The organism is Pleurocapsa sp. PCC 7319, from assembly GCF_000332195.1.
Taxonomy (GTDB): Bacteria; Cyanobacteriota; Cyanobacteriia; order Cyanobacteriales; family Xenococcaceae; genus Waterburya.
Genome location: NZ_KB235922.1, coordinates 2567035 through 2624331, shown reverse-complemented (window position 1 = coordinate 2624331; position 57297 = coordinate 2567035). Strand labels below are relative to the sequence as shown.

Below are 57297 nucleotides of genomic sequence, written 5' to 3'. Positions count from 1 at the left end.
CAAAATCTAATTTTTCCCTCAAAAATATCACCAAGCTCTGGGATTCGAGAAGATAAATCGACTGCATTATTACCTCCCATCTCCAATTTGATAGCTACTTTCAAAACTAAGCTGGTCAATTTATCTTTAGTTTCCCAAGAAAAAAATCAACCAAAATTTTCTTTCTCGTCTGACAAAATAGATAGTAGTTTAGAGTCTAAGCTTATATCTGCCTACCCTAACCGTCAGAAAATTGCCTCGACTAAAAACTTTCCAACTGAAGGCATAAATAGTAAATCCCCAAGTTTCTTTTCTGCTTCGGCAACATCAGTTCCCAAGACAACTCCAAGGCTCTACACAGTGAAATCAGGAGACACCGTTTCTAAAATCGCTCAAATACATCGAGTATCTCGTGGGGAGTTGATTAAACTGAATAATATAAAAAACTCCCATATTATTTTTGTTAATCAGCAACTTAAGATTCCAACGCAAATAGCAGATAGTTCACTCACATCCTTTTCCTTAGAGCAACCAGAAAAAGTATTTACCTCTGTTGACTTTACAGACAATACTGATTCTAACTTGTCACCTCTCCCATCTAAGTTTTTAGCCAATCGCTCAAATTCTAATGCTGACTCAAAATCATGGAAGCACTCTAAAGCTGATCAACCCTTACAATCCTCTAATAAATCTAGTAATCATTACGTTACAAAATTGAGAGCAGAAATCGATCAGCTCCGTTCACAATACCGAGATCAAACTAGACGAGGGCAAGCCAACCAGGAAGTAAACTCAAGTTCACTGAGTAGATCTGCTAAGAATGGTGAGGATACTCCTTTTGTGCCAAAAACTTACAATCAAAATACCTCTGCTCCAAAAATCAGCGCTGCTCCCGTGAAGACTTCTAAACAAAGTTTGGAGTCAGATTCATTAGGAGAAGAGATCGCTTCTCTGCAACTACCTCCTTTGGATGCTTCAGAAAATTATTTACCCAGTACTTTTGATGGCTATACTTGGCCTGCGCAAGGAGTCTTAACTTCTGGTTATGGCTACCGTTGGGGTCGGTTACATGGAGGAATCGATATTGCTGCTCCAATTGGTACGCCAGTAATAGCAGCGGCATCAGGGGAAGTTATTACTGCTGAATGGCATAGTGGTGGTTATGGCAATCTAGTCAAAATTAGACATTTAGATGATAGTGTGACTCTGTATGCCCACAATAATAGAATTTTGGTTAATCTTGGTCAAAGAGTAAATAAAGGAGAGCAGATTGCTGAGATCGGCAATACGGGGTATAGTACTGGTCCTCATTTACATTTTGAGATTCATCCCAAGGATTCAGGAGCGGTAAATCCCCTGGCATTATTAAGTAGTCAATAATACCTTGTAAACTAGATCATGGCAGTTCACGAGGCTCTACCTACATGAATATCTCTGACACGCACTGGTACACAAGCATGAGTCATCTGAGCAACTTGCATCGGTTCACCTTTGCCACACATATTTGTGCCGCATTGGACTAATTCAGACTCTCCACCCAGAGCATCTACACTATTCCAAAAGTCGGTGGTCATGCTGTGATAGGTGACGTTTTTGAGCATCCCTGTGATCTTGCCATTTTTGATTTTCCAGAAAGCATCACCCCCAAATTGAAAGTTACGTCGTTGTTGGTCGATAGAATAACTGCCAATACCGTCAATTAAAATTCCATCTTCAGTATCAGCGATCATTTCTGCTAAGGTTGCTGTATGGTCATCTTCTGCTTTACCAGGTTCTAAACCCAAGTTAGGGATACGCACCATCGGTGTACTTGACCAACTGTCGGCATAAGCACTGCCATTACTACTTCCACGCCCTAAGCGATAAGCAGTTTCTCGATCTGTCAAATAGTCGTTGAGCATACCATCCTTAACCACGTACCATTTTTGTGCTGGGACACCCTCGTCATCATAAGCCATCGTACTCCGACCATGGGATTGGGTGCGGTCGGCGACAAAGTTGATCCAAGGAGCAGCATATTGGAGTTGATGGAGTTGATCGGTAGTGGCAAAACTTGTTCCTGCAAAGTTAGCTTCGTAACCGTAGACTCGATCTAATTCTGTGGGATGTCCTACTGATTCATGGATAGTCAGGAAAAGATTGGTCGGTTTGAGAATCAAAGTTTTATTTCCCTCTGTATCTAATTCTGGGGCATGGACTTTCTCGATCGCTTCCTGAGCAACGCGATCGATATTCCCCAACAAATCGGCAGTATTGATATGTTCATAACCAATATTGAGAGGTGGACGTTCATAATTTCTGCTTTTAGCATCGCCATTGGCGATCGCTGTACAACTCATACCAGTATAACTGCGATAAATGGTTTGCTCGATTACAGAGCCGACAGTAGAAGCAAATAGTTTATCTTCTTGGGTGAAACTCAGAAACGAAGAGGCTTTTTTGATACCTTGCTCACCATAAGCGAGAAATTGCTCGTTGATATTTAATAATAATTCGGCTTTTTCTTGAATTGGAACTGTAAAGGGATCGATCTCAATCGGAGTAACATACTTATCTTGGTATGCTTCTACCGGAACTAGTTTGACTGGCTCCTGTTGTGTCAAACGACTACCTTTAGCAGTTTCTATTGCCAGAGTGACAATTCTGGTAATTTCTTCTGGGGTAAGGCGGTGGGAAGCGACAAATCCCCAAGCGCCATCGAGTAATACTCGGACTCCAAAACCAGAACTGACATTATCTGCAAGTCGACTCAAAGAGCGATCGCTGGCAGATAATCTTTGTTGGCGGTAGTGGCAGAGGCGAATATCGCCATATTCACACCCAGCCTGTCTAATTAAGTCTACTGCCAGAGTAGCCAATTCTTGTGTTATTAGTTGCGGAGGAGCTTGTACCATAAGAGCCAGTTTTGATATCGTGATAATTAACTTAGCTTTATTGTAGATAAAAGCTAATGATTCCAGCTTTGAAGATCAGAATATAAGAAGTTTACAGAGATTTATCAGAAAACTTTCATCAGATTTTAAGGATAGCAAGTCATGTTTGAAGTAGTTAAATAACTAATTCAAATTTACTAGATTAACCTAATGAAGCTTGCTAACGTAGCCGAAAAATTAGCTACTGAAAAGCAACAATTTACAATTGTTAGCTCAAAATCCAATCATAATAGAGCAAAGATAGCAGCTAAACTCAATAAAGTGCACAACATATTAGATACTACTTCCATCAAAGTTAGGTTAACTGTCGTTATTGCTGCGGTAGCGGCAATTGGATTAGGTGGTTTGGCTGCTGGAACAAGTATTAGGATGCAACATATTCTCATTTCTACCCACAAAGAGAATATGAAATACATTGCAGATCGTTTTCCCATGGATGTAGAAATTTATAGCGAAATGATTCCTTTAAAGGAAGGCGCACGAAGAGCAATAGATAGTCTTTCTACTGAAAATAAACTAATCTGGATTAAAAATTCGGCGGGAGAAATTACCGCCAAATCTCAAGCTTTAAATAAAGAAGAAATTGGCAGTATTCTTTTGACTGTCAAAGATGTTCCTCTGATTCCCCAAGTTCAAGATTTAAAAGGTAGCTACTGGTTGATGTGTGCTACTCCGCTACGAGTAAGAAATGCTAATTTAGGTCAACTATACCTGGCTCATAACATAACTGAAGACCAGATGATGTTTTTAAATTTGATTCGTAGTTTGAGTATTGCTACGGTAATAGCTATTATCGTTATGACCACTATGATTGCATTATATATTCATCATTCAATGCAACCCCTTAAAAAAATTAGTCAGCTCACCGCAACAATTTCGGCTGATAAATTAGACCAAGCTCATATTCATTTAGACCAAGCTCCTAGTGAAGTTAAAGAATTAGCAGAAACCTTTGACAAAATGTTAATTAGGCTGGCAGAAGCTTGGGAGCATCAAAGAGAACTACTGAGTAATGTTTCCCATGAATTGCGTACTCCTTTGACTATTATTTCTGGTTATATTCAAAGTATTTTGCGACGGGGAACTAATCTATCGGAAATGCAAAAAGAAGCTTTGACTACTGCAGCTTCGGAAGCCGATCGCACTGTGCAGCTACTACAGGATTTATTAGATTTGGCACGGGTTGATAGCGGTAGAATGAAGTTCCAACAGGAAAAAATCATCCTCAATGATTTGATTCAAGAAGTAGTAGGTATGGCAAAACAGTACAGCGATCGCACTATTACTTGGAAATCAGCTTCCAGTTTTATTACAATTAAAGCTGACTCACATCGCCTAAAACAAGTATTATTAAATTTGATCGATAATGCTGTTAAGTATTCTGAGACAAGAACGCCTATTAAGCTAAAATTAGAACAACGAAAAAATTTTGCCATTATTCAAGTTTGCGATCGAGGAGTAGGAATTTCTTTACAGCAACAAGGACGTATTTTTGAACGCTTTTTTCGTGTTGATGAATCTCGTAACCGTGCTGGGGGGACAGGGTTAGGATTATCAATTGTTAAAACTTTAGTTGAAGGAATGGGTGGTAATATTTCAGTAACTTCTCAACTAAATGAAGGTAGTACTTTTACGATTGTTTTTCCTTTAGTTTGAATAGTAATCATATTTAAATTGGAAATTGCTTTCACAAGTAGCAGATAACAAATAGCAAATAGCAAAAAATATCAATCAAATCCTTCAATTTGATCGGCAAAATATTGCGAAAATCTGCTGGGTTTTGTCTCTACTTGCGGCACAATTAAGCAAATTATAATAAAACTGATTAAAATAATCGCACCTTTAGTTCCCCCTTTGATTTCCCAATTAAAATATTGCTTCGCGATCTTGTTGGTAGATGGCAATAAAACTAAACCCATTAAAAAAAACAGGATGGAAATAACAGTATAAGGTGGCGGGTTCATCAAGGCACCAAAAGCAGCCATTAGAAATAAAGTTCCCACAAACCAATTTAAACGAGCAATCATTAGTATCAATTACGAGAATAATCAATCACCTTACTATAGTTCTATACTTCCCCAAGTAACTCGAAATAATATCAAACGTCTTATATGAATTAAACTCGTCATTTCAAGTAAAAATATTTGTAAGGGTAAACTCTTTCTGAAAATGACTGAAGTTTTGTTATATGCTTCTTTGGCGATCGCGCGAAGCGCACTGGCAGAGCCAATCGCTCTATCTTCTGTCACCGCTCAAAATCATTTACGGGCTGTTAAACTTGCTAATCAAATTGAGATGAAAAGAACCCGTTTACTCTCAACACAATCGAGGCATTAATGATGAACTAACTGCCGATACTCATTTTCAACAGGCAGAGTTTCGAGCTTTATTAAACGACTAATCACTCTAACATTATCAAAATCAAATAGTATAGTAAGTAGTTAGCTCTCCAAATGTTTACGCCCATTGTTTCGCAACGGCTCTAACCCCTTATAGAAGTGCTCGAAAAAAGCCTGAACTCGTCCATTCCGTTTAAGATCACGGTGAGTCAGTAACCATATATTAGTGTCAAATCCATCCAGAATTTCACTCAAACGCACTAGTTGATCGTTTAAGTCGGCATATACAACAGGCAATATACAGGCACCGCATCCGGCTTCGACAAGGGTGAATTGAGCGATCGCACTGTCCACTCGAAAACGAATTTGCTCAAGTGGGACGTGTTTTTCCATCCAAGCATCGATCTTCCTAGCATTTAATGCTGGATCCCAGCCAATCCACGGAAGATCTGCCCAGAGAGTGGGTGGCCTTTCTGCAACAGATTGATGGGCATAAATTGCATATTCAATGTGGAGTGCCCGCATCCCCACCAGCGTGTCATCTGGTTGTTTAGAAACTCGAATAGCGACATCTGCTTCCCGGCGGGTCAGACTATGGACACGCGATGTTCCGGAGACCAATTCCAAGGTGATATGTGGATATTGAACTGAGAACGACTGCAAAAGATCTTGATGAAAAAACACCAAGGCATCGAGGAGCGCCACTCTCAACACTCCAGACAGCAAACTCTCTTCACCTTTGATTAAACGCTGTAGATGGTTGGACTCCGCAGCCATGGCTTCCGCAGTTTGCACCGCTTGTTCGCCATAGGTGGTGAAAACCAAGCGACCACCTACATTTTCAACAACTTTTGAACCCAGATCATTTTCCAAGTTCCGGATCCTACGAGACACTGTGCTGATATCCATTCCTAGCTTTTGTGCCGCTTTTTGGAGTGTCCCTTCCCGAGCAAACACCAGCAAAATTTTTAGATCAGACCAGTTCAAATAACCCTCCCTCCAGACCGTATCAAGCTGTCCATTAGTAAAAAGTAAAAAAGCATTGTATTATCGCAAATAATATTTGCATTTCTAGGTAATGACAACGTATTTTTGCAAATCTATAATATTCATTCAAAGGCTGAAGCACGGAAGTCCGGACTCTGTGATGCCTAACAAAGTTAATAGTAGTGACGAAAAGAATGGTTATCTATTCAGCATGGCTGGCAGCCTATCTAATTGTTTTGCAACAAGTGCTTATGCTCACAGTAGGGATGCACCGAACGAAGAAGAAACAAGGTATGGGAGTTCAAGACGATATCACGCTTGAAAGGTTAGTGCGTCGGCACGGCAATCTAGCAGAAAATGCAGGTATTTTTATCGCCTCTGTTGCCTTGTTGGAAATAAACACAGGGTCAACTCGACTCGTTCTGAGTCTTTGTCTCATATTTGCTATTGCTAGAACGCTTCATATGATTGGATTTTCATCTCCCTATGGAGCCTATCGCATTGATGATACTGTGGGTTCAAAAATATTTTTCTTAATTGCCCGAGCAATGGGAGCTACTATCTCGGCATTATCTGGGATTGCTTGTGGTTTTGCGATCGCAATCACCCTTGCCTAGTAGCTAAAATTCAATAACCTTTTATTATTTGACATTTATGTCTAGCACTTTGTTGATTTATCAAGCTGTTGAATCCAGTTTAATAATATAGGGTTAACGATTTCTGGAGCTTCGTCTTGGGGACAATGACCTAGACCCTCTAGGGGAATAAATTCATCAACAGTAGGTATCTCTCCTAGCTCTCTACCCATTGCCGCGGGTTCCCAAGGGTCTTCTGTACCCCATAACAAAACTGTCGGACAGGTCAGACGAGGAAGCAAATCTTCTGGTAAAGGTCCTTGGGAGTAACGGGTAAATGCCAGGAATACATCGGCAGCTCCCTTGTCCATCGCTGGTCCCATCAAAATATCAATTAGTTCGTCGGTGACTGCTTCGGGACGACGGTAAGCCTGCAATAATATGTTGCGAACTACTTTGGGTTTGGCAATTTGCTTAAAAAAGAAACTTCCAATTTGCTTATTACCTAATACCTGCTGCATTACTAGCGAGCCATAATTACGATACCAGGGTAATGTAACTCGCTTGCGATCGTGCAATAGTCTGATGGAGCAGTTGATTGCTGCTACTCCTAAAGCCAACTCAGGATAATCTACAGCGGTTTGCATCACCACAATACAGCCAATAGAATTACCAACTAAAAAAGCAGAACCACCTACTACTTCACGACAAAAATCTGCTAATTGTGCTCCCCAGGTTTCAAAAGTATATTCAATTTCTGAATTTGGCTCTGGTTTAGCCGAACCACCAAAGCCAATGAGATCGATCGCATAACAACGATAAGATTCACCCAATACAGGCAGATTTTTGCGCCAATGTCCCCACGATGCCCCAAAACCATGTACCAATACCACTGCTGCACCAGTTTCTCCAGCTTGTTGATAGGTAATTTTGTGACCTCGCCAGTGCCAAGTTTTAGAAGTTTTATCAATTGCGATCGCCGATGTCATAAGCTTCAGTTTGAAATTTTAAGTTTTGTATCTTTATTAATTAATTCTAATCTGGAACGGCTTGAATTATTTTTGTTATTAGCTCTAAGCTCTTCTTGCGACACGTGCTCGCGGCACGGAAACCACGCCAGTTTCTTTAAGCGGGGAACCCCGCCAACGAACTGGCTCAACAAGACCGCAGTGTCGCGCTAGGCTTTAAGCTATAAGCTCTTATTTGTTCGGCATTAAAATATTAACCAAATGAATAATCAGATACCAGAAATTGAGCAGGTAATTAGAGACTATCTATCAGCCTGGAATACCTCAGACCAAGAACAAAGATCCTCAATCATGAGCAAAGTTCTGGCTTCCAATTGTCTATATGCTGATTCCCACTTGCCTGATTTGATTGAAACGCCAGAGCTACACTCACAATTTATCGCTCAGTTTCGTAGCAAATTTCCCGAATTAAAAATTAGTCTAGTCTCAACTCCAGATATCCATCACAATTTTTTCCGATTTCGTTGGCAATTAACTAAACCAGATGGCAATATCTTTACTCAGGGAATGTTTTTTGGTGAATTTAATCAGCAACAGGAAATAGTTAAATTGGTTGGCTTTGTCGATCAATAGCAAGAATGTGTGAATCAAACTCGTCATTTCAAGTAGGAATTAGCTAGCAAAGTAGATATTTTGACTAAACTTTAGTTACGAAGGGGCTTGGGGAAGCCGTCACTTCCCCAACTGGGGGTCTCCTAAAGGATACCGCTTCGCATATGGGGGAAAGTTCCCCCAGAGATAAATATGGTTTTGAAGGATAAATTAACAACAAGATAGTTCAGAATTAAGCATTATTAATCGGCATCAAGCGTTATTCAAAAACTTTTCCACACAACGGATAAACATTTCCACTCCCATACCCAAAGCAGTTTCGTCAAAGTCAAAACGAGGATGATGATGAGGATAGGCTAAACCTTTATCTGGATTAGCCGAACCCAAGAAAAAATAACAACCTGGTACTTGCTGTAAGAAGAAAGACATATCTTCCCCACCCATGGTTTGACACTCTGGCACGACCCCGATCGGGGTTTCCACTACTTCGGTTGCTACAGAATGAACTAATTCGGCGATCGCACTATCATTAATTGTGGGTGGATAGAGTTGCCAATGGTTAAGTTCATAGTTGGCACCGTGCATCTGGCAAATACCAGCAATAATAGCTTCAAGTCTTTCTCTAATTAAATTTTCTAGGTCAGGATTAAAATAACGAATTGTGCCACTCATTTCAGCGGTATCAGCAATAACATTTAAAGCTGTACCAGCATGAAACTCGCCTACTGTGACGACAGCAGCATCCAAAGGTTTAACATTACGAGAAACAATAGTCTGCAAGGCATTAACGATCTGGCTAGCGACGATAATAGAATCAACAGTCTGATCGGGCATTGCCCCATGACCACCTTTGCCTAAAATCTGACAACGAAAACATTCTACTGCTGCCATCAATGCTCCACTACGAACTCCTACAGTTCCCAATGGCAAATTATTCCAAAGATGTAGCCCGATAATGGCATCCACATCAGGATTATGTAATACCCCCGCTTCAATCATAGGTTTCGCTCCCCCAGGACCTTCCTCAGCGGGTTGGAAAATAATTTTTACAGTGCCTTGCCAATCATCTTTATGTTGAGCAAGATAATAAGCTGTACCAAGAGCGATCGCTGTATGACCATCGTGTCCGCAAGCGTGCATTTTACCGTCGTGCTGCGATCGATAGGGTACTTCGTTAGCTTCCTGAATTGGCAAAGCATCCATGTCGGCTCGAATTGCTAGTACCTTTCCTGGAGAGTTGCTGATAATGGTAGCGACAATACCTGTTTTAGCAATTCCAGTTTGGTGGTCAATATGCCACTCCTGTAGTTTTTGCCGAATAAATTCCGCTGTGATTTTCTCTTGAAAGCCTAATTCTGGTTTTTGATGCAGCTTACGTCGCCACTCAACTAAGTTCGATTGTAAGTTACGTATTTCAGGGCGAATTTGGCTTAAATCAACTGACTGAGCCTGAGAAACAGTGAAAACCATTTTTTATATCAACTTTTTAAATCAAGAAATAAATTAAATTAGCCTTTAAGCGAACTGCGAGAACGACTGGTGTATTGACCATGAATATTAACGCTATAAGGAACTAGGTAGGTAATCAATCCCGATAACCATCGAGTTCGAGTCATTTCTGCTTTTGCCAATGCCGATCCGTGATTAATAGTAAAAAGAATTGATCCCACGATCAGAGAAACTCTGAAAGCTGTGGGAGCAAATCTAGAGTCGAATAACGCTTGTACAAATCCGTTCATTATGAAAAAAAGATTTTTAAAAAAACTTAATATTTTATCTGTAGCATAATTTACAATTTAACAAAAGTGACTAGAGCATCAACATTGATTTGAAGGATCAAGCGGCAAAGCCGCAGCTATCAGCTATTAGCTATAAGTCCTTCTAGTTCGGCACTTCCTCGCTTTAAGCGGGGAACCCCGCGCCAGTTCCTTCAACGGAGGGAACCTCCGCAACGGACTGGCTTGCCAACGAAGTGTCTTTCTATTTACATGAGTAAACTCCAGAGCTTAGAGCTTAAGGCTTAGAGCTTATAGCTTTTTTGATAAATGTTTTGTTGATTTTTATGAAATACAGCGATGAAAAACTAGAATCCCTCAAAACACAACCATAGACTAAAAAATAATGCCAAGATACTAAATAGTTTCATTTTATCTTGGAGGACGTTGTCATAAAGCATGATTCCGTTGCAACTGACTTTAAAAAACTTTTTGAGTTACCGAGATGCTACCTTAAACTTCAGAGGGTTACATACTGCCTGTATATGTGGAGCAAATGGTGCTGGGAAATCTTCGCTCTTAGAGGCAATTACCTGGGTAATTTGGGGGAAAAGTCGGGCTGCAACAGAGGACGATGTGATTCATGGCAATGCCCAAAATGTTCGGGTTGATTTTGAGTTTCGTTGTAATAATCAAACCTATCGCATTATTCGCTCTCGCCCTAGAGGTAGGAGTAGCTCGTTAGAATTTCAAGTGGAAACAAAAGCGGGGAATTTTCGTTCCTTGACAGCCAAAGGGTTGAGAGCTACTCAAGAAGAAATTATCGCTTGTTTAAAACTAGACTATGATACCTTCACCAACTCGGCATATTTACGCCAGGGTAGGGCTGATGAGTTTATGTTACGTCGTCCCAGCGAACGCAAGCAAATATTGGCAGACTTGTTAAAGTTAGACCGTTATGAAGAGTTGGCGGCTAAAGCTAAAGATGCTGCCAAAGAATACAAAGGCAAAATAGAGCAGTTAAAATTAAATTTAGAACCATTAGTCGTCGAAATAGAGCAAAGAAAAGGAATTGTTGCCGAATTTGCTAATTTACAACAGGAATTAACTAAATTACAGAAAATACAGGATAGTGCTCGCTCTCGTTTACAACAACTACAAGCAATTGAATATCAGCGTCAAACTTGGGAACAGCAGTTTAACATTCAGCAAACCCAACATCAGAATTTGACTCAGGATTGCGATCGCGCTCAGAAAGATATTAATGCTTTAACAGCAGAATTGGGATCACTAGATAAATTAGTAAATTTAGAAGCAGAAATTGTAGCTAAATACGATCAGTTATTAGATTGGCAAACTCAGGAAAAAGAACTCTCTACCAAGTTCGTTACTCATCAGGAAGCACACCAGCAAAAACAGCAGCTAGAAAAAGAGTTGGAACAGCAAAAGAATGAGTTGAATTTACAGATCAATCAGCTACAAACTCAGATTGAAGGTATCAATCAACAAGAACAGGAAATAACTAAAATTTTGTCTAAAACTGATGATGTTGAGATAGCACTAGTCAAGCTAGAAACCAGTCGTAAGGAGCTAAAAGAATTAGATAAAATACAACAGTATATTTCTCCCTTAATCAAACAGAAAAATAATTTACAAACTCAAATTAATCGAGAAGAAGCAAAATTAGCTGCTAAGCTCGAACAAATACATAATTCCGCTAAAAAGTTAGCAGAAGATATTGAGAAAGCACCCGAACAAAGAAAGCAATTATTAACCGTAGATGCTCAAATAGAAGAGTTAGACAAAAAGCGCATTTATCAAAAAAGAGTTGAAGAAAAAGGAACAGAAAGAAAAGAGTTTCGCTATAAATTACAGGAAAACCAACGCATCTATGAGAGACAGTGGCAGGAGTTACAACAAAAGTTGCAAATGCTATCGAACCCAGATGCCTGTTGTCCGCTATGCGATCGCGAATTAGACGATCTCCACCGTCATCAGGTGGTGGGAAAAACCCAACAAAAACAACAGGAAATACAAGAGCAAATTTGGGTAATCAGAGAGCAATTATCTACTTGCGATCGCGAATTACAATTATTGCGTCAGGAGTATCAAGCAATCTCCCAAGAAATTTCTCCTTATGATTTCTTACAGCAGCAATTTGGACAGTTGGAGGCTCAATTAGAAGCTAGCGAGGAGATGTACGAACAGCTACAAGTTGCCCAAGAAGAAAAAAAGCATCTAGAATTGTGTTTGCAAAATGGTAACTTTGCCCAGGAATTACAGGACGAAATTAAGCAGGTTGAAGGAGAACTAGCAACTCTCAATTATGATGAGCAAACTCATGCTTTAGTTCGGGGAGAAGTTAACAGTTTGCGCTGGGCAGAAATTAAACAGGCTAAAATCGAAGATGCTAAAAAGCGGCAAGCAAAATTAGAGCAGCAGAAACCTCCCTTAATCAAAAAAATTAGCGATTTACAAACGACTTTAGAAAAATTACATATTAATTCAACAATACAGCAGAAAATCAATCTGATCGAACAGCAAATTCTAGAATTAAATTATGATCGCACCATTCATCAAAATTTGCTGACATCTTTAAGACAATCTCAGGCTTGTCAATTTAGACATCAAGAATTACAAAAAGCCAAACAAGAATATCCGCAGCTTAAGACTAAATTAGTTGAATTAGAACAACTATTGCAACAAAGACTTCAGGATAAACAAAGTAGCCAAGATAAATTACAATATCATCTTGCTCAACGAGAAAATATTGCTGATAATCGCCAAGAAATTAAAGCCTTAGAGCAGCAAATTTATCAACGTCGTCAACAGCTAGATGAACTAATATCCCGTAGTGGTAGAGTGCAGCAGTCTCTAACTCAAATAGATAGTTTAAAAAATCAGCATCAGGATACTGAAAATCAACTTAAGGAATACGAAAAGCAATATCGTATCTATCAAGAATTAACTCAAGCTTTTGGAAAAAATGGCATTCAGGCTTTGACGATTGAAAACATCCTACCTCAGCTAGAAGCTAAGGCTAACCAAATTTTAGCCAGACTAACTGGGAATCAGTTCCACGTCCAGTTTCTGACTCAAAGAGCATCAAAAGGAACATCCAAGAAAAAAACCAAACTAATTGATACCCTAGATATTTTAATTGCTGATGCTGGAGGAACTCGTCCTTATGAAACTTACTCAGGGGGAGAAGCATTTCGGATCAATTTTTCAGTGCGATTAGCTTTAGCTAAACTCCTTGCCCAACGCTCAGGAACAGCTTTACAGATGTTAATTGTAGATGAAGGTTTTGGCACCCAAGATTCCGAAGGATGTAATAGATTAGTTGGGGCTATCAATGCGATCGCTTCGGACTTTGCCTGTATTTTAACCGTGACTCATATGCCTCAATTCAAAGAAGCTTTCCAAACCAGAATCGAGGTATACAAGGGAGATAAGGGTTCTAGTTTACAAGTATCAAATTAATTTGCTGAAAATTTCACAAAAATCCTCAGTTAAAACGTTAAAACTTATTTATTCTCTAATAATTTGGTTAGTACTATAATGATGAATCTAAGAAGTGTAGTGTAAGTTAGCAGCTCATTGTAGCGAATCAGAAAAATGCAGATAGTTTGGTTTCGCCGAGATCTCCGTTTGAGTGATTGCGAAATCATTCACGAGGCAGCTAAAAATCAACAAGATATTTTACCTTGTTTTATAATTGACCCTTGGTTTTTCCGGCAAAAAGAAATAGGAGCAGCTAGGGTCAAATTTTTATTGGAATCTTTAGATAACCTCAACACTAATTTAGTCAAACGGGGTAGTCGATTATATTTGTTTAATGGCGAATCCGTCCCTATCATTGAGGCTCTTACCCGCTCTTTAATCCAACTAGGAAAAAAGCCCAAGCTTTATTTTAATCGGGATGTTCAGGTAAGTTATGGAATCGAGCGAGACAGAGAAATTTTAGAATTGTATAGTCAGCTCAATTTAGAAACTCACATCGGACTAAATCATTTTCTTCAGACTGAACAAGAATGCTATGAAAGTTTGTGGCAAGACTATCATTACTATCAAAATCAACCATTACATCCTACCCCAGAGCTGATTAATACTCCTAATCTTAGCCTCAACCTTCCTCAGCTAACTTTTCAAGAATTGAAGCAAAAGTATTGGCATTATTGGCAAGTTAAATCTTCTTACTTTGTTGGTGGGGAGGATCGTGCTTTAGCTACCCTAAATTCTTTTTTAAGTCATCGATTTTGGGGCTACCATTGGAAGATGTCCCGTCCTTGGGAAGCACAGCAAGGAGCATCATCGCATTTATCACCTCATCTTTGTTTTGGTACTATTTCTACCCGAATAGTTTTTCAAAGAACTAGAAAGCTGATTGAGGAAATTCAAGAACCAAAAACGAGAAAGGGCTTTGCTCTCAAAGCTTTTTTAGATCGTCTTCGTTGGCACGACAAGTTTACTCAACGACTTTATTATCATCCTGAATTAGCAACTCAAAATCCCGACCCAGAGTTTGATCGGTATCATTCTGGAAATGATTTGACAGGGGAAAAGCAAGAATTATTTTGGGCTTGGTGTAATGGAATAACTGGGTTTCCGATGGTCGATGCTAGTATGCGTCAACTCAATCAAATGGGTTGGATGAACTTTCGGATGCGGGCAATGTGCGCGACTTTTTTAACTATTAATTGTGGTGTGTCTTGGCAACATGGAGCCTGTTACTTTATGACTCGTTTAGTCGATGGTGATATTGCGATTAATCATCGGCAATGGCAGATGCAGTCAGGAGTTACTAACCCTATGTCTAAAACCTTCAGGATTTACAATCCCTCTAAAAATTTGCAGGAAAAAGATCCTAATTTGCAATTTGTACTTTATTGGATACCAGAACTGAGAGGTCATAGCATGAAGCAAATACTATCAGGTGAATACTTGCCAAATATCTCTTATCCGAAACCAGTTGTAGATTGGAAAAAAACTCGATCGGTTAATGGTAAGGTAATATCCAATTTAAGGTCTAAGGTACGCGATCGCTTGGAGAGAGAACGGGGAGAAGAATACTATCAAGCCATTCAAGCCAAAGAAACTGTAGAAAAATACTTCGCGGTCAAAGATAAACAATATCAGGATCTTAATAACGATTTGTCTTAATAATAATTTAGGTAATTACCTGTAGTTACGAGCAATATTAGACAAAAACGGACAATAACAGAGAAGCTAAAAGAATCAATCGCTAGTAAATTTGACATAGTGAAGCAAATCCAGACAATTCATCGCACCGTCATTATTTACGGGACAAACTAATGCGTGTACTTATATGTGGTGCTACGGGGAATATTGGTCGTTTAACCGTAGCCAAAGCCCTAAAATCAGGACATGAAGTAACAGCTTTTACTCGTTCTCCCCAGAAGCTCGATAACCAAAACCATTTACATAAAGCTCAGGGAGATGTGATGGATGTTACCAGTATTCAAGCAGCGATGGCGGAACAAGAAGCAGTCGTAATTACTTTTGGCGCACCTCTGAATTGGTCTACACTAACTAGCGTTCCCGATCTTTGTACTGTAGGAACTCGCAATATTATCAAGGCGATGGAGCAACATGAAGTAAAGCGTCTAGTTTGTATGACTGGTATTGGAGCGGGGGACAGCAAAGGACATGGCAGATTTATCTTTGATAACTTAATCTTGCCCATAATGCTCGGACGCATCTATGTAGACAAAAATCGTCAGGAACAAGAAGTAATGCAAAGTGACTTAGATTGGACTATTGTTCGTCCTACAGAACTAACTGACGAACCAGAATCGGGTGATTATCGTGTATTGGTGAATTTGGAAGGCAAAAAAGCTAAAACTATTTCTCGTGCAGATGTAGCAGATTTTTTAGTTCAGCAAATAGATAGCGATCGCTATTTACACCAAACTCCCTTAATTACAACTTAGATTATATTTCTTCGCAACTTGCCTGTATAAATTATGAATTCATCAACGACCTTATTTTCATCCATTAAATTGGGCGATCAAACTTTAACTAATCGCATAGTGATGTCGCCGATGACTCGCTTACGAGCTGATGGCACGATTCCTACAGAGCTTATGGCTACTTATTATGCCCAAAGAGCTTCTGCGGGATTAATAATTACTGAATGTACTATGGTCTCTCCCTTAAGCAATGGCTATATGAACGTTCCTGGGATTTATAACCAAGAACAAGTAGAAGGGTGGAAATTAGTTACCCAAGCCGTACAAGATCGGGGAGGGAAGATTTTTCTGCAATTATGGCATAGTGGTAGAGTCGCCCATCCTTCTTTAATCAATGGTGAATTACCCGTTGCTCCCAGTGCGATCGCAGCGCCAGGAACGCTACATACACCCATAGGTAAAGTGGAAATGGAAACTCCCCGCGCTCTGGAAACTTCAGAAATCCCTGAAATAGTAGAACAGTTTCGTCAGGGAGCAAAAAATGCTCGAGCAGCTGGTTTTGATGGGGTAGAGTTACATGGGGCATTTGGTTATTTAATCGACCAATTTTTACAGGATGTTTCCAATCAACGCACCGATGAGTATGGTGGTTCAATTGCTAATCGTGCCCGCTTTTTATTAGAAGTAGTTAGGGCAGTAACGGAAGTTTGGGAAAGCGATCATCTCGGGATCAAACTATCTCCTAGTAATACTTTTTATGGTATGGGCGATCGCAACCCTCGGGAAACTTTTAGCTATATTATCAAAGCATTAAACGATTTTAACCTTGCTTATATTCATCTAATGGAAGCTAGCGAAATCGATCTGAAAAATGCTGATGTAATCGATCCCGTCTTACCCGTATTTAGTCCGCTTTACCAAGGAACAATTATTACCAACGGTGGCTACAACAAGCAAAAGGGTAATGAAGTTTTAGCTCAAGAACAAGCCCAATTAGTGTCTTATGGCAGACCATATATTGCCAATCCCGATCTTGTCAAACGGTTTGAACTAGATACAAAATTAAACGAACCCAATCCCAAAACCTTTTATGGACGGGGTGATGATGAAAATGCACCCGTTGGTTATACTGATTATCCTTTTTTAGCGACTAGCTAGTATTAATTTGAGGAGAAAAATTAAAAAGACATAGTAAAGCAAGAAAAAATAAGTCCTTTCAAAAAAGTAAATTAGCAGCCAGCACGAGTACACCTTACTATATTTAGCGATCGCCAAAATTGAAACTAAATACGATCACCCGTATACAGGCGGGGGCGGTCATTACTAACTGGGGCTGTATTGCTTCAGAACTAATGGCTGATTGGCAAAGTTCTGAAGGTGAAAAAGTTGGCGCGCTATACCAGAAACACAGTCAATGGGGTGGTAGTTGAAAACGAACTTTAGATAGAAGAATTATTTGTTGTCTTGCTATAAATATAGTCGACCTATAGAAAAAGGAATTATTACTTATATGAAATATGTAGCCCTGGCAGCCCGAATTTGCCTGAGCCTAATTTTTTTCAAGGCAGGCATTAGCCATATCACGGGATTTAGCGGATTTGTCGAACTGATAGGCTCTCAAGGATTACCCTTAGCTGGTTTGCTGGCGGTAGGAACGATTGTATTTCAACTGTTGGGAGCAATATTTTTAGTACTGGGATATCAAACCAATATCGGCGCGATTCTCTTAATTATTTTCCTGATTCCTGCCAGCTTAATGTTTCACAATCCCATTGCCGATCCCAGCCAATGGAATGACTTTCTCAAGAATATCGGTCTGATTGGCGGATTACTGATGGTAGTTTACGCAGGTTCGGGGGCGTTGAGTATCGATGGAAAAAAAAAGACTATCTAAAAACAGACAGATCCAGACCTCAAATCGTTATTGTCGGTGCAGGTTTTGCAGGTTTGCGGGCGGTCAAACGCCTCTCAGATGCTGATGCGGAAGTATTACTAATAGATCGCTACAACTATCATACTTTCATTCCCATGCTATATCAGGTAGCGACGGGCTTTATCGAACCAGAACTGATTGCCTATCCAATTCGTAAAGCGTTACGCAACATTTTTAACGCCGACTTTTTGATGGCTGAAGTAGAACAGATCAATCCAGATAACAAAACCATAACTGCCGATGGACGCACCATGACCTATGATTACTTAGTGCTTTCTTCGGGCAGTCAGGCGAATTTTCTGGGAGTTTCGGGCGCACCCCAATTTACTTTTCCTCTAAGAACTTTGGACAATGCGATCGTGCTTCGCAACCATATCCTAAGCTGTTTTGAACAGGCGGTAAAGAATCTCGAGAATAGTTCATTACAAGAGCAATTACTAACCTTTGTCATTGTCGGTGGTGGTCCTACTGGTGTCGAGATGGCTGGTGCTTTACAGGAGTTGATTTACGATTGTTTGGTTAAAGACTATCCTCAACTAGATTTAGAGCGGGCAAAGGTAATCCTGTTACAGTCGGGGTCTGATTTGCTTGCCAGCTACCCCAAACACTTACAAAAGTATACTGTACGGACGTTGCGCGATCGCGGAGTAAAAGTACATTTCAATAACAGAGTTAAAGAAACCTCATCCACAGAGGTGGTTTTAGAAGATGAAACCAGAATTACTACCGCCACTATTATTTGGACGGCAGGAGTAGAAGCCAGTTTACCCAAACCGCAAGCAGAAGTATCTACAGCTAGCAAAAATAAAGTGGAAGTGCAAGATACTTTGCAGCTACCAAAATATCCTCATGTTTATGCAGTCGGGGATGTGGCATATGTCGAACAAGATGGCAAACCATTAGTGGGTATTGCCCCAGAAGCTTTACAACAGGGGGGCATGGTAGCCGAAAATCTTCAGCGACAACTGAAGGGAAAAAGCCCCAAAGCTTTCAATTATTTCAATAAAGGTCGGGCAGCTATTATCGCTCGCAATGCAGGGGTAATCTTATTGCTCGGTAAAATTCCTCTTGGTGGTTTCCTTGGTTGGCTGATGTGGTTGGGCATCCATCTTTACTATCTACCAGGACTGTCAAACCGTTTCAAAGTCTTGGGAGCGTGGTTAAAAGATTATCTACGGCGCGATCGCTCTGTTAGACAGGTTTACACGATGATATCTGCTGACAGTCGCACACAATTGAAATAGAAAATATATTTTTAGATGGGAAATGATTGTTTGGAGAGGGTGGAAATTATTAACAATCAAACTCAAAAAAACAAGAGATAGAGGTGGCAGGAGTGTTTATTTTTATCGGTGCAACTTCCTGTACTGAACTGTAGCTGTGTTAACTGGGAAGAATATACCGAATGGTCTTGGTTTACAGTTTCAGATTGTCCTTCTGTGATAACCCTGACTCAGCATTAAAGCAATATTTTGTTGTTTTGAGCAAGAAAGTAAAAGACGTACTTTCATTTATTTAGTCTAATAACAAATAGAAATTCAAATTGCACTATGAGTAATCTCAAAGAAAAAATTGCCATTGTTACAGGTGGTTCTGGGGGTATTGGTTCTGCCGTCTGTTTAAAACTTGCTCAACTTGGGGCAAAAGTAGTAGTCCATTATGGCGGTAGTGAAGGCGCTGCTAAAGATATAGTGAGCAAGATTGAAGTAAATGGAGGCAAAGCGATCGCGCTACAAGCAAACCTAAGTAAAAGTGTAGAAGTAACTAAGCTATTTGAACAGACCGAACAGCAGCTAGGTCAACCAGATATTGTTGTTACCTTTGCGGGTACTGGCGATGTGGGTAAATTGATAGATATGGATGAATCTGCGTTTGATAAAGTATTTGGTTTAAATACCAAAGGTACTTTTTTCTGTCTCCAAGAAGCTGCCAAACGAATTAAAGATAACGGAAGAATTGTAACTGTTTCGAGTGGTTTAGTTGTACGTCCTCAACCTGGTTTTGGATTATATATTAGCTCTAAAGCTGCGGTGGAATCGATGAGTAAAGTTCTTTCACTAGAACTAGGCGATCGCAATATTACCGTTAATACAGTAGCTCCTGGACCGACGGAAACTGAAATGTACGTTAATTCTGGAGATGATGCTGATGCTGCTGCTGCCCAATCTCCTTTTAATCGAATCGGACAGCCAGAAGATATTGCCGATGTTGTCGGGTTCGTTGTTAGTGATGAATGTCGCTGGATTACGGGTCATGTTTTCGAGGTAGGTGGCGGTTACGTCTAAGGCGATCTGGTAATTCTCTAATTACTTTATATAACTAGAAGAACATCAAACTATGAAAAAATATCAATGCACTGTTTGCGGTTATATCTATGACCCAGAAAAAGGCGATCCAGATTCAGGCATCAAACCAGGAAACGCTTTTGAAGACATTGCCGATGATTGGTCTTGTCCTAAATGCGGTGCTACCAAATCTCAGTTTGAACCAATGGATTAAAAACATAGTCGCACCAAAATAAAGCATAAGACTTTTAACTGACTGAATAAATCTCAACCAAATTTGACTTACCCCCTATTGTAGGTAAACTACGAGCGATCGCCAAATTCTACACGCCAAACTATTAAAAATATGCCAGAAGACATCTTTGCCAGAATGACAGCAGATACCCGTAATCTGGTAAAACTTATGCAGTCTCAAGCCACATCTTCATCCCCTGATGCCGATTTAGTTCAGTTAGCGCGTCAGGGCTATAGGGATATAATTCCGCTAGCTGGGGCTATTGAAGAGGTAGCAAAAGTTGAAAACTATCAAACTTCTTCTACTCCTGCTATAGATTTGCGATTGTATCGACCACAAGTAAGTGTCGAAACCTTACTTCCTGCGATCGTATATTTCCATGGAGGAGGATTTATCAGCGGAGACTTTGATAAATAACCAGAAATTATACAAACTAGGAGTAAATTTAATGAATACTGATGCAATCGCGCAAAACTTAGCATATTACGATCAGCTAACTCCAGATAATTGTGCCATGCTCTTAATTGACCATCAGGCAGGATTATTTCTGGGAGTCAAAAGTATCGACCAACAAATTCTCAAAAATAATGTAATTGGGCTAGCCAAAACAGCCAAGGTCTTTAACTTACCTACAGTATTATTTACCAGTTCGGCAAAAGGTCCTAATGGTCCGACTATCCCTGAAATCAAAGAACTGTTTCCCGAGCATAAAATTTACGATCGCTCGCCGATTAATCTCTGGAACGACCCCGAATGTCTCCAAGCTGTTAAAGATACCAATCGTAAAAAGCTAATTATGGCAGCAATTACTACCGATGTTTGTTTGGCGTTTCCTGCCCTAGCAGCAATCAAAGCAGGATACGATGTCTATGCGGTAATTGACGCTTCGGGAACTTGGACTGCTCAAGCAGAACTCGCTACTGTCATGCGGTTGACTCAGGCAGGAGTAATTATGACCAATTGGATCGCTGTGGCAGCCGAACTCAAACACGACGAAGACCGCAAAACCTCTGCGGGAATGAATCGGGCGTTTGGCGAACACATGGGTTTATATGATTTTTTAGGGGATATTGCCGCTGCTGGTCATTAAAATCCGCTAATAACTTCAAAGTAGTAATAACTATGGCAAAGATTTTAATTGTTTACACTACTAGCATTGGCAATACCAAAAAAATGGCTGAAGCCGTAGCTGATGGAGCGAGGTCTGTCGAAACAGCGGTTACTCTAAAATCTTCTGAAGAAGCAACTATAGAAGACGTTCGAGACTGCGATGCTCTAATTCTCGGTTCTCCAATCCGCCATCGTACTGCCGATGCCAGGATTAAAAAGTTTATTGAAGATACCCTCGAACAATTGTGGCTAACGGATGAAGTTGTCGGCAAAGTAGGCGGAGTGTTTAGTGTAGGAGGTGGATACGGCAATATGGGGGCGGGTTGCGAACTCGCGCAGTTGGGAATGCTCTCAGCAATGGCAGCCTGTGGCATGATTTTGGTTACTTTACCGAAAACTACTCCAGGTTTTGAAGTGGCGGGAATGCACTGGGGACCTAATGGACGTTCTGGCGATGTCGTTATGAAACCCGTTGGTGTGACTGAAGAAATGCTGGAGGCAGGCTATCATCACGGAGCCAATATTGCTAGAGTTACTCAGCAGCTTGCTGGCAAAGACCTGATGGACAAGGGTAATGTCGCACCACCGCCAGAGATAGTCAAAATGTTTACTCAAGGTTAGCAAAATCATTGACTTTCAAACAAGTCATAGACTGTTGGTCAAGAATAGACTAATTCGGGCAAGAATAGACAAGACTGATCTTCGCGATCGTGAGACGATAGTAGAGATAAACCGAAGTACAAGTGCTGGCATTGATTTTATTTCCATCTAATTAATATTTCACTGACAAAAATTTTCGCTTAATTTCAGGAGCATTTTATGACTAGACCCCAAGAACGCGATTTTTCCGATATGCTGACCCCAGACAATGCAGCATTGGTAATGATCGATCACCAAGCGGGACTGATGTTATTTCCTGGCGATATCGATCCCTCTGCTTTGAGAATGAATGCGATCGCCCTTGCCAAAACAGCCAAACTGTTTAATTTACCAGTAGTTCTCAGTGCTGCTGACCAGGGACCAAAAGGACCGATCGGTCCAATTATTCCCGAAATTAAAGAAGAATTATTTCCCGATGTTGAAGTAATTTATCGCACCAAAATTAATTCCTGGTACGAACCGGCAATTCGCGAGGCGATTGAAGCTACAAGCAGACAAAAATTAATATTTGCCGGAATTACTGCCGATTTTTGTGCGGGTTTACCTGCTAAAAGCGCTGCTGCTGCTGGTTATGATGTGCGGTTGGTGATGGATGCTAGCGGAAATCTGAATCCAATGGTGTTGCAAACTACCATCGCCAGTTTAACTCAAGCGGGTGTAGTCTGCACTAACTGGCTGAGTGTAATAGCAGAACTACTCGGTGACTGGACAAATCCTCAAGCACAAGGGGTATTGGATATCTATAACGAACACCTACCTAACTGGAGTATGTTTAATATTATCGAGCGGACTAAAAAACAAATCCAGGGTGTTAGCTAAGTTCTGAAGCTCGATCAATTTTAATTACAGATTAGATTATGTCAAAAGCTAACATAGGTAAATTTCTACTGTCTATTGTTTTAGTCAGTGGCGCACTTATATCTATCATTGTTGATTGGAATGAAAGTCACGTTTTTAATCCAGAATGGACATCTCACGCTCGTTTTCACGATGTCGTTTTGTTGTGTATGCTGACTGGAATGTCAATTGTTGGTTTGTGGTTAATTTGGCGGCGATCGCTAGAACCAAATATTAGTTTTATGGTTGCTGCTGCTGTCCCAATTTTATTTTGGGGTTCGTTTTTTATTGCCGTATTTGTTCCAGGATCTAGTTTAAGCGTCAGTCCAGAAGAAACACCACCTAGTTTAGCTGGTATACCTTTGTATCCCAATATTATTTTGGCTGGTATTAATGTAATCCTATCGCTAGTTAGCTATAAGTTGTATCGTAGCGATAAGGTTACATCTAAATGAAGTGCAAAAGCGATCATTGTTCTATTTGAAATTGATCAATCTATTGTAGAGAAAAGTTAAAATGTCAAACATCAACGAACAAGCTTACCCTCGTATTTACCATGATGAAGATCGTCTAACTAAAGACAACGCTACTTTGATTCTCATCGACCATCAAACAGGTTTACTCTCAGCTTGCAGAGATATTGCTACCGAAAAACTACGCTCTAATATTCTTGCTTTGGCAAAAATTGGCAAAGTTTTTGATTTGCCAGTAATTTTAACCCAAGGGGGTTATGGTGGCGAAAATGCTGGTGGTCCTTTGATCGGTGAATTAGTAGAAATGTTTCCCAATGTACCAATTATTGATCGCCATCATGTTAATGCTTATGACGATCCCAATTTTCGCGAGCAAATTAAACAGTATGGTCGTAAAAAGTTAATTATGGCTGGTTGTACTACCGATGTCTGTCTTGCTTTTCCCGCTATGAGTGCAGTAGCCGACGGTTATGATGTTTATGCAGTGATTGATGCTTCTGGTAACTGGGATTTATTAACAACTCAGGCTGCTATGATGCGGATGAGTCAAGCAGGAGTTATTGTTACTAACTGGGCAGGAATTTGGGGTGAATTATTGCGAGATCACCATAATCCTGAAGACCAACCATCAATGCAAGTGGTAGGCGAACATATTCCTGCTTTGGGTTTTATTACTAATAATTTAATGTATGCCAAAGGTATGTACCCTAATATTGAAGATCGTTTACAAAGAGCAGACTAATTAATGCTTGAGTAAGCATCAATTAGATAATGCGCTCGGGCTTCAATTCTCAAATAGATAAAAGCAGACAGTTTCAAGAATTTAGATGAAACAATTACCTTTCATTTTTGCAAGTCTTATTTTGAGCTTACTTTTTCCGATTACCGCTTTAGCTTCTACAGAAGATAATTCTCAAAGTCAGATAGTTAACGTTAACCAACTGCGGGATGTTGCGCCTACAGACTGGGCTTATGAAGCTTTGAGTAATTTAAGCGATCGCTACGGTTGTATTGCTGGTTTTCCTGATCGCACCTATAAAGGAGATCGAGCTTTAACTCGTTATGAATTTGCTGCGGGTTTGAATTCTTGTTTAAATCAGATGGAAAAGTTGATTGCCAAAGGTATTAATATCTCTAGTGAAGACTTAGACAGTTTGCAGAGGTTAACTCAAGATTTTGAAGCAGAATTAGCGAGTGTTGCTGGTAGAGTTAATAGTTTAGAAGATCGAGTTGCTATTTTAGAAGATAACCAGTTTTCTACCACTACTAAACTTAAGGGACAGGCAATATTTGCCTTTAATGCTGGTGGATTTACGGGAGATAGAATTATAGATCCTAATGGTAATTTAATCACAGAAAATCAACCTCAAGCTACATTACTCTATCGCACCAATCTCGATTTTGATACTAGCTTTACAGGTACAGATAATCTCAAAATTCGGATTGATACAGGTAGTAATGGCTTTAACGATAACGCTGCTAGTTTTCTCGAACCCAACTTTGGCTCTATCTTAAACTATTCTGATAGTCCGCCTCGCGATGGGAATATTGGTGTTGGACGAGTTTACTATAGCTTTAAACCAGCAGAAACTTTGCAAGTAGCACTCGGTCCAGCGATGGTTGCTACTGACTATATTGATTTTAGTCAGTTTACTAGACCGAGCTTTCGTGGTATTTCCACTGAATCTTTAGCCCAAAATTACTTGCTTTTTCCTATAGAAGGACCTAGTGGCGGTGCCTATACTAGTTGGACAATTAAAGAGAAGTTTACGCTCCGTGCTACCTATAATGCTGCTGAGGCTGCCGATCCTAATGAAAACCTGAGCGGTATTATCAAAGGCTTGTCTACTTTTACTGCTTTGCTCTATCCAGGTGAAGCAGGAAACGGGGGCTTATTTGGTGATTTCTATCAGGGAATTGTCGAGTTAGAATATGCACCCACCGAAACTGTTGCGGTGCGTTTGCAATACAGTGGTGGAGAAGTGTTTGACAGTCGTTTTGATGTATTTGGTATCAACGCCGAATGGCAATTTTTACCCAGATTCGCCGTATTTGGACGCTATAGCTACGGTAATTACGAGGATACTGCTTTTGGGGATATCGAACCTAACTATTGGATGGCAGGAGTTTCAGTACTCGATCTCATTAAAGAGGGGGCAATATTGGGTATTGCTGCGGGACAACCTTTTATTGCCAGTGAGATTGGTAATAATACTCAAACTAATTTTGAAGCTTACTACAACTATCCGATTAGTGACTTTATTGCGATCGCGCCTGTTCTACAGGTAATCAGTAATGCTGGCAATCAAAGTGCAAACGACACTATCTATACAGGAACGATCCGAACCGTATTTAATTTTTAAAAGTTAAGATTGGACTTTTTGGTCAAAAAAACTATGACTCAATGTACTCATACTAATCAAATTAACAAGGAATTCCATAGTTTTCTGGCTGCTTGTTTATCGCGATTGCGCTCCGCGCAGTGGCAAAGCCAATTGATTACATCTAAATCTTTGTTTTCCGTTGTGAATCCGACCATTTTTGACAATTTTCTCAGAATGGCAGTTAGGACAAGTAGGCATTGCTCTCAAGTTATTTAAGATCAACGCTCATTTTAGATCATTACTTCTACAGGACTACCAATTTTAGTTACTTTCTCTTTGTCAATCTTTATTTTATACGTATAAATTACAATCGTATATTTACTGATTTTGAGACTTCTATATTTTTAAAAATTAAATCCAATGCAATGATATTAACACCATTAATATCAAAAAAAACAAATTATTCTCTGATTCTTTTTCAAAAATATTATACAAACAACTTAATTTATAAATCAATAGAATAAAAATTCTAATAATAAATAGTGTCATTTTAGATTGATATTAAACAACCAAGCTTGATATTTAATCGATCATTTATTTGTCAAAGTACTCAAATATCATATACTTTTCATTGCTATGTTAGAAAAGCAAGATGATTTAATGTGCTTAACTACTTGGATTTTTAACACGATAATTAATTTTGTATTTAGTTTATGTAAACTAAATTACTCAGTAATATTACTTGTTTATTGTAAATTATTTGCTATTAAGAATTGAAACAAAAACAACCAACTATTTATAAAGTGATTTTTAATTTGTAGTTATAGTTAATACACTAAAAACTCAATTTAATACTGTGAAAATTTAGAAATCTATAACACTAAACAATTAATACTCAGAGGCTTATTATCGGAGAGTTATTATGGCTATTTCAACCTTAAATTTGTCTGAACTAGATGGTACTCAAGGATTTGTAATTAAAGGAGTCAACAATGGAGAAAATTCTGGTTATTCTGTAAGCAATGCTGGAGATATAAACGGTGATGGTATTGATGATCTAATTATCGGTGCACCTGGAGGTTACTACTATTATTATGGTTATGGTTCAGGTGGTAGAAGTTATGTTGTTTTCGGTGGTTCTGATGTAGGAAATTCTGGAAGTCTAGAACTTTCGGAACTGGATGGAAGTAATGGTTTTGTTATTAGCAGTCTTGATGACTACGGTAATTTGGGGCGTTCTGTTAGCAGTGCAGGAGATGTTAATGGAGACGGCATTGACGATCTAATTATCGGTGCGCCTTTTGCTGATTTTTCTTTTGGTTTCTATTACTATGGTGGCTACAGCGGAGAAAGTTATGTTGTCTTTGGTAGTAGTGATGGTTTTGCTGCCAACTTGAGTTTAGCTGATCTTGATGGCAGTAATGGTTTTGTTATTGGTGGTCTTTATGACTACGGTCATTTGGGGAGTTCCGTTAGCAGTGCAGGAGATGTGAATGGAGACAGCATTGATGACATAATTATTGGTGCGCCTTATGCTGGTGATTATGCTAGTGGAAACTATTACGAAGGTGACTACAGCGGAGAAAGTTATGTCGTCTTTGGTGATGCTAATGTAGGAAATTCTGGTAGTCTAGAACTTTCAGAACTGAATGCTAACAATGGTTTTGTAATTACAGGTATTGATATCAACGATAATTTGGGTCGTTCTGTCAGCAGTGCAGGGGATATTAACGGTGATGGTGTTGGCGATCTAATTATCGGTGCACCTAATGCTGGCTCTAGCGGAAATTACAGTGATCAAGGAGAAGCTTATGTCATCTTTGGCAGTAGTGACGGCTTTGCTGCTAGTTTAGACTTAACTGCTCTTGATGGTAGCAATGGTTTTGTAATTACAGGTATTGATAGCAACGATAATTTGGGTCATTCTGTCAGCAGTGCAGGAGATGTCAATGGCGATGGTATTGATGACCTGATTATCGGCGCACCTAATGCTGGCTCTAGCGGAAATTACAGTGATCAAGGAGAAGCCTATGTTGTCTTTGGCAATGGTGACGATTTTGCAGCTAGCTTGAATTTAGCTGATCTTGATGGTAGCAATGGCTTTGTTATTACAGGTATCGATGACTACGATAATCTGGGTCGTTCGGTAAGTGGTGCAGGGGATATTAACGGTGATGGTGTTGACGATCTAATTATCGGCGCACCTGATGCTGGCTCTAGCGGAAATTACAGCGATGAAGGAGAAGCCTATATCATCTTTGGCAGTAGTGATGGTTTTGCTGCCAACTTAGATTTAGCGAATCTTGAAGATATTGACGGTTTGCTTATCACAGGTATTGATGACTACGATGATTTCGGCAGTTCGGTAAGTGGTGCAGGGGATATTAACGGTGATGGTGTTGACGATCTAATTATTGGTGCACCATACGCAGACGCTGGCAGTAATAGTTATAGTGACGAAGGAGAAAGCTATGTCATCTTCGGTGTCCTGCCTTTAGAATTGATTGGCGATGACAATGATGATGTTTTGACTGGTGGTAATGGAGATGATCTCCTTTCTGGTTTGGGAGGGGATGATATTCTCCAAGGTCTTGGTGGCAGGGACGAAATTCTCGGTGGTAGTGGAGATGATTTTATTACTGGGGGAGAAGACGATGATACCATCAGTGGACAAGACGGTGACGATAATATCTCTGGTAATGAGGGTGATGATAGCCTGATTGGGAATAATGGTAGTGATGATATTTTGGGTGGAGATGGCAATGACACTATCAATGGTGGTAATCAATCAGACCGTCTTTTAGGAGAAGCTGGCGATGATAGCCTAATTGGCTATAGTGGTAGGGATGAAATTTTGGGCGGTAGTGGCAATGACATTATTTATGGTGCTAGTGAATCAGACCGTCTTTTAGGACAATCGGGTGACGATCTTCTGAATGGAGGCGCCGGAGAAGATACTCTTCAGGGAAACAGTAACAATGACACTCTCCAAGGCGGAGCCGGAAGCGATCGAGCTTATGGTGGTGCGGGCGAAGATTTGGTCGAAGGCGATTCGGGTAATGATACTCTAACTGGTGGTTATGGAAATGATAGTCTCACTGGTGGCAGTGGCCAGGATCTGCTAATTGGGATTAATCCTAGTGACTTGAATTCTGGATTTGGCAATGGTGAAATAGACACTTTAACTGGCGGGGCAGGTAGTGATATTTTTGCTCTGGCAGATGAAGAACAGATCTTTTATGATGATGGGGATAATTTAACCGTAGGTGACACTGACTTGGCTCTAATTACTGATTTTGATTCTAGTCAAGATACAATTCAACTTCAAGGTTCAGCAGATTTATATAGCTTAGATTTCTTTACGTCTAGTACAGGAACCATAGATGCCAAACTAATTTACGATCCTGGTATTTCTGCTGTCGGGGAAACCATAGCTATTTTAGAGAATGTCGATTCTAGTTTAATTATTGACGATTCAGCATTCACTTTTGTCTAAAGTTAAAATCACATATTCTTCCTTAGTTTGAGTACCCATGACCCATACTAATACTGCTAATCACTTAGAAATAATGGGTTCTCGTCAGTTCAATAACTGGCTCGGAGAACAGAAAATTAGTCTTGCTTTTACTACTTACCAAGCGGGTAAAATTTTCTTAATTGGTTCACAACCTGATGGACGCTTATCTATTTTTGAGCGGACTTTCAATCGTAGTATGGGTTTATGGGCTACTCCGCAGACTCTATGGATGAGTTCTCTTTATCAACTATGGCGATTTGAAAACGCCTTGACAGACAAGCAAGTTTATCAAGGCTACGATCGCCTTTATGTTCCGCAATTTGGTTACACAACGGGAGACTTAGATATTCACGATCTGGCAATTGATAGTGAAGGAAAAATTATCTTTGTTAATACTCTATTTAGTTGTTTAGCAACGGTAAGCCAACAACATAGTTTTATTCCCTTATGGCAGCCACCTTTTATTAGTAAGCTAGCGGCAGAAGATAGATGCCATCTCAATGGTTTAGCAATGAAAGATGGTCATCCCCGTTACGTAACCGTAGTAGCTCAGACCGATGTGGCTGATGGGTGGCGCGATCGCAGAAGAGATGGAGGATGCATTATCGATGTCCAGAGTAATGAAGTAATTGTCAGCGGTCTTTCAATGCCTCACTCTCCGAGAGTATATAAAAATCTCCTTTGGGTATTAAATTCTGGTACTGGTTATTTAGGTACTGTAAATATACAAGAGAAGAAATTTGAACCGCTAACTTTTTGTCCAGGCTATCTGCGAGGAATGGCTTTTATTAATGATTTTGCTATAGTTGGTCTTTCTAAACCGAGAGAAAATAAAACCTTTTCTGGTTTATCTCTAGATAATAATTTACTGGCAAAAAATGCTGAAGCCCGATGCGGATTGATGGTAATTGATATTAATACCGGAGATATTGTTCATTGGCTACGCATTTCGGGTGTTGTACAAGAATTGTATGATGTGGCTATTTTACCGGGAGTTGAGCGACCGATGGCACTTGGTTTTAAATCCGAGGAAATTCGTCGCACTATTACTATTGGCTATTGAGCCACTCTGTTAATTTGTTCAAGGAATTGAATTTCTAAAAGCGATAAGCTTACAGCATGACTATATTACGCTTTTAGAAATTTAGAAATATTTCATTGGAGAGCAAAAAATCCAGTTTAGTCAATAAAATTTACTCGATCGCCTATGTTAACTGTCCCGCTATTAACTACCCGAGCATATACGCCAAACATCATTTGAGACTCATTGATGATGTAGTCGAATATTTGAGGATCTTCAGGTAGGTTTAGTTGTCTGCTTGAGGTCATAATACATCGCTCGGCTAATTTGGTTATTTTAAGCCTTACCCGATTGCCTATCTGGATTTGCTTGCCAATCCACTGATGTTCTACAGGAGTATTTCCCGCAACGTCCAATAAGAGGTTAGCCCGAAACCGATTGAGATCGATATGAGAATCTGGAAGTGCTGTTTTTAACCACCGTACAGCAGCAGAAGATACCAGATGAATCGGAGAATCATCAAAATGAGAAATTTTATTTTCTTTTGCTAAGGTTACTGTTTGATTAAGAGCTTGTGATAATTCATCATGAATATGAGGTTTATTACCTCCGACTACATTGCCATTAGGAAACTTAATTACTGGCACATCTTCCTGATAAAATGCTCGAAACATTAACAATCCATCAATCTGACGAAATCTGCGAGTATTTTTACCGCTACCAAATTTACCTTGAAAATTCCGAATTGCGAATAGGCGATCGCCTCGTACACCACGACGTTCGACTTCTAGGGAGCTACATTTTTCTCCTTGCATAGATTTGACTGGATAACGCCACAAACTTTTTAATAAGATTTTAGTCATAAATTACACTACCTCAACACTTAACATGTATGTTGCAGGGAAAGTGAAGCTAAAGCCTAAACTCTAAAAACCAGATAAATGATTATGTAATCGCAGATTAACAAGTATGAGTTTGGAAGATCGATTCAGCTTTTTCAACACTCTTGCTACACTACCATCGAGATCTACCTATGCCTAATCAATCGGGTTTTCAAATACTTCATAGTGATGCACCCAGCATTCTTTAACATACTTTTTCATACCAGTAGGGATGACCGCTTCACTCCATTGATGACCTGCAAATGCTTTGACTGAAGCTTCATCTTTCCACGTAGAAACCATAACGTATTCTTCAGATTGAGGTTTAGCTGGACGACCGACAACAATCGATACCAAGCCTGAATATTTTTCCACATAAGGCACAGAAATGGCTAAAAAATCCTTCTCGAACTCCGCATGAAGGTTTGGTGGGACAGAAACTCTGAATATCCTGACAATCATATTCTATTTACCTTTGCTAATTACATATATCATAAAAACCTTTTTTAATATTTATCTTGCTGAAAATTAGTATTTCTCTAGCAACTGAGATTCAGCCTTTAATGTAACAATAGCTTAATTGACCATCTAAATCGAAGAACGGAAGATTACTGTTATGGAATAATCTAAGATCTTGATAAATAAAGACGACTGGCATTATATCCGTTATGAAATGGTCAAATTCGGTTGTAAAATTGAGGAAATATTCAATCACTATCCAATCTCAATTATCTTATCCTGCAAGGGTGGAAAACATAAATGATATCAAGTACGGATAATTAATTGAAATAAACAGGCTTATTGCAGACCTAAAAAACTTATTACTTGTTACTTATTACTCTCCAGAAACTAAAATCAAGTAGAAGATGCCTCAACTACTTCTAAACCAAGGGATTTTGCTCTTTGCTTGAGATTTTTGATGAGTCTTTCTTGATATTTTTGTTCATAGTAATCAGCTCCACGATCGAGATAAGATTCTTTTTTTGTCCAGAGAGTATAGAATAGACGAGCAATTTTGTGTGCTGTAGCAGTAATGGCCTTGGGTGCGCCAGCACGGGAGCGAATGCGTCGATAAAATGCGCCCAAAGCTGAATGAGAACGACTAACAGCTTGAGCTGCCAATCGAAAAGCTGTTGCAGCTCGATTGTTAACTCGACGAGTCTGAGAACTTTTAACTTTGCCCCCTGTAATCCGACAACCAGGACATAATCCGAGCCAAGAGCTGAAATGTTTAGCACTCTTAAATTTAGTCGGGTCTAATCCTACTTCACTGAGGATGGTTTGCACTGTGACTACACTTAAACCATCAATGCTGGTAAAATCTACTCCCGCAATACGATAGAGATGAGAATGTAAGTCGAACCCTGATTTGATTGAGCGACGACACTTTTTCTGGCTATTTAGGGGCGGAGTCTCTTTTGTTTGGGAGGGCAATTTACTGAGACATTGTTCGATTTGTTCCTCTAATAATCCGATTTGTTGTTGATAAAATTGATAACAAGATAATTCTTGATGCAAAATAAAAACCATTTCTGGACGATAATTACCCGTTAGGGCATCTCTAATTTGTTGTGGACTACTTTTAATTCTTCGGTGTGCTAATTTGGCTAAGGTTTGTGGATTTCTTTCCCCAGCAATAATGGCCCTCAGAATATTTAATCCTGTCACCCCTGTAAGATCGCTAATGACTTTATGCAACTGCAAATTCATCTGTGTTAAAGCTTTTTGCATTCTTTGCACATGAGTCGAACTAGCTTGAATCAAATTTTCTCGTTGTCTTAAATAGCTTCTCAGTACAGTTATTTCTCCTTCGGGGATAAAGGAAGGTGCAAGTAAGCCATAACTATGCAGTTGTTGTAACCATTGACAATCTTGGACATCGCTTTTTCTTCCTGGTACTGTTTTTACATTGTGAGCATTGACTAAACAGACTTGGAAGTTATGCTGACTTAAGATGTTAAATAAAGGTATCCATTCTACTCCCGTCGATTCGAGGGCAATACTCGTCACACCGCATTCACTTAACCAATTTGCCAGAGCTAGTAAATCTGGTGTACTACACCCAAAACAACGAACATTAGATTCTGTTGCTGCTATAGGTACACAAACCCAATGCTCTCTTGAGCCAATATCAATTCCCGCCGAGTGCGGATTGATGACTTTTATTTCTGGCTCCTGTCTTTTGCTACTTTTTTTCTGGGATTTTTGGCTTCGACCAATTGGCTTCATTTTTTGCCCTCACTCTTGATAGGGAAATGTTTTCGATGAGGAATGGTTTTCTCTTGTCATTCTCTCCAACGGGATAAGGTTTTTTCTCCTTTCACCAATTTATTTGTCCACTTTCCTCTAACCAAGCTTATTCTCGGGCGTTCGTTGCACCATTGTAACTTCGGCTTTTTTGTGATGAAAACATTTCCACGTATCATGATACTTGGTCTACCAATTTGGTTTCTCATCTTTATTTTGGGGCGCAAAGCGTCCTTCAGGAGCTTATTACTTGACTCATTCTTAATTTAAGTATTCAACCGGACTTGATATCTGACTTTTCACGGCATCTTTTGAAGGGTATATAAGTTGTGTAACAATATTCGCTAACAATTTTATCCATTTCGAGAAATCTGCCCTCTCGATAGAGCAAAATAATTGAGCAGATTTTGAGTGGTGAATGAATCAGACCAAAAATTTAATAACCGAAAAATGTGACTTTGGAGATCAGCGTTTAACCAAAAGGGCTATGTTCATCGAATCGAGATTATCGTTAAAATATGGCAAACCACTCTCCGCGATTTTTGAGAGAGCAAGTGACCTGAAAAGAGCTTATGAATTCTTTGCCAATCCGAAAACTAGCCTAAACAGTGTGTGCCAACCCTATCATCTTCAAACAGCAGAGCAGATTAAAGAACTCTCAATCGTATTAGCAGTAGGAGATACAACCTATCTCGATTACAAGAAAATCCGCGAAAAAAGAGCCGAATATGGACCCATTGGCAATGGTGGGAATGGACTAATTTTACATAGCACCTTAGCTGTAAATGGGGAGAATGGACAACCCATAGGATTATTAACAGAAAAACTGTGGCATCGAAATCATGAAGAAAGTAAGAGTTTAACTCAGAAACAGAAGCAGAAAAAGCAAGCGGAAGCAAGAAGACGTCCGATTGAACAAAAAGAATCTTATAAATGGATAGAAGCTCTCCAATCCGTCCAGAAACTCTTAGAAAAATCCGAACCAGAGAGTATTAGCACCAAAGTAATTCATGTATTTGACCGAGAAGGAGATATCGCGGAAGTCTTTGAACAAGTCAGTCAAACCGCAAATACAGGGTTAGTGGTAAGAGCAGCACATAATAGGGCATTATCAGAGTCAAACAGTTATTTATGGTCATGGCTCCCATCTCAATCTATCAAGATGGAAGTAGCAGTAGAATTAGCCAAAACCCCAAATCGAAAAGAGCGAACCGCTACTCTGGCAATTAGATATGCACCCATCAAACTTCGCAGTCCTGCCAGAATGAAAGAACCAGAATATTTTGAAGTTTATGGGGTTTATGCCGTAGAAATTGACCCCCCAGAAGGCTGTGAACCCGTAGAATGGATGATCTTGACCTCCGAACCCGTTACCAATGGGGAACAAGCACAAACCATTTTACGATGGTATACTTACCGTTGGCGAATTGAAGAATATCATAAAATTCTCAAGTCAGGGTGTAAAGCGGAAAGCTATCGTCTATCTGGAGATAGTATGCAAGTTTTACTGGGATTTTTAACGAATATCGCTGCACAATTGTTAAAAATGACCTATGTTCATCGAACCAAACCAGATGCACCTGCATCTTCAATTTTAAATCAGGTACAAATTGAGGTTTTAGCTGCCAAATTTGGAAAATCAGTCACCGCAGTAGATTTAACGGTAGCTTGGGCGATACAAGCTGTAGCTCGTTTGGGCGGTTACTTGAGTCATCGCCGAAAGAGTAATATTGGCATCACGGTGTTATGGCGTGGCTTTTTAGAGCTGCAATCTTTATGTGAAGGATGGCAATTACGCTCCCCTGGTTGAAGTTTAGAAGCGAGTTGATTGTAACTTTGGAGAGGACTAGAATGAGAATATAGTTGGCGAACTTTGTTACACAACTATATCCGATTATTTCTGAGCTGAACTATGGCTAATGCCCGTCAACAGAAGGATCTAGCCACTCGTCTAGATGAACTTAAACATCTTATTAAACAACTCCAACAAGATATTCAAGACATAAGGGACGAAGGTGAAATTGCTCCGTCTGGTTGTTGGATTGTGCGCTACCAAGCTAAAGGAAAAAAGGGTGGTCGTTATTGGTATTACAAATGGATGTCCCATGAGCCGATTTTTGTCACCAAAAATGGCAATCCTTCTCGTCATCAATATTTAGGTATAGTCATTCTAAATAATTTCCGTATGATTTAACGATGTCATCCAAGGAAGTACCAGGAGCGGAATAAATACGTCTTTTTTTGAGGATGCCCTAAAGGATTAGCTTCGCGTCGCAAAGTCTTGTTCGATACGATTAAAATCAGGTGAATAGGGTGGTAAAAACAAAACTTTGTGACCCGCTTGTTCGGCAATGCGAAACACATCATCCTTGCGATGAAATGCCGCATTATCAAGAATTAGAGTGGAGTTTGGTTTCAATTCGGGAATTAGATGCTCTTCGAGCCATTGATTAAACCATAAAGCACCATTTACTTCCTTTAAAAAGAACTGGTGCTAACAACTCTTTGCCTCTTTTGCCAGCTATCAGACTTGTTCTTGTTCCTCTTTTACCATTGCGATTGGCGAAGCCACTGCCCTTCGGGCAATCGCCGTAAGTTTTTTGTCCTCGTTTTGACCAGCCATAAGGACGATAGACATATTCTTCAAAGCCTGATTCATCCAAGTAAACTAAATTGCTTGATCCGTCAAGAATGACAATTTTACGTAAATTTCTCAGAAAGCTGATTCGCTCACTATGCTTACGTTCAGTGTATTTCAGCGTTTTTTTTACGAGTTAACTTCATTTGCTTCTGGGCATACCCAATAGCACTCGTATGCACTCCAAAATATTGCGCCCTTTCTCTTAACAAAGCATCTGGATTTTCTTGAATATGTTGGGCAATTGCTAGAGAGTCTAGTTTTCGCTTTCTTCCAAGTTGTGGTGCTGGAGTCAAATTCTTTCTTCGACACCAATCATTCACACACCATAGACTTACCTCATATCTTCTTGATGCTTCGGCTTTGGAGCCTCCAGCCGCTACAAAGTCCACTACCCGCTTTCGCAAATCTACACTATAAGTCATCTAACCTGATTGATTTCTCATCTAGCTTATATTATTTCATATGTTTCCTATTTAGAATGACTATAAAGCTGGAAGTCAAGCTTATTTGAAAGCGGTTGAAGCTCTATCACGTCGTGGTCGAATTGAAGCTTTGGAGCGAGGGATGAGTACACTTTCAATGGGTTTGTCAGATTTGGTTGAGGAAACCTCAAGATTGAACAAAAGTTAGCGAACATTATTACCTAGTTTTTTTTCGACCCAAGATACCGTGAAAAGTCAGACTTGATATGACTTGCTGCGACCGCACCCTCACCATTTATGTTTTCCATAATCCCAATCAACTATTAAGATCGGCTACTTTTTGCCCAAAGAATCTCGAACCGCCAGTAGTAAATAGCACCGCACTAACTAAAGCTCGTTTTTGAGCCATTTTATCGATAGTATTTAGGATATCGGGAGAATAGGCTTTAACATATTTAGATTCTCGATTGTTACAGTTGCCAAATCCATTGCCGACTATTACGTTGGCATAACTAAGGTGATTTTTAAGAAAGAAAATACCAACTAACAAGGTCGAATAAAAATATCCCATTTGGGTAAGTTTGGATTTCGCAGGAGACGTAGTTCAATTGCTTCGATAGCTTTTTTAGTTAAAGAAATGCCTTTGTGATAAATCTGATGGCTGAGATTGACGATGGGCTGTATTCCTTTCCAAGTCATACTTTGCGTCCAAGCAAGCATAGTGTCAACGTTGCTGAGGAGTGCGCCATAGAAGATGTTGTTCTAAAATACCCCAACAACGTTCAATGGGATTATATTTACTGTGATAAGGAGGAAAGTACAACAACTGAATCGATTTTCCTGTGATATTGGCAAACTCGACCATTCGCTTCAAAAATTGAGTTCTTCTGCCACTATTCTCTGGACCGTTATCTACTTTGATTTGAATCAAATTTATTTGTTGCTGTTCAGGATTAGGAATCTGGTTCCACCACAGAGACAAACTATCGACAATAAAATCACTGGTTTTGTAATAACTGCCAAAGTTGAGATAGAGTTGTCCGTTCTCTTCATCCAGGATTCCACAAGGAATATATTTTTCTGTGGCTCCCATATCGTGGTCTTGGGCTTGATTGTTACCTCTAGTTTGTCCGCCACGACTATAATCGCCTATTTTCACCGTTGCCTTGCAATCCAAGCTTAGACGTTTGACTCGGTCATTTTTTTTCTGGTCTTTAACACTTATCTTTTTAAAGATAGCGTCGGTTTCAGCAATTTTTTTTGAGGTTTAGCTTTGAGCACTTTTCTTAAACGATAACCCATCCGATTCAAGATTACTGCCATCGTGCTCGGGGCAGGAATTTCCAACTCGTCGAACCCCGACCTCTTAACTGAGATATCGCTTCGGTGGCTGTCAGTCGGGTATAAGCAATCGATGTCTTAAAACTGGGGTCTTGTTGACTATGAGCTTCGGCTATCTCCTTTAATGCTTGTGCAGCAAAGGGTTGTTTTTCTTCCCACTTTTTGACTCCGCTACACATCGATTGTGCCCCCACACAAATCATTCCACTCCACTTTTCTGACAATCCTAATTCGATAGTGTGGCGACTCCAACCCCACAGCGTTTCTCCATATCTGGCATTGCCATCACAATATTTTAAACACATTTCTGCCTGAAACCCTCGACGTGAAGCACCTTTCATTTTTCTCGCTGCTAAACGTAAATCTCTTATTTGAGATTCAGTTAATTTTTGACTCTTCTCCTCTTTTTTCAACTAAATTCTTCCTGATTTTCCCTGAGTGACATTCTAATTTTAATTCTTTGGGATATTTTTTGGCAGAAATCACCTTATTTTTGAGGACTTCTTCCTAATAACTTATCGCGCAATTTTAAAATGCGATCGCGATATTTAGCTGCTTCTTCAAATTCCAATGCTTTAGCTGCATCTTTCATTTTTGCCTCTAGTTGCTCGATTACATCGGGGATTTTTTCTAAAGGTAATTCGTCAGATTGTTGATAAATTTGCTCTAATTGTTCGGAGTTTAAACGACGAGAGATATCTAAGAAAGCCAAAATAGAATTTTCTTCGTTTTTAACAATTGGTTTGGGGATAATATTGTGACGTTTATTGTAGGCAATCTGAATATTACGTCTTCTTTCCGTTTCTTCAATTGCCCTCGCCATACTGTTAGTTAAGTTATCAGCATATAAAATGGCTTGCCCTTGAATATGACGGGCTGCCCTACCAATAGTTTGAATAATAGAACTTTCAGAACGGAGAAATCCTTCTTTATCAGCATCAAGAATTGCTACCAAAGAAACTTCTGGTAAATCTAAACCTTCCCGTAATAAATTGACCCCAATTAAGACATCTACTTCGCCTTTTCGTAGAGATTGTAAGATTTCAATCCTTTCTATAGATTTAATTTCCGAATGTAAATATTGAACTTTAACATCTCGTTCAGCAAAATACTCACTCAAATCTTCCGCCATTTTCTTGGTTAGAGTTGTAATTAAAACTCTTTCTTCTTTGGCAACTCGTTCGTTAATTTCGCCAAATAAATCGTCAACTTGTCCTTCCGTAGGACGAACTAAAAGTTCGGGATCGATGACACCAGTGGGACGGATAATTTGCTCGGCAACCAGCTCGCCCGATTTTTCTAATTCCCATTTGGCAGGAGTGGCTGAGACAAATATACATTGATTGACTTTTGTCCAAAATTCTTCAGCTTTTAAGGGACGATTATCCGCAGCAGAAGGTAATCTAAATCCATGTTCGATTAAGACTTTTTTCCGCGCTTGATCGCCGTTATACATTCCCCTTAACTGTGGTACCGAAACGTGAGATTCATCTATTACCAGTAGCCAATCATCCGGAAAATAATCTATTAAACATTCTGGTGGCGCACCTGGTTGTCTTCCTGCTAAATGCCGGGAATAGTTTTCAACTCCATTACAATAGCCAACTTCCTGCAAGAGTTCTAAATCGTAACGACAACGTTGCTCTAGTCGCTGGGCTTCTAACAGTTTATCGGCAGTTTCTAACTCTATCAAGCGAGCTTCGAGTTCGGTTTTGATTTCCTGACAAGCAGATTCTAGTCTTTCTTGAGGAGTAACAAAGTGCCGAGCTGGATAAATATTAATGCCATTTAAACTCTGCAAAATTTCTCCAGTAACAGGATCGACATAACGTAAAGCTTCAATCTCATCACCGAAAAATTCAATCCGTATAATACGATCCTCATAGGCAGGGACAATTTCTAGCACATCTCCTTTGACGCGAAACCGTCCTCGTTCAATTTCAAGGTCGTTACGGGAATATTGAACCGATACCAAATCCCTTAAAAGTTCCCGTTGATCTATCTCCATCCCCAACTTTAAAGGCACAGCAGCTTTCAAATACTCAGCGGGCATCCCTAAACCGTAAATACAGCTAATCGATGCCACCACAATTACATCTCGACGTTCAAAGAGCGATCGCGTTGCCGAATGACGCAACATATCGATTTCATCGTTAATCGAGGCAGTCTTTTCAATATAAGTATCACTGACAGGAATATATGCCTCTGGTTGATAATAGTCGTAATAACTGACAAAATACTCGACTGCATTATCAGGGAAAAATTGGCGCAACTCATTACATAACTGGGCTGCAAGAGTTTTATTATGAGCCAAAACTAAGGTTGGTTTCTCTACGTTAGCAATGATGTTCGCGATTGAAAAAGTTTTCCCAGTACCAGTTGCTCCGAGTAAAGTTTGAAAAGTATTTCCTGCCTGAAGGGATTCTGTTAATTGCGCAATCGCCTGGGGCTGATCTCCCTGAGGTTCAAAGGGGGCTTGCAGATTAAATAAGCTCATTTAAATAGGTATATTTATCCAGTTACGATCTTTCTTATTTAAAATAGCGCAAATATAACTATTAGTTCATCTGTTTTAAATTCTAGCCATTAGTATTTGATGACAATAGTTCAGAGACGTATTTTGTAGTATTAAATTATTGTTTTTAATACAAAAAGGTTTCATTTTTTGGCAACCAAGCCCAAATAAAATCATAAAACTGAAGCTCACCTTAAGCTTTATTTAAACTGTTTAATTAACCTTGTTATTTTAATTGATTTTTGCCATGATTTTCTATATTTACTCAAATCTATCGTTCCTCTTTTGACTCTCCCGTCGTGGGACGAAAGCGTCTTCTTCATAAAAAAGATCAGAACTTAAAGTTAATGGCTAATTACTAATGATGCTAGAAAAATTTGATAATACCAGCTTTAATCAGGATTATGTTGCTTGGCTAGAGACTCAGATTAAAATTTTGCGATCGCGCAATTACGAGCAATTAGATGTTCAGAATTTAATTACCGAATTAACAACACTAATTTATCAAGAAACTGGTGAAGTTAGAAATTATGTTTACAATGTCCTAGTCTGCTTGTTGTTGATTGATTATGGGCAAAAAGACGTTTCAAAAATAGAATTTTTGGATGCAGAAATTAACATTCATCAGCTTCAACTTAATTCCAAAATGACAGATAGTTTTAGGCTCTACCTGGAAGATAATTTAGAAGAAATTTACGCTAAGGCAAAGCAAACTGCAAGTTTAAAAAGTAAGCTACCGAGAGATAAATTCCCTTTATTTTGTCCGTTTAAATTGGACGAAATAGTTGGTGCAGAATATCATCTCTTCGGATGGAAAGTCGAACAAAAGTCAATCAGCTCAGAACGAATCTGAAATCTCAGAGGATAAACCACATCTAGTTTGAGCGTGGGGGATGCTGAATTTAGTTCAGCATATCCAACCACGCTGTTGAAACCTGTAGTTTTTAATGTAACTGTTCGAGAAAGTAACAAGTAGCAAGTAACAAGTTGTTCTTGATTCTTCTAACTCAAACTTTATTTAACCAGCAAAACTCCAGTTTTCAATGTGGACGGGGTTTAAATATTTTTTGAGCCTCAGAATTTTCGAGCAAATAATAAATAATGGTAATGAGTCTAACTGTGAATGTGATTTAAGAAGGGCAATTCTCTTGAAATACCTAGTTATTTGCTAATGGTACGGATTTTACTACCTACATTAGCATAGTGAGTCATGGCAATTAGTATTAAAAATAATTAACATAACTTATAGATACTTTAAATTTTTTGTGTGTCACGAGGTCGTGAACTAGCCATGGAATATTCAGAGCAACTATCTTTAGAACAGAAATTTAATTTAAGAATATTTGCCGATCAAGTACAAACTCTCTCTTCAGAAGAAGCTCAAGGGTTATCGATTGAACTATATCGACGGATGATGCTCAAAGATAACTTATACGATGAGTTATTACAAGATTATTGGAATATGGGTTCATTACCTGTGTCTGTTTAAAATCTCAATTCTACTAATTCCACTTACATTACCCAAATTTTTAGATATTCTTATGGAACTACATCAGATTGAAACCTATATCGATAGTCCCGATCCTCAAAATCGGATGAAAGCGATTACCGAGTTAAGAAACTATGAACCTGATTTAGTAGTTCCCTTACTCAAGCGAAGGATGTGTGACCAAGAGTTGATTATTCGTTCCTTTGTCGCTATGGGTCTGGGATATAAACGAACAGATGAAGGCTTTGAGTTGTTACTGGATTTAATTGAGCATGATCGCGATTACAATGTCAGAGCAGAAGCCGCCAATTCTTTAGCAAAATATGGCGCAGAAGCAATTCAACATCTTGTGCAACTATTCCGTCAAGACCCTAATTGGTTAGTGCGTTATAGTATTTTTGCCGCTATCGATCTAACTAATAATCCTGAAATTCTTCTAGAATTGATTGTTTTAGCACTTAAAGGAGAAGATTTAGTTGTTCGACAAACAGCGATCGCTAATTTAGAACAATTAGCAAATACACCTCAAAAGTCGATCGCTTTAGAACTTCTACTCTCGGCAGCGAAGTCAGATCAAGGTACAATCCGCGCCCAAGTAGCAAAAGTCTTGAGACATTTTGAAGACCCAGATGCAGAAACTGCTCTGATGAATCTGCGACAAGATTCTGATTATCGAGTTGTTGCTGCAACTTTAGAAGGACTTGTGTAGAATGCTAAGTCAATTAATTTAAAGGCTAATTGTTTTCCACTTAGAAAAGGTTGCTGCTTGACCACAATAGCGATGATCGTTATCAAGTAGATTCCAGATCGTAAAGTCTGAAATCATGTACCTTTTACCACTACTAGATACTCGAATCCCTCGACCATTACTCAAATAACCTTTAGTTGTTACCTGGTTTAAAAGTTCTAAACGTTCTTCTCGATCCATAGATTCGGCAGAATACCGCGAAGGCATCTGAGTCAACTGCTCCCAGTTTAGTTCCCAAAGGTCTAAAGCTTTTTGATTTCCGTAATTATAAATAGGATCTGGCTCCGTACCATGAGAAAATACGGGAAAAGGAGCTTCAAATAAGACCTGAGCTAATTGAAGAGGTGAGCCTTCAGCTTTAATAAGAGAACATCCTGTCCAATGCTCATAGCTTTTAATAAGTCTTAGACTATGTAAAATTATGGATTCTTGTTGCCAAGGCAATTGAATATTACTACTCATGACAAATTAGCTCTAAAGCATCCGGTAGTGTTGTCAAACTTTTGAAATTATACGTTAACAAGAGCGTCCAATGACTTCCGTTTTTTGGATGCTCTTGTTGTATCAAATACTACCTTGGCAGGAATTTTCAGCCCGTCAAGAAATTTTAGCTCCAATATGAATAGCAGCAGCACTCATAGATGGTAAGGAAATATTAGCTTCTCCGTTATGATTGACTTTGATTACGGAGCCACTGCATTGAGAGCCATTGTCCGTTAACTCGCCATCAATCACATTGCAGTATGTGCCTTGTGTCAGGCTAGTCTTAAAGGTGCGACTCAAGGTGTTTCCTTCTCGATTGATGACCACAAAGCCTCGATCGCCACGTCCAAAAGCGATCTGGTTATTGCCATTAGTCCACCAGTCAGTCACCAAGAATTTTTCCGATGTGAAATTGTGAAAAGCGACCATATTGGCGATGGGTCTCCAGCGATGTTCGCATTTCCATTCATCAAAGCAAGTGGGTTCACCATCAACATAAATATCATGGGTATTCCCTGCCATATCAGAGGGGGGACCCTGATTACCATCAGAGAATTCGTAGCTAGACATGATGCGTGGGTAACCGTAAGGCCAGGCCAACATAAACACATTAGTTAGGTCATAAAGGATGCCATCTTGATGAGTAACAATATGTCCGCCACCGCCATGGCCTCGTTGATTATCGTGGTTATCGACAAAAACTAAAGCATTGCTACTTGGCATAAACCCCCACTCTTCGCCAAAGTTTTCTAGCCAAGCTAATTTACCATTGAAGAAAGTATCGCTGAGTTTGACACTGTATTTGAATTCAGTGACATCGCCATTCTGGAAGTATTCATTAGCGGTGATTGGTTCGCCACCTTGATCGATAACTTCTTGATAAATGTAGGGTTCCCCTTTCAGGCTACTTGTAATGGCTTGGATATCATTGGTACTCATATGCTTGGAGGCGTCCAAACGAAAGCCAGCAACGCCTAAATCGATTAAATCGTTCAAATAGTTGACAATTTGTCCTCGCACATAGTCAGAACTAGTATTGAGATCGGCCAAATTGACCAACTCACAGTTTTGGACTTCCCAGCGATCGCCATAGTTGTGGATGTCGTCATTGCCATTCTTACCACAATGGTGAAAGTCCTGAAAGGAATACAGACGAGGATAATCATAAGGTTCATACCTAGAGCCTACATAACCGACCCCACTACCCACACCTGTCATGTGATTGATAACAGCATCGACATATACATCAACACCCACAGACTGACAACGGCTTACCATGTCTGCAAATTCAGAGCGTGTTCCACTCCGACTTTCAATTTGATAGCTGACTGGTTGATAGCGTTGATACCAGGGAAAATTATTGACAACCGCATGTTCATTCGGTGGGGAGACTTGCACTGCGGCAAAGCCTTTTGGTCCGAGGAAACTTTCGCATTCTTGAGCAATATCTGGCCATTTCCATTCAAATAAATGGACCGCGACGGTTCTGGGGGAAAGTGTTTGAGCTGTGGCGGCAGGTGTCCAATAGATTGAGCTACCTAGAAACCCAAAAATAGCCAATAGTACCGTCAAAATTTTAGATAAACGGAATCTAAGCTTGTAAAGCATACGCATCTTGATTACTCGTTTAGATAGGGACAGTTAAAATCTTTTGATGACTAACTCAACTGAAAGAATCATCAATTCTCATGCCTCAGAACCGTAAGCTACACCGCGATATTTGCGGACACCTAATTGAGATTTAGCAGAGAGTAAAGGCTGGCAGCGAGTATAACTTTGTCCCAGGAAACGAGCAGTATGTATCGAAGGCTGGGTTTCAATTTGATTGTTAGATTTAGAGTAAGCTTGACCTAAAAAACGTAATTTCATTGTTTCTATCTCCCGTTGGTTAACTTGCTTCAGTATTTAACGTGAGAATCGGGAAGAAGTGGAGAAAGTTTAGCTGATACAGTTGACATATTTATGACGGACTACAAGCAAGCGATCGCTTTTTAGACTGATATTTAACCTTTAACCATGGTGTCTCATTCTGATTAGTTGCGCCTAAAATATATCTTCACTACTATCGCTTTCTCTAGAAAATATGTCATCTTAAAACAAGTCAGAGATAATTCTCCATATGTAAAAAGCGATTACGCTGCGCGTAGCCTTCGGATCGCCTAAATAATCAGTAAGCCCATTATTATAAATGTCAGAACAGAAAAAAATTGTTGTTATCGGTGCAGGATGGGCTGGTTTAGGAGCAACATCCCATTTAGCTCAGCAAGGTTATGATGTCACATTATTAGAAGCAGCACCCTATCCTGGGGGGTTAGTGGCAGGTTGGAAAACTCCAGGTGGAAGATCGGTTGAAGGGGGCATACACGGATTCTGGTATCCCTACCGTAATATTTTTGATCGAGTTAAGGAACTTGGGCTGGAGCCTTTTACTCGTTTTACTCGCTCTTCACAATATTCTCCGGCGGGGTTAGAAGTTGAATCGCCCATTTTTCAGGATGAACCTCGTTTACCCTCTCCTATGGGTACATTTATATATACTCGCTTTAAACGCTTACCTTTGGGCGATCGCCTTTCGGCATTACCTTTGCTGTATGCAGTAATTGATTTTGATAACTCCCACGAAGCATGGCAACGCTACGACAAAATTACTGCTAGAGAATTGTTCAAACAGTATGGGGTTTCGGAACGGCTGTACAAAGAATCCTTTGAACCGATGCTCTTGGTAGGTTTGTTTGCTCCCGGGGAACAGTGTTCTGCCGCCGCCGCTTTAGGAATGCTTTACTATTTCATTCTGGCTCATCAACCTGATTTTGATGTGGTGTGGTGTCGGGGCACTGTCGGAGAGAAAATATTTAAACCCTGGATTGACCAAATTGAGAAGGTAGGAGGTAAAGTTCTAACTAATAAACGAGTTAGTGATATTGTCATCGATGAAACAGGTAAAGCCACAGGAGTAAAATGTGGCGATGAGTTTTTTGCCGCCGATGCAATCATCTCTGGAGTAAGTGTTACCGGTATCAAAAAGATCGTCGAAAATAGTAGCACTCTAAATAATTATTCTCAGTTCCGTAACCTAGCTAATTTGAAAGGCATTGATGTTCTAGCAACTCGCCTGTGGTTTGATCGCAAAATTAATATTCCTCTCCCATCTAACGCTTGTTTTGGTTTTGATGCCACAACTGGTTGGACATTTTTTGATCTCAACGATCTTCATGATGAGTATCACCATGAACCCAATAGTGTTATTGAGGCAGATTTCTATCATGCCAACCAACTTTTAGGGATGACAGATGAACAAATCACGCAAAAAGTACACCGCGATCTAACTACCTGCATTCCTGCTTTTGGTTCAGCACAATTAATTGATAGTAGTGTAATTCGCGTTAAGGAAGGAGTCACTCACTTTTTCCCTGGTAGTTATCAAAACTTGCTCTCAGCCAAAACTGATATTCCGAATTTATATATGAGCGGGGATTGGATTGTAACTCGACATGGCTCTTGGTCACAAGAAAAAGCTTATGTTACAGGTTTAGAAGCTGCCAACTTGGTTATTGACCAGTTTAATATGGGTGCAAAAGCAAATATTATTCCTATCGAAGCTGATGAACCCCATATTCAAGTGGCTAGAACAATCAATAAACAAATTAGGAGCTTCAGTAGTAACTTATTACCTAATTTTTGGTTGCCATAAACGCTATTTTAAAACTGCTTCGCGGTCAGCTATTAGCTAGTTAAACTAGAGATGATTTTCGAGAGCGATTTGATAATTCCTATACATCTATGGTGGGATGTATTTTTTGGCTGACTAATTCAAAATGTACCTGCAATTACAAATAAATTAAGTTTTCTATGACAAATAATAGTTTAAAACGTGCCGTTGGTACATTTTTTACCCGTCAAGACGCAGAAGAGGCTCTAATGGAGCTTAGAGATGCCGGCTTCAATATGGATCAAATATCAGCGATCGCCCAAAATCCTCAGGGTGAAGATAACCTAGCTGATGTAGAAGTTCAATCTAGTTCAGAAAGAGCAAAAGATGGCGCAGAAACAGGAGCAGTTATGGGCGCGACTACTGGGGGAGTATTAGGATTAATTGGTAGTTTGAGTATTTTAGCTATTCCAGGTGTTGGTGTTGCTACAGAAGTTGCAGTATTGCTGGGCAATGCTCTTTTAGGGAGTGGTATAGGTGCTGCTGGTGGTAGTTTAGTTGGAGCTTTAGTGGGTTGGGGTATTCCCGAGGAACAAGCACAATACTACAATGAGCTTTTGGCAAAAGGCAGTTATATTGTTTTAGTAGAGGGTACAGAAGCTGAAATAAATGGTGCAGAAGCTATTTTGCTAACACGCAAAATATATAACTGGAATGTTTATAATGCTCCTGGAAATCACAATTTGATGGGAATTTAACTAAATAAGTATTAATGCTTGAGTCTATCGTCAACATTATAAATTCCCTGGGTTATCTGGGTATTGCTCTGTTAATGGCATTAGAAAATTTAGTACCGCCAATTCCCTCTGAGGTAATTATGCCTCTATCTGGATTTGCTGTTACTCAGGGAAAATTGCAGTTTATTTATGTTGTCCTTGCAGGAACAATTGGTTCAGTATTAGGAGCAACTCCTTGGTACTTTCTGGGAAAATCTTGGGGATTAAGGCGGACACGAAAAATAGCCGATCGCTACGGGAAATGGCTAACGCTCTCAGGAAAAGATGTCCAAAAAGCTAAAATCTGGTTTGATGGTAAAGGTTACATAGCAACGGCTGTTGGTCGTCTTATACCAGGGATAAGAACTTATATTTCTCTTCCCGCAGGCATTAGTAAAATGCCTCTATTGCCGTTTTTAATATATTCAACGGCAGGCTCAATTATTTGGGTGAGTTTTTTAACTTATGCCGGTTATATTTTAGGTGAAAATTATCATAAAATTGGTACATATTTAAAACCATTTTCTACATTTATCTTGATTTTAATTTTAGTTATTTCTATTTATTGGATAGTCAAAAGAAAAACAACTGAAAGCAATAAAAGATAATAAAAATATATTATATCAATTATTTTAACTGTTTATAATAACTGACAGTTTTTTTCATTTAAAGAATAAGTATATAGACTATAAATTATATTTATAGAAAACATTAAAATCGATCATTTATTGATTCCAATTTTGAGATACAAGTATTTTTTTGTAGCATAAATTAATCGATACATTTGCGACACATTTTTTTTACCTAATCTTTACACAGTAACGCTTTGTGTCATTGTAATATTACATTTACTGCTCTAATCTCTAATCTCTAATTTAACTATATAAGCCAAAATTATAATGGAGTAAATAAATGTTTGTTTTAAGCTTTTATTATTCTCATAATAGTGTTTAAAAATCCAGTTAAATAAATATTTATTTTGGTTAACCAAAAACACAAAATATCATCATAAATTGCAGCTCGATTTGATTTAAATCTTATCGATAAAAGACTTAATAATAAGCAACCATCAGTTTTAATAATATATTTAAGCTCACCATAGCTTTTAAAATTGCTCGTACGGATATTAGCTTAAGACTATTTCAAAAACTAAAGTAAAACAATTGAGCCTATTTTTACTTGTATAATTTTTTCTAACATTGGATAAATGCATACTATCTATCAATAAATTATCAATTAAAAATACATCTGTTCACTTCACTTTATTTTTTAAATCACCATACAAATATTTGTAATTATATTGTAGTGAAGCAAGCTAATGCTTGTTTTGAAGCTTCACTGTTTTTATTGATGCACCAGCCAATTAGTGAAGATATTATTATTCGTTTAGCCAAACCTGAAGATTCAGAAATCATCGTTGATATTCAGTATAATGCTATCAGAATTATATCGGCAAAAGATTATAATTATAGACAATTAAATGCTTTGTTGAGAAGTAAAAGTTTCCAGAGAAAATCAAAAGAAATTATTTTTGTTGCTGAAATTAATCATCAAGTAGTGGGTTTTGCATCATTGATATACCCTTTCAATACTGTTGGCGGAATTTTTGTCAGTCCCGCATTCGCCAGAAAAGGAGTCGGTACAAAATTGTTGCAGCGACTTGAACAGGAAGTTATTGCTAATAATATTCCTATTCTTTGGGTTAGTTCTTCTTTAACTGGTTATCCTTTTTATCAAGCCAATGGTTATCGTACTATTGTCAGAACCAACTTCCCACTATATTCAACCTATATCCCTGTCGTTCAGATGAAAAAAAGATTATTATCAGTTACTAGAAAGGAAATATTTAGGGAAGTATACCAATTTTTTGCTGTGATAGCGATGACAACTATAATTACTTTTTTATTTTTGTAAGAAACACAGACCGTATTTACTTTAAACGAGTAATATTATGGTCTGACATTGACGGTATAGGTTAAATCAAAAGGAGAAAAGGAAGTCTGATCTGTTGCTGTACCACTGATTTCTAGTACATAAGCTCCGGCACTTGGAAAAACAATGTCTGCTCCGGGGATTTGTTGGTATTTTTCGACATCAATTGCTTTTAACTCAGGCTGTAAAATTGGTTGAGCATCAGCAGTACGAGGAACAGCGTAAACATTTAACTCGCAGTTACATTCTGACAAAGGAATGCTTTTTCCTCCGCGACGAGTCAGAGCGAACCAGGCTTTGGTTTTATTGCCTGCTCGGGGATTATGATTAGGTTCAATGTGAAATGTAGCTGCTACTTCGTTAGATATTTCCACATTGTGGGCAATTACTGGTGCCGTTAGTAAGGTGAAAATTGATATTAGGCTGAATTTTTTGACTGAATTCAAATTAAACATCTAATTAAAATAAACTTTTTGAGCAAAAAAGCAGGAGCAATATGAAGCGAAGACTTATCAGACTAATCATCTTCATTTTACTCCCAGAAATAAGACCGACTATTTTTGGTGATTTTTAATTTACTTTGGGTGTAACTTCGGAATCAAGATTTCGAACTAGATTTCTACAACCTGCACAGTCACAACCATAAAGTGTGATCGCCTTATCTCCTTCGCGGTCAATTGCTGCTGCTGCTTCCTGATCATATTCATTACAACTACAATCAGCGAAAGGATAATCTGTTTGTCTGGCAGGAATATTGCTAACCGGGTTATCGATTTCCGGAGCAGTAAAAACATACTCTTTAGCATTTACAGAATTAGCGGCGAAAAAAGTCAAGGCTACAGAGCTAGAACAACCGAGAGCAGTCAGTAATTTATTATTCATCAATTCCATCCGCATTAATTAAATTAAAAATAAATTATATCCTCCGCAAAATTAATTTTTTGGTATGAGCGAATACTTGAAGTTTTAGGCTGAGAATTTTTATGTATAAATCATTGTTTACTGAACTTGCAGAAGTTTATGAGTTTGCAGACTAATTCGCCACCTTGGATGGTGCAAAATATAGTTAAAAATCAATTCTTTGCTTTGAGGTGATTTCCATTCTGGTTGCAAGTAACATAAAGTTTTTTCTGGTACTAACGCAGCTTGTTGTTCAGCCCATTTTAAGTCATCCTCATTACTAATAACTACTTTTAATTCATTGGTCCGGCTATAAATATTGTTATGGGGTGCTTTAAACGTCTTGGGAGAAAAAGTGACCCAGTCAAAATCTCCACTAAAAGGATGGGCGCCAGAAGTTTCTAAATGAACCTGCATTCCTTCGTTTTTGAGAGCGGCGGTAAGAGGTGCTAAATCGTGCATCAAGGGTTCTCCCCCCGTAATAACCACGATCGCCGGATTGACTACTTTAGCAGCGATCGCTAATTCTTGAGTAGACTGTTGGGGATGATTTTGGGAATTCCAGGAGTGTTTTGTATCGCACCAAGGGCAATGGACATCACAACCTCCTAGACGAATAAAAAAGGCATTTACTCCTGTCCAATACCCTTCTCCCTGAACGGAATGAAAAGTTTCCACAATAGGATAAGTAACAATTTTGGTAACGCTGTTCAAGATAGTTAATTTTGTTGGGAACAATTAAAAATAATATCTTGATCTTAAATCTTATTTTCCTTAGACATCCCCCTTTAATAATTAAGATGATGAGTTATGCTTGGTGTCATCTATAAAATCAAATTCAATCAAGTTGAAACTGACTGATTCTTGTCTTGGATAGATGTTGGAGATAGAAAGGTTATGACTATATTGTCCATAGAAGAATTTAACCAGAAATCTAGATCGGGTGATAGTGCTTACGAAAAAATTTATCAGGAGAGAACTATTGTTGCTGGACTAGCATTTTCTGTAGCTCAAGTCGAAGCTGCTGAGCATTATTGTCAGAAATATACTAGCGAAAAAAACGGTGCAATATGCATTATAGTCAGGGAAAAAAGTTTCCTGCGAGTATGGAGTGAAATCTCATCAGGTCAGCAAGAACCGTTGAAAAAACAGCAGGATGTTTCTTCTAATTTATCCTTAACAGAAGAAACAAGTGAATCCTCAGACAATCTTTTAGTTGTCGAAGAAGAGTTTATCGATGTTTGTCAAACAATATTGACTGAATATATTGGTCCGGTTGCTCCAGTTATCTGTAAAAAAACTTTGGCCAAAAAGCCTCAATTGACTCGCACACAATTTGTCGAGATTTTAGCCAAAAAAATATCTGACCCTCAACAAGCCCAAGAATTTCAACAAACACTTTTGAATTAAAGTCAAATCAGCAGATGTTTTAGAAATTACAGTTTGAATTGCTAATCTTCTTCTTCTTCAATCATCTGTAAAGCCATTTTGAGGCTTTCAACCATGCGGTTAAGAGATTTAGCTAAAGAACCAATTTCATCTTTACTATTATGATTAAATTGTAGATCCAGATCCCCCGTGCTAATTTTGTTAGATAACAATGCCATTTTTTTCACAGGTTGAATAATTGCACTTTTTAAGAATAAATTGATCAAAGCGATCGCAATTAAAAAGATCATCCCTACAATACTTAGTACTGACAATTGTAATTGACGGGCGGCTTGGTATACATTTCTGGCGGGAACAGAAACAATCTGAGAAGCAACAATTTCATTTAATTTCCAACCAAAGCCGTGTTCACTGCCATAGGTACTGACTAAATTTGCTGGAGCTCTTTCTGGGGTATCATGACACTCTAAACAGCTAGCTTTTTTAATTGCTAGAGGTCTAGCGATATAGTAAAACTTACCATTGCCATCAGTACGAAAACCGGTTTTTTCCTTAAGCTGCTCGTTTTGACGGAACCTCTGGGTAATTTCAGTTTCAAATTGATCTGCCTTATCTCTGGGATTAGTTGGATTAAGAGTTGCTTCTTTGTAAAGAAAATTTTGATATTCTGGCTGCTTTCTTAGCCCTTCAAAAACTTCGCGAGCTGAATAGGCTGGTACAGTTTCGGGTATAAAATATTCCTCACTGGCTAAACGAGATGCCAACTCTGGCTTCACTTGTGAACTAGTGTAATTTCGCACTGAGTTCATGGTTTCGATAATTAGAAAAGCTTTATCTGCTACTTCCTGTTCAATTTTAGTTTCCAGAATACGGGAGAGAAAAATACCACAAGCGGCGATCGCACTAATTAAAATACTGATTAAAATTAGGTTAAGCTTAGTGCCTAATTTTAGATTTTTAAAAGCCAACATAACTGTGCTCGAATTTTGTGAACAATAACTATTGTTAGATTGCCCAAAATTCTTAGCAAAATTAGGCTAGATACAGAAAAAAGGGTGACTTCTCAAAAAGCCAGGGATCGCTCACCGCAAAAACTTAGGATAGATATAAGGAGGCATATGGGGAAAGTTCTCCCAGAGATAAATATGGTTTTGAAGGATAATTTACCAACAAAATAGTTCAGAATTAAGCATTATTAATCCACATCAAGCGTAATATTTATCAACGGTCACAGCAGATAATTATCCTCTAGTTTGACTCATAATTTCTTTAGTTTGAGTCATAAACGCTGCAATTAAAGGTTGACCCAATTGAAGCAAAGGTTCTACTATTTCTTTTCCTGCGGTTTCTGGAGTACCTGCATTGAAAGGTGGTTGAGGATTATATTCCATCATTAACTGAGCCATTTTCGCAGTATCTTCACCACAGATTAGATTTAGTAGAGTTAATCCGAAATCGATGCCTGAAGTTACACCTGCCCCCGTAATGCGATCGCGATCAATTACTACTCTTTCGGGAATAACCTCTACTCCTAACATAGCTAATTGATCGCGAAATGCCCAATGACAGGTAGCTTTGTAGCCTTGTAATAGATTCGCTGCTGCCAAAATTAATGAACCCGTACAAACGCTAGTTATGTATTTAGCTGTGTTACTTTTCTGCTGTAAAAAATTCAAAATTTCCCTATCTTTCATTACTTCAATTTGACCTATTCCTCCACCGGGAACGCAAATAATATCAAGCGTAGGACAATTATCTAGTGTTGTTGTGGGTGTGATTATTAAGCCTTCGTTGCTGGTAATAGGGGTTAATGTTTTCCCAAGTAAATGTATGGTTGTATTTGGTGGAAAAGCCAAAACTTGATAAGCAGCCATAACATCTAATTGAATTACATCAGGGTAAACCAAAAAGCCAATGTTTATTTGTCCTGTCATTATTTAGTTATTGAGGGAAAATAGACGATCTGAAACGATAATAAAGAGAAACTAATTATCTGAATAGTACCCAAGTGGGTATATTGTCACTGTTAATCATGACTTTTCACTCCTTATTTCAAAGAATGGCAGGGGCATCAACTGAAGCTGAATTAAAGTATTTGTTGATGGATAACCTGAACCAATATTTTGGAGTACAACGCTGGGGAATTTATTTAGCAGATCGAGAAAATGATCTAATTAGTTGTGATGTCAAAGGAGTAAGCGATCGCTTTGTGGAAAGATATCAACAGATTGGTCAGTCTGTCGACCCCGTACTCAAATATGTCCAAGAATATCATGCCCCAGCTCATGAAGAATTAGTATTGCCCAAGGGGACATGGAAGCAAAGTCAACTTTATCAAAGATGCTGCATTGAATACGATCACGAGCATATTATGACAGGTCCTATCATTGGTAACGGTCAATTAATTGGGACAATTAACTTTGCTCGTATTGGTATTACTCCCGCTTTTGATGTTCAAGATTTAAGTAATTTAAGTGCCGTATGTATGCACTTATCTGCTTGTTTAACTAATTTACGTTTTCAAGCTGTTCCTATAGAAAACCCATATTTCAAGTTATTAACCACAAGAGAAATTCAAATTGCCAATTTAGTTGCCCAGGGATTGACAAATGTTGAAATTGGCAAAGAATTATGGATTAGCCAAAATACAGTAAAACAAGCTTTGAAACGAATGTTTCGTAAATTAGAAGTTAGTTCCCGTACTGCAATGATCGCCAAGTTAAAAAGTTAAGTTGCTTAGCTGGCGATCGCCATAGCACAATCTAAAGTAGGGGCAAGGTTACGGTTACAGTTGTGCCTTCGTTAACTTGACTATCAATTTTGATTTCGCCTTGGTGAGTTTCGACACAGCTTTTAACAATTGCTAAACCTAAACCTGTACCTGGAATTCTGCCCACGTTACTAGCGCGATGAAATGGTTGAAACAAATTTTGATGGTACTCTTCAGGAATACCAATTCCCCAATCTTGGATGCGAAAAACCATCACTTGTGATTGAGGAATTAGGTCAAATTTTATTTGCTTGCCATCTGGGGAATATTTAATCGCGTTTGCCAGTAAATTGCCTAAAATATGTCTTAATAAACCTTCGTCCCAAGCAGATTGTTTAATTTCTCCTTGAACATCAAACACAATTTGAATTTGTTTTTTGTCAGCATTAAATTGTAATTGTTCTACTAACTCCAAACAAAATAGCTCTAAATTTAAGGGAGTCAGGTTACAGCGAAAAGTATCAGCATCAGTTTGTCCGACCAAGAGGACTTCATCCAAAAGTTGCACCATATTTTTGCTGGCATTACGCAGCATCTGAAATAAATAGACTTTTTTCTCTTCATTCAAGCGATCGCTTTTATTTTGGAGTAATTCGGCACAAGAAAGTACCGTGGTTAAAGGACTACGAAAATCATGGGAAAACATCGAAACCAATTCTGATTGAATATGATTGATTTCTTTGGCTTTCATTAATTCAGCAGTTTTTTGCTGAATTTGGTTCATTAGATTTTCGTTAGTTTCTCGCAGTAAGTCTGAGGCTTTTTGCCGCTCAATCGCATATTGAATTGAGCGTACTAAAACATCAATATTTATTTTACGCTTCACCAAATAATCCTGTGCCCCTTGTCTGACAGCCTCAATCGCTTGTTGATTGTCATTGGTATTAGTCAAAACAACAATTGGTAGATGGGCAAAATTTTGGACTATTAATTCTACAGAGGCTAATCCTTGACTATCAGGTAAAGTTAAGTCGAGTAAAATTAGGTCAAAATGCTCTTGTTTAAGTCGATTTAAACCATTTTGAAGTCGGGTAACATGAGTTAAGCTAAACTGATTGAGATTAAAGTTCTGCAAAATTTCTTTGATTAATCTAGCTTCAGCCACATCATCTTCAATCAACAAAATTCTGATCACTTTCTGTTCAATGTTAGATTGCAGTTGAGATACTCCGACGGAACTTTCAGACATAATTTCCCTGAACTGGTGCTAATTGGCAAATTGCTATTGAGAAGGGAGAGTTACGGTAGTTAGCCAAAATTCCTCAATTCGCTTGACTATTGTAAATAACTGATTAAGATTACGGGACTTGGTAATAAAACAGTTAGCGTTGAGGTCATAACTTTGATGAATATCATCTTCATTTTTAGACGTAGTTAATACAATTACAGGAATCCGCTTTAATTCTGAATTGGTTTTAATTTCTGCCAATACTTCTCGACCATCTTTTTTGGGCAGATTTAAATCCAAGATAATTAAATCAGGGCGTAACGCCTCAGCATACTCACTTTCTTGACGCAAGTATGCCATGGCTGCTACACCGTCTCGGGCAGTTACCATTTGGTAATCAATGGAACTATTTTTTAATGCCTCTTGAATGAGTCGTATATCAGCTTTGTTGTCCTCCACTAAAAGAATGATTTTTGGCTTTGCGTCCATTTCTAAGGTCACGTTCACTCCCTCCTACTGGGATCGTAAAGTAAAAAGTAGCTCCTTGGCCTAATTCTGACTCTACCCAAATTTTGCCTCGATGACACTCAATAATTTTTTTGCAAATTGCCAAGCCCATACCCGTGCCTGGATATTCATCTCTGGTGTGGAGACGTTGGAAAATGATAAAAATGCGCTCGCTAAACTGCGGATCGATACCAATGCCATTATCTTGAACCGAGAAGAGCCATTCATCTTCTAAGCGTTCAACTCTAATTTCAATTTTGGGTGGTGCCGTACTACGGAATTTGATGGCATTGACAATTAGATTTTGGAATAATTGCATTAACTGAGTGCTGTCCGCCCTTAATGCGGGGAGAGGATCGGCAACTATAATCTGAGCATTACTGTCGCGGATGCGTCTTTGTAAATTAGTTAAGGCTTTTTCTAGGGCAACTTCTACATCCGTAATCTTGAATTCGCTTCCCTGAGAATCTACCTTGGAATAAACCAGCACATCATCAATTAGAGTTTGCATTAAACTGACCCCATCAACGGCAAACCCAATAAAGTCCTTGGCATCTTCGTCTAGGCGATCGCCATAGCGCATTTCTAGAAGTTGAACATAGTTGGAAACATGATTTAACGGTTCTTGTAAATCGTGGGAGGCAACATAGGCAAATCTTTTCAACTCGGCGTTAGAGCGTTCTAAGTCCTGAGCTAAAAGGGCTAGTTCTTCTGCTTGTCGTAGCACTATATTGACAATGGCTCGTCTTAATTCTTTGACACCATTAATTTCTACTTGCTTCCAGGGCAACGAAGTTAAACAGACTTCCTCTTTCCATAATTCAAAGGATTTGCGGGGAGATAAACGCAGTCCAACCTCAGAGTTAATAGTTTCATAGGCATTATTAGGATCGCCACCCCAGTTTACTGTTTGAATCACCTCTCGTCGAAACCAAAGAACATAGTTACGACGAGAAATAGCCATCGCCACTAAGCCACTAGCAACATTTTTATAGGCTTCGGC

General features: G+C 39.0%; 59 protein-coding genes and 2 pseudogenes (2 of these 61 cut by a window edge). 34 read left to right on the top strand and 27 right to left on the bottom strand.

Features of this window, described 5'->3' with window-relative positions; translation table 11 throughout:
• Positions 1-1359, top strand: partial view of a peptidoglycan DD-metalloendopeptidase family protein gene (locus tag PLEUR7319_RS42090; protein ID WP_237743583.1) — the 3' portion only. It extends 240 nt beyond the left edge of the window; the window shows 1359 of its 1599 coding nt (coding positions 241-1599); its start codon lies off the left edge, out of view; the stop codon is at positions 1357-1359.
• Between the two features lie 26 nt (positions 1360-1385).
• Here the strand turns inward: PLEUR7319_RS42090 and PLEUR7319_RS0115865 are convergent, their stop codons facing one another.
• Complete coding sequence (locus tag PLEUR7319_RS0115865; protein WP_019506211.1) at positions 1386-2873, bottom strand: TldD/PmbA family protein; 1488 nt, start codon at positions 2871-2873, stop codon at positions 1386-1388.
• A gap of 189 nt (positions 2874-3062) precedes the next feature.
• Here PLEUR7319_RS0115865 and PLEUR7319_RS0115860 point away from each other — a divergent pair, with 189 nt between their 5' ends.
• Positions 3063-4568, top strand: a complete 1506-nt coding sequence (locus tag PLEUR7319_RS0115860; RefSeq protein ID WP_019506210.1) for a cell wall metabolism sensor histidine kinase WalK — start codon at positions 3063-3065, stop codon at positions 4566-4568.
• Positions 4569-4639: 71 nt separating this feature from the next.
• Here the strand turns inward: PLEUR7319_RS0115860 and PLEUR7319_RS0115855 are convergent, their stop codons facing one another.
• The gene (locus tag PLEUR7319_RS0115855; protein WP_019506209.1) at positions 4640-4939 is read right to left on the bottom strand and encodes a hypothetical protein; all 300 of its coding nucleotides are present in this window, start codon (positions 4937-4939) and stop codon (positions 4640-4642) included.
• Between the two features lie 142 nt (positions 4940-5081).
• On the opposite strand from PLEUR7319_RS0115855, the gene PLEUR7319_RS40120 reads away from it, so the two are divergent.
• A complete protein-coding gene (locus PLEUR7319_RS40120) occupies positions 5082-5249 on the top strand; it encodes a hypothetical protein (RefSeq protein ID WP_202804239.1) in 168 nt (55 codons plus the stop codon).
• Positions 5250-5353: 104 nt separating this feature from the next.
• Here PLEUR7319_RS40120 and PLEUR7319_RS0115845 read toward each other — a convergent pair whose 3' ends face one another.
• Positions 5354-6238, bottom strand: coding sequence for a LysR family transcriptional regulator (locus tag PLEUR7319_RS0115845; RefSeq protein WP_019506207.1), 885 nt, complete (start codon positions 6236-6238; stop codon positions 5354-5356).
• A gap of 194 nt (positions 6239-6432) precedes the next feature.
• On the opposite strand from PLEUR7319_RS0115845, the gene PLEUR7319_RS35590 reads away from it, so the two are divergent.
• Positions 6433-6855 (top strand): MAPEG family protein, encoded by a 423-nt coding sequence (locus PLEUR7319_RS35590; RefSeq protein WP_019506206.1) that lies wholly within the window; start codon positions 6433-6435, stop codon positions 6853-6855.
• Positions 6856-6896: 41 nt separating this feature from the next.
• Here PLEUR7319_RS35590 and PLEUR7319_RS0115835 read toward each other — a convergent pair whose 3' ends face one another.
• Positions 6897-7802, bottom strand: a complete 906-nt coding sequence (locus tag PLEUR7319_RS0115835) for an alpha/beta fold hydrolase (protein ID WP_019506205.1) — start codon at positions 7800-7802, stop codon at positions 6897-6899.
• Positions 7803-8042: 240 nt separating this feature from the next.
• Between PLEUR7319_RS0115835 and PLEUR7319_RS0115830 the strand changes: the two genes are divergently transcribed.
• On the top strand, positions 8043-8414 hold the full coding sequence (locus tag PLEUR7319_RS0115830; protein WP_019506204.1) for a hypothetical protein: 372 nt from the start codon (positions 8043-8045) through the stop codon (positions 8412-8414).
• A gap of 231 nt (positions 8415-8645) precedes the next feature.
• On the opposite strand, the gene PLEUR7319_RS0115825 is transcribed toward PLEUR7319_RS0115830, so the two are convergent.
• A complete protein-coding gene (locus PLEUR7319_RS0115825) occupies positions 8646-9863 on the bottom strand; it encodes a M20 family metallopeptidase (RefSeq protein WP_019506203.1) in 1218 nt (405 codons plus the stop codon).
• 38 nt (positions 9864-9901) lie between these two features.
• On the bottom strand, positions 9902-10132 hold the full coding sequence (nrtS, locus tag PLEUR7319_RS0115820) for a nitrate/nitrite transporter NrtS (protein ID WP_019506202.1): 231 nt from the start codon (positions 10130-10132) through the stop codon (positions 9902-9904).
• Between the two features lie 435 nt (positions 10133-10567).
• Here nrtS and sbcC point away from each other — a divergent pair, with 435 nt between their 5' ends.
• From sbcC to PLEUR7319_RS0115740, 16 genes are all read left to right on the top strand, one after another.
• A complete protein-coding gene (gene sbcC, locus PLEUR7319_RS0115815; RefSeq protein WP_019506201.1) occupies positions 10568-13591 on the top strand; it encodes an exonuclease subunit SbcC in 3024 nt (1007 codons plus the stop codon).
• Positions 13592-13726: 135 nt separating this feature from the next.
• Complete coding sequence (locus PLEUR7319_RS0115810; RefSeq protein WP_019506200.1) at positions 13727-15271, top strand: FAD-binding domain-containing protein; 1545 nt, start codon at positions 13727-13729, stop codon at positions 15269-15271.
• Between the two features lie 152 nt (positions 15272-15423).
• Positions 15424-16062 carry an NAD(P)-dependent oxidoreductase gene (locus tag PLEUR7319_RS0115805; protein WP_019506199.1) on the top strand — a complete coding sequence of 213 codons (639 nt, stop codon included), beginning with the start codon at positions 15424-15426 and terminating at the stop codon, positions 16060-16062.
• Positions 16063-16095: 33 nt separating this feature from the next.
• Positions 16096-17199 carry an alkene reductase gene (locus tag PLEUR7319_RS0115800; RefSeq protein ID WP_026102558.1) on the top strand — a complete coding sequence of 368 codons (1104 nt, stop codon included), beginning with the start codon at positions 16096-16098 and terminating at the stop codon, positions 17197-17199.
• Positions 17200-17318: 119 nt separating this feature from the next.
• The gene (locus tag PLEUR7319_RS41340; protein WP_019506197.1) at positions 17319-17471 is read left to right on the top strand and encodes a hypothetical protein; all 153 of its coding nucleotides are present in this window, start codon (positions 17319-17321) and stop codon (positions 17469-17471) included.
• An 80-nt stretch (positions 17472-17551) separates the two neighbouring features.
• The gene (locus PLEUR7319_RS0115790; protein ID WP_019506196.1) at positions 17552-17935 is read left to right on the top strand and encodes a DoxX family protein; all 384 of its coding nucleotides are present in this window, start codon (positions 17552-17554) and stop codon (positions 17933-17935) included.
• A gap of 23 nt (positions 17936-17958) precedes the next feature.
• Positions 17959-19218 (top strand): NAD(P)/FAD-dependent oxidoreductase, encoded by a 1260-nt coding sequence (locus PLEUR7319_RS0115785; RefSeq protein WP_026102557.1) that lies wholly within the window; start codon positions 17959-17961, stop codon positions 19216-19218.
• A 306-nt stretch (positions 19219-19524) separates the two neighbouring features.
• Positions 19525-20259 carry an SDR family oxidoreductase gene (locus PLEUR7319_RS0115780; protein WP_019506194.1) on the top strand — a complete coding sequence of 245 codons (735 nt, stop codon included), beginning with the start codon at positions 19525-19527 and terminating at the stop codon, positions 20257-20259.
• A 52-nt stretch (positions 20260-20311) separates the two neighbouring features.
• Complete coding sequence (rd, locus tag PLEUR7319_RS0115775) at positions 20312-20473, top strand: rubredoxin (protein ID WP_019506193.1); 162 nt, start codon at positions 20312-20314, stop codon at positions 20471-20473.
• A 132-nt stretch (positions 20474-20605) separates the two neighbouring features.
• Positions 20606-20911 (top strand): hypothetical protein, encoded by a 306-nt coding sequence (locus PLEUR7319_RS0115770; RefSeq protein ID WP_019506192.1) that lies wholly within the window; start codon positions 20606-20608, stop codon positions 20909-20911.
• Positions 20912-20942: 31 nt separating this feature from the next.
• Positions 20943-21584 carry a hydrolase gene (locus PLEUR7319_RS0115765; RefSeq protein ID WP_019506191.1) on the top strand — a complete coding sequence of 214 codons (642 nt, stop codon included), beginning with the start codon at positions 20943-20945 and terminating at the stop codon, positions 21582-21584.
• A 32-nt stretch (positions 21585-21616) separates the two neighbouring features.
• Positions 21617-22225, top strand: coding sequence for a flavodoxin domain-containing protein (locus PLEUR7319_RS38215; RefSeq protein WP_019506190.1), 609 nt, complete (start codon positions 21617-21619; stop codon positions 22223-22225).
• A gap of 198 nt (positions 22226-22423) precedes the next feature.
• The gene (locus PLEUR7319_RS0115755; RefSeq protein WP_019506189.1) at positions 22424-23083 is read left to right on the top strand and encodes an isochorismatase family protein; all 660 of its coding nucleotides are present in this window, start codon (positions 22424-22426) and stop codon (positions 23081-23083) included.
• 38 nt (positions 23084-23121) lie between these two features.
• Complete coding sequence (locus tag PLEUR7319_RS0115750; RefSeq protein WP_019506188.1) at positions 23122-23556, top strand: DUF6640 family protein; 435 nt, start codon at positions 23122-23124, stop codon at positions 23554-23556.
• Between the two features lie 61 nt (positions 23557-23617).
• Positions 23618-24316, top strand: a complete 699-nt coding sequence (locus PLEUR7319_RS0115745; protein WP_019506187.1) for an isochorismatase family protein — start codon at positions 23618-23620, stop codon at positions 24314-24316.
• Between the two features lie 85 nt (positions 24317-24401).
• Positions 24402-25937, top strand: coding sequence for an iron uptake porin (locus PLEUR7319_RS0115740; RefSeq protein ID WP_019506186.1), 1536 nt, complete (start codon positions 24402-24404; stop codon positions 25935-25937).
• 96 nt (positions 25938-26033) lie between these two features.
• On the opposite strand, the gene PLEUR7319_RS43530 is transcribed toward PLEUR7319_RS0115740, so the two are convergent.
• On the bottom strand, positions 26034-26156 hold the full coding sequence (locus PLEUR7319_RS43530) for an IS1 family transposase (protein ID WP_202804238.1): 123 nt from the start codon (positions 26154-26156) through the stop codon (positions 26034-26036).
• 664 nt (positions 26157-26820) lie between these two features.
• On the opposite strand from PLEUR7319_RS43530, the gene PLEUR7319_RS35580 reads away from it, so the two are divergent.
• Both PLEUR7319_RS35580 and PLEUR7319_RS0115730 read left to right on the top strand, forming a co-directional pair.
• Positions 26821-29394: an FG-GAP repeat protein gene (locus PLEUR7319_RS35580; RefSeq protein WP_019506185.1), complete on the top strand. Its 2574-nt coding sequence runs from the start codon at positions 26821-26823 to the stop codon at positions 29392-29394.
• Positions 29395-29431: 37 nt separating this feature from the next.
• A complete protein-coding gene (locus tag PLEUR7319_RS0115730) occupies positions 29432-30478 on the top strand; it encodes a TIGR03032 family protein (protein WP_019506184.1) in 1047 nt (348 codons plus the stop codon).
• Positions 30479-30594: 116 nt separating this feature from the next.
• Here the strand turns inward: PLEUR7319_RS0115730 and PLEUR7319_RS0115725 are convergent, their stop codons facing one another.
• From PLEUR7319_RS0115725 to PLEUR7319_RS0115715, 3 genes are all read right to left on the bottom strand, one after another.
• A complete protein-coding gene (locus PLEUR7319_RS0115725; protein WP_019506183.1) occupies positions 30595-31299 on the bottom strand; it encodes an MOSC domain-containing protein in 705 nt (234 codons plus the stop codon).
• Between the two features lie 174 nt (positions 31300-31473).
• Positions 31474-31779 (bottom strand): antibiotic biosynthesis monooxygenase, encoded by a 306-nt coding sequence (locus PLEUR7319_RS0115720; RefSeq protein ID WP_019506182.1) that lies wholly within the window; start codon positions 31777-31779, stop codon positions 31474-31476.
• A 393-nt stretch (positions 31780-32172) separates the two neighbouring features.
• Positions 32173-33546 (bottom strand): IS110 family transposase, encoded by a 1374-nt coding sequence (locus PLEUR7319_RS0115715; protein WP_019503253.1) that lies wholly within the window; start codon positions 33544-33546, stop codon positions 32173-32175.
• A gap of 436 nt (positions 33547-33982) precedes the next feature.
• Here PLEUR7319_RS0115715 and PLEUR7319_RS0115710 point away from each other — a divergent pair, with 436 nt between their 5' ends.
• Both PLEUR7319_RS0115710 and PLEUR7319_RS35575 read left to right on the top strand, forming a co-directional pair.
• Positions 33983-35374: an IS4 family transposase gene (locus PLEUR7319_RS0115710; protein ID WP_019503390.1), complete on the top strand. Its 1392-nt coding sequence runs from the start codon at positions 33983-33985 to the stop codon at positions 35372-35374.
• Positions 35375-35476: 102 nt separating this feature from the next.
• Positions 35477-35758: a hypothetical protein gene (locus PLEUR7319_RS35575; RefSeq protein WP_019503389.1), complete on the top strand. Its 282-nt coding sequence runs from the start codon at positions 35477-35479 to the stop codon at positions 35756-35758.
• On the opposite strand, the pseudogene PLEUR7319_RS43525 reads toward PLEUR7319_RS35575, so the two are convergent.
• From PLEUR7319_RS43525 to uvrB, 6 genes and pseudogenes are all read right to left on the bottom strand, one after another.
• Positions 35730-36627, bottom strand: a pseudogene (locus tag PLEUR7319_RS43525) (IS630 family transposase). The gene PLEUR7319_RS35575 and the pseudogene PLEUR7319_RS43525 sit on opposite strands and share 29 nt — an antisense overlap.
• Before the next feature lie 316 nt (positions 36628-36943).
• On the bottom strand, positions 36944-37198 hold the full coding sequence (locus PLEUR7319_RS0115695) for a hypothetical protein (protein WP_026102555.1): 255 nt from the start codon (positions 37196-37198) through the stop codon (positions 36944-36946).
• Complete coding sequence (locus tag PLEUR7319_RS43140) at positions 37171-37347, bottom strand: hypothetical protein (RefSeq protein ID WP_019506180.1); 177 nt, start codon at positions 37345-37347, stop codon at positions 37171-37173. Before PLEUR7319_RS43140 ends, PLEUR7319_RS0115695 begins: the two co-directional genes overlap by 28 nt.
• 4 nt (positions 37348-37351) lie before the next feature.
• The gene (locus tag PLEUR7319_RS42065) at positions 37352-37852 is read right to left on the bottom strand and encodes a transposase (protein ID WP_371265397.1); all 501 of its coding nucleotides are present in this window, start codon (positions 37850-37852) and stop codon (positions 37352-37354) included.
• Positions 37849-38309: pseudogene (locus PLEUR7319_RS42060) on the bottom strand (transposase). Before PLEUR7319_RS42060 ends, PLEUR7319_RS42065 begins: the two are co-directional and overlap by 4 nt.
• Positions 38310-38455: 146 nt before the next feature.
• A complete protein-coding gene (gene uvrB / locus PLEUR7319_RS0115680; protein ID WP_019506178.1) occupies positions 38456-40465 on the bottom strand; it encodes an excinuclease ABC subunit UvrB in 2010 nt (669 codons plus the stop codon).
• Between the two features lie 379 nt (positions 40466-40844).
• On the opposite strand from uvrB, the gene PLEUR7319_RS35555 reads away from it, so the two are divergent.
• From PLEUR7319_RS35555 to PLEUR7319_RS0115665, 3 genes are all read left to right on the top strand, one after another.
• Positions 40845-41336: a DUF29 domain-containing protein gene (locus tag PLEUR7319_RS35555; protein ID WP_083892488.1), complete on the top strand. Its 492-nt coding sequence runs from the start codon at positions 40845-40847 to the stop codon at positions 41334-41336.
• A 414-nt stretch (positions 41337-41750) separates the two neighbouring features.
• Entirely contained in the window at positions 41751-41972 is a 222-nt protein-coding gene (locus PLEUR7319_RS0115670) for an NblA/ycf18 family protein (RefSeq protein WP_019506176.1), read from the top strand.
• A gap of 52 nt (positions 41973-42024) precedes the next feature.
• Positions 42025-42681 (top strand): HEAT repeat domain-containing protein, encoded by a 657-nt coding sequence (locus tag PLEUR7319_RS0115665; protein WP_019506175.1) that lies wholly within the window; start codon positions 42025-42027, stop codon positions 42679-42681.
• Positions 42682-42699: 18 nt separating this feature from the next.
• Here PLEUR7319_RS0115665 and PLEUR7319_RS0115660 read toward each other — a convergent pair whose 3' ends face one another.
• From PLEUR7319_RS0115660 to PLEUR7319_RS0115650, 3 genes are all read right to left on the bottom strand, one after another.
• A complete protein-coding gene (locus PLEUR7319_RS0115660) occupies positions 42700-43182 on the bottom strand; it encodes an MEKHLA domain-containing protein (protein ID WP_019506174.1) in 483 nt (160 codons plus the stop codon).
• A gap of 135 nt (positions 43183-43317) precedes the next feature.
• A complete protein-coding gene (locus PLEUR7319_RS0115655; RefSeq protein WP_036800132.1) occupies positions 43318-44811 on the bottom strand; it encodes an alpha-amylase family protein in 1494 nt (497 codons plus the stop codon).
• A 78-nt stretch (positions 44812-44889) separates the two neighbouring features.
• Entirely contained in the window at positions 44890-45072 is a 183-nt protein-coding gene (locus PLEUR7319_RS0115650; protein WP_019506172.1) for a DUF4278 domain-containing protein, read from the bottom strand.
• Positions 45073-45391: 319 nt separating this feature from the next.
• Here PLEUR7319_RS0115650 and PLEUR7319_RS0115645 point away from each other — a divergent pair, with 319 nt between their 5' ends.
• The 4 genes from PLEUR7319_RS0115645 to PLEUR7319_RS0115630 all read left to right on the top strand — a co-directional run bounded on the left by PLEUR7319_RS0115645 (position 45392) and on the right by PLEUR7319_RS0115630 (position 49542).
• A complete protein-coding gene (locus PLEUR7319_RS0115645; protein WP_019506171.1) occupies positions 45392-46894 on the top strand; it encodes an FAD-dependent oxidoreductase in 1503 nt (500 codons plus the stop codon).
• Between the two features lie 158 nt (positions 46895-47052).
• A complete protein-coding gene (locus tag PLEUR7319_RS0115640; RefSeq protein ID WP_019506170.1) occupies positions 47053-47610 on the top strand; it encodes a general stress protein in 558 nt (185 codons plus the stop codon).
• A 14-nt stretch (positions 47611-47624) separates the two neighbouring features.
• The gene (locus tag PLEUR7319_RS0115635) at positions 47625-48236 is read left to right on the top strand and encodes a DedA family protein (protein ID WP_019506169.1); all 612 of its coding nucleotides are present in this window, start codon (positions 47625-47627) and stop codon (positions 48234-48236) included.
• A 697-nt stretch (positions 48237-48933) separates the two neighbouring features.
• Entirely contained in the window at positions 48934-49542 is a 609-nt protein-coding gene (locus PLEUR7319_RS0115630; protein WP_026102554.1) for a GNAT family N-acetyltransferase, read from the top strand.
• A gap of 35 nt (positions 49543-49577) precedes the next feature.
• Here the strand turns inward: PLEUR7319_RS0115630 and PLEUR7319_RS0115625 are convergent, their stop codons facing one another.
• The 3 genes from PLEUR7319_RS0115625 to PLEUR7319_RS0115615 form a co-directional block, all read right to left on the bottom strand.
• Positions 49578-50015, bottom strand: a complete 438-nt coding sequence (locus tag PLEUR7319_RS0115625; protein ID WP_019506167.1) for a hypothetical protein — start codon at positions 50013-50015, stop codon at positions 49578-49580.
• A 115-nt stretch (positions 50016-50130) separates the two neighbouring features.
• Positions 50131-50442, bottom strand: a complete 312-nt coding sequence (locus PLEUR7319_RS0115620; protein ID WP_026102553.1) for a hypothetical protein — start codon at positions 50440-50442, stop codon at positions 50131-50133.
• Positions 50443-50559: 117 nt separating this feature from the next.
• Positions 50560-51174 (bottom strand): 7-carboxy-7-deazaguanine synthase QueE, encoded by a 615-nt coding sequence (locus tag PLEUR7319_RS0115615; protein ID WP_019506165.1) that lies wholly within the window; start codon positions 51172-51174, stop codon positions 50560-50562.
• A gap of 183 nt (positions 51175-51357) precedes the next feature.
• On the opposite strand from PLEUR7319_RS0115615, the gene PLEUR7319_RS38200 reads away from it, so the two are divergent.
• The gene (locus PLEUR7319_RS38200; RefSeq protein WP_144054319.1) at positions 51358-51870 is read left to right on the top strand and encodes a hypothetical protein; all 513 of its coding nucleotides are present in this window, start codon (positions 51358-51360) and stop codon (positions 51868-51870) included.
• A gap of 41 nt (positions 51871-51911) precedes the next feature.
• On the opposite strand, the gene PLEUR7319_RS0115605 is transcribed toward PLEUR7319_RS38200, so the two are convergent.
• Together PLEUR7319_RS0115605 and PLEUR7319_RS0115600 are read right to left on the bottom strand one after the other, a co-directional pair.
• Complete coding sequence (locus tag PLEUR7319_RS0115605; RefSeq protein WP_019506163.1) at positions 51912-52820, bottom strand: DUF3365 domain-containing protein; 909 nt, start codon at positions 52818-52820, stop codon at positions 51912-51914.
• Between the two features lie 270 nt (positions 52821-53090).
• Positions 53091-53783, bottom strand: coding sequence for a DJ-1/PfpI family protein (locus tag PLEUR7319_RS0115600; RefSeq protein ID WP_019506162.1), 693 nt, complete (start codon positions 53781-53783; stop codon positions 53091-53093).
• Positions 53784-53881: 98 nt separating this feature from the next.
• Here PLEUR7319_RS0115600 and PLEUR7319_RS0115595 point away from each other — a divergent pair, with 98 nt between their 5' ends.
• Positions 53882-54580, top strand: coding sequence for a LuxR C-terminal-related transcriptional regulator (locus PLEUR7319_RS0115595; protein WP_036798953.1), 699 nt, complete (start codon positions 53882-53884; stop codon positions 54578-54580).
• Between the two features lie 31 nt (positions 54581-54611).
• Here the strand turns inward: PLEUR7319_RS0115595 and PLEUR7319_RS0115590 are convergent, their stop codons facing one another.
• The 3 genes in view from PLEUR7319_RS0115590 to PLEUR7319_RS0115580 are tightly spaced (at most 33 nt apart) and all read right to left on the bottom strand, a layout consistent with a single transcriptional unit that may run on beyond the window.
• Positions 54612-55808, bottom strand: a complete 1197-nt coding sequence (locus PLEUR7319_RS0115590; protein WP_019506160.1) for a hybrid sensor histidine kinase/response regulator — start codon at positions 55806-55808, stop codon at positions 54612-54614.
• A 33-nt stretch (positions 55809-55841) separates the two neighbouring features.
• Positions 55842-56276 (bottom strand): response regulator, encoded by a 435-nt coding sequence (locus PLEUR7319_RS0115585; RefSeq protein WP_237743582.1) that lies wholly within the window; start codon positions 56274-56276, stop codon positions 55842-55844.
• Positions 56227-57297: the end of an ATP-binding protein gene (locus PLEUR7319_RS0115580; protein WP_019506158.1), read on the bottom strand. The gene runs 1251 nt beyond the window's last position; only the last 1071 of its 2322 coding nucleotides appear in the window; the start codon falls outside the window, past its right edge; the stop codon is at positions 56227-56229. The genes PLEUR7319_RS0115585 and PLEUR7319_RS0115580 overlap by 50 nt, the downstream gene beginning before the upstream one ends.

Coding starts and splice junctions, on each gene's coding strand:
- PLEUR7319_RS0115810 (WP_019506200.1), top strand. CDS start 13,727: ATGCAGATAGTTTGGTTTCGCCGAGATCTCCGTTTGAGTGATTGCGAA.
- PLEUR7319_RS0115765 (WP_019506191.1), top strand. CDS start 20,943: ATGAATACTGATGCAATCGCGCAAAACTTAGCATATTACGATCAGCTA.
- PLEUR7319_RS35590 (WP_019506206.1), top strand. CDS start 6,433: ATGGTTATCTATTCAGCATGGCTGGCAGCCTATCTAATTGTTTTGCAA.
- PLEUR7319_RS0115625 (WP_019506167.1), bottom strand. CDS start 50,015: ATGTTTAATTTGAATTCAGTCAAAAAATTCAGCCTAATATCAATTTTC.
- PLEUR7319_RS38200 (WP_144054319.1), top strand. CDS start 51,358: ATGACTATATTGTCCATAGAAGAATTTAACCAGAAATCTAGATCGGGT.
- PLEUR7319_RS0115825 (WP_019506203.1), bottom strand. CDS start 9,863: ATGGTTTTCACTGTTTCTCAGGCTCAGTCAGTTGATTTAAGCCAAATT.
- sbcC (WP_019506201.1), top strand. CDS start 10,568: ATGATTCCGTTGCAACTGACTTTAAAAAACTTTTTGAGTTACCGAGAT.
- PLEUR7319_RS0115835 (WP_019506205.1), bottom strand. CDS start 7,802: ATGACATCGGCGATCGCAATTGATAAAACTTCTAAAACTTGGCACTGG.
- PLEUR7319_RS0115695 (WP_026102555.1), bottom strand. CDS start 37,198: ATGGGATATTTTTATTCGACCTTGTTAGTTGGTATTTTCTTTCTTAAA.
- PLEUR7319_RS0115725 (WP_019506183.1), bottom strand. CDS start 31,299: ATGACTAAAATCTTATTAAAAAGTTTGTGGCGTTATCCAGTCAAATCT.
- uvrB (WP_019506178.1), bottom strand. CDS start 40,465: ATGAGCTTATTTAATCTGCAAGCCCCCTTTGAACCTCAGGGAGATCAG.
- PLEUR7319_RS43530 (WP_202804238.1), bottom strand. CDS start 26,156: ATGCCTACTTGTCCTAACTGCCATTCTGAGAAAATTGTCAAAAATGGT.
- PLEUR7319_RS0115830 (WP_019506204.1), top strand. CDS start 8,043: ATGAATAATCAGATACCAGAAATTGAGCAGGTAATTAGAGACTATCTA.
- PLEUR7319_RS0115780 (WP_019506194.1), top strand. CDS start 19,525: ATGAGTAATCTCAAAGAAAAAATTGCCATTGTTACAGGTGGTTCTGGG.
- PLEUR7319_RS0115750 (WP_019506188.1), top strand. CDS start 23,122: ATGTCAAAAGCTAACATAGGTAAATTTCTACTGTCTATTGTTTTAGTC.
- PLEUR7319_RS43140 (WP_019506180.1), bottom strand. CDS start 37,347: ATGCTTGCTTGGACGCAAAGTATGACTTGGAAAGGAATACAGCCCATC.
- PLEUR7319_RS0115635 (WP_019506169.1), top strand. CDS start 47,625: ATGCTTGAGTCTATCGTCAACATTATAAATTCCCTGGGTTATCTGGGT.
- rd (WP_019506193.1), top strand. CDS start 20,312: ATGAAAAAATATCAATGCACTGTTTGCGGTTATATCTATGACCCAGAA.
- PLEUR7319_RS0115730 (WP_019506184.1), top strand. CDS start 29,432: ATGACCCATACTAATACTGCTAATCACTTAGAAATAATGGGTTCTCGT.
- nrtS (WP_019506202.1), bottom strand. CDS start 10,132: ATGAACGGATTTGTACAAGCGTTATTCGACTCTAGATTTGCTCCCACA.
- PLEUR7319_RS38215 (WP_019506190.1), top strand. CDS start 21,617: ATGGCAAAGATTTTAATTGTTTACACTACTAGCATTGGCAATACCAAA.
- PLEUR7319_RS0115665 (WP_019506175.1), top strand. CDS start 42,025: ATGGAACTACATCAGATTGAAACCTATATCGATAGTCCCGATCCTCAA.
- PLEUR7319_RS0115800 (WP_026102558.1), top strand. CDS start 16,096: ATGAATTCATCAACGACCTTATTTTCATCCATTAAATTGGGCGATCAA.
- PLEUR7319_RS0115640 (WP_019506170.1), top strand. CDS start 47,053: ATGACAAATAATAGTTTAAAACGTGCCGTTGGTACATTTTTTACCCGT.
- PLEUR7319_RS0115770 (WP_019506192.1), top strand. CDS start 20,606: ATGCCAGAAGACATCTTTGCCAGAATGACAGCAGATACCCGTAATCTG.
- PLEUR7319_RS0115865 (WP_019506211.1), bottom strand. CDS start 2,873: ATGGTACAAGCTCCTCCGCAACTAATAACACAAGAATTGGCTACTCTG.
- PLEUR7319_RS0115655 (WP_036800132.1), bottom strand. CDS start 44,811: ATGCTTTACAAGCTTAGATTCCGTTTATCTAAAATTTTGACGGTACTA.
- PLEUR7319_RS0115710 (WP_019503390.1), top strand. CDS start 33,983: ATGAATCAGACCAAAAATTTAATAACCGAAAAATGTGACTTTGGAGAT.
- PLEUR7319_RS0115860 (WP_019506210.1), top strand. CDS start 3,063: ATGAAGCTTGCTAACGTAGCCGAAAAATTAGCTACTGAAAAGCAACAA.
- PLEUR7319_RS0115805 (WP_019506199.1), top strand. CDS start 15,424: ATGCGTGTACTTATATGTGGTGCTACGGGGAATATTGGTCGTTTAACC.
- PLEUR7319_RS0115600 (WP_019506162.1), bottom strand. CDS start 53,783: ATGACAGGACAAATAAACATTGGCTTTTTGGTTTACCCTGATGTAATT.
- PLEUR7319_RS0115620 (WP_026102553.1), bottom strand. CDS start 50,442: ATGAATAATAAATTACTGACTGCTCTCGGTTGTTCTAGCTCTGTAGCC.
- PLEUR7319_RS0115755 (WP_019506189.1), top strand. CDS start 22,424: ATGACTAGACCCCAAGAACGCGATTTTTCCGATATGCTGACCCCAGAC.
- PLEUR7319_RS0115645 (WP_019506171.1), top strand. CDS start 45,392: ATGTCAGAACAGAAAAAAATTGTTGTTATCGGTGCAGGATGGGCTGGT.
- PLEUR7319_RS40120 (WP_202804239.1), top strand. CDS start 5,082: ATGACTGAAGTTTTGTTATATGCTTCTTTGGCGATCGCGCGAAGCGCA.
- PLEUR7319_RS0115855 (WP_019506209.1), bottom strand. CDS start 4,939: ATGATTGCTCGTTTAAATTGGTTTGTGGGAACTTTATTTCTAATGGCT.
- PLEUR7319_RS0115715 (WP_019503253.1), bottom strand. CDS start 33,546: ATGAAGCCAATTGGTCGAAGCCAAAAATCCCAGAAAAAAAGTAGCAAA.
- PLEUR7319_RS0115660 (WP_019506174.1), bottom strand. CDS start 43,182: ATGAGTAGTAATATTCAATTGCCTTGGCAACAAGAATCCATAATTTTA.
- PLEUR7319_RS0115595 (WP_036798953.1), top strand. CDS start 53,882: ATGACTTTTCACTCCTTATTTCAAAGAATGGCAGGGGCATCAACTGAA.
- PLEUR7319_RS0115650 (WP_019506172.1), bottom strand. CDS start 45,072: ATGAAATTACGTTTTTTAGGTCAAGCTTACTCTAAATCTAACAATCAA.
- PLEUR7319_RS35575 (WP_019503389.1), top strand. CDS start 35,477: ATGGCTAATGCCCGTCAACAGAAGGATCTAGCCACTCGTCTAGATGAA.
- PLEUR7319_RS35555 (WP_083892488.1), top strand. CDS start 40,845: ATGATGCTAGAAAAATTTGATAATACCAGCTTTAATCAGGATTATGTT.
- PLEUR7319_RS0115745 (WP_019506187.1), top strand. CDS start 23,618: ATGTCAAACATCAACGAACAAGCTTACCCTCGTATTTACCATGATGAA.
- PLEUR7319_RS35580 (WP_019506185.1), top strand. CDS start 26,821: ATGGCTATTTCAACCTTAAATTTGTCTGAACTAGATGGTACTCAAGGA.
- PLEUR7319_RS0115720 (WP_019506182.1), bottom strand. CDS start 31,779: ATGATTGTCAGGATATTCAGAGTTTCTGTCCCACCAAACCTTCATGCG.
- PLEUR7319_RS0115790 (WP_019506196.1), top strand. CDS start 17,552: ATGAAATATGTAGCCCTGGCAGCCCGAATTTGCCTGAGCCTAATTTTT.
- PLEUR7319_RS0115605 (WP_019506163.1), bottom strand. CDS start 52,820: ATGTTGGCTTTTAAAAATCTAAAATTAGGCACTAAGCTTAACCTAATT.
- PLEUR7319_RS0115590 (WP_019506160.1), bottom strand. CDS start 55,808: ATGTCTGAAAGTTCCGTCGGAGTATCTCAACTGCAATCTAACATTGAA.
- PLEUR7319_RS0115585 (WP_237743582.1), bottom strand. CDS start 56,276: ATGGACGCAAAGCCAAAAATCATTCTTTTAGTGGAGGACAACAAAGCT.
- PLEUR7319_RS0115740 (WP_019506186.1), top strand. CDS start 24,402: ATGAAACAATTACCTTTCATTTTTGCAAGTCTTATTTTGAGCTTACTT.